This is a genomic window from Chryseobacterium sp. 7 (assembly GCF_003663845.1).
Taxonomy (GTDB): Bacteria; Bacteroidota; Bacteroidia; order Flavobacteriales; family Weeksellaceae; genus Chryseobacterium.
The window spans coordinates 1,153,427-1,211,097 of sequence record NZ_RCCA01000001.1; the positions used below are offsets into that span (position 1 = coordinate 1,153,427).

Below are 57,671 nucleotides of genomic sequence, written 5' to 3' on the forward strand. Positions count from 1 at the left end.
TAATGTACCCATGTTGTATCCGAATATTGATGAAATTATTCAGATTATTCTTGAAGAAGGAGTGAAAATTGTCTTTACATCTGCAGGTAACCCAAAAACCTATACGGAAACTCTTCAGAAGGAAGGAATAAAAGTAGCTCACGTAGTTTCATCCACCAAATTTGCTATGAAATGCGAAGATGCCGGAGTAGACGCTATTGTTGCAGAAGGTTTTGAAGCAGGAGGTCACAACGGAAGAGATGAAACAACTACTTTTTGTCTTATCCCGAATGTAAAGAAACATATTTCTAAACCCTTAATTGCAGCTGGTGGAATTGCCTTAGGCTCACAGATGAAAGCCGCAATGATTCTTGGGGCAGACGGTGTACAGATTGGTTCCCGTTTTGCAGCTACTACAGAAGCAAGTGCCCATGAAAACTGGAAAAAGAAAATCACAGAATTACAGGAAGGCGATACCCATCTTACTTTGAAAGAACTGGCACCTGTAAGAATGGTTAAAAATAAATTTTTCAATGAGCTGGAAGATATTTATGTGACCGGAAGAGATAAAGAAGCTTTGATTGCCTCTTTAGGAAGAGCAAGAGCAAAGCGGGGAATGTTCGAAGGAGATATGGAAGATGGAGAACTTGAAATAGGTCAGGTTTCTGCTCTGATTGATGAAATTCTTCCGGTAGAAACTGTTTTCAACAAACTACTAAAAGAATTTGAAGAAACAAAAATACCCACTTTTTAAATATAATTTTATTCAATGGAAGGAAGAATAATTGATGTAAAGGGAAACAAATTATATATAGAACACCATAATCCGTTTGAGGGCAGGCCAACCATTGTTTTTCTGCATGATTCACTTGGTTCAGTACAGCTTTGGAGAGATTTTCCTGCTAAACTGTCTGAAGTTACAGGATGCAATGTTTTGGTCTATGACAGGTTAGGATATGGAAAATCTTACCCTATGTTTACTCATGAAAGACCGGTAAATTACATGGAGCTGGAAGCAGATCTTTTGAATGATTTATTGATTGAAATGAATATTGATAATGCCATTCTGTTCGGGCATAGCGATGGAGGAACAATAGCCTTAATCACCGCTGCAAAATATTCCGAAAGAGTAAAAGCCGCTATCTGTGAAGCCGGACATATCTTTGTGGAAGACGTAACATTGAAAGGAGTTTATGACGCATGGGATGCTTATAAAACTACTAATCTTCCGGAACGTTTACAGAAGTACCATGGGGATAAAGTAGAAATGCTTTTCAGAGCCTGGACAGAAACATGGACCCGCGATGATTACAGAAGCTGGAATATTGAACACCTTTTGAAACATATTACCTGTCCATTGTTATTCATCCAGGGAGAAGCTGATGAATATGGTACTTTGGATCAGGTAGAAAAAACCGTATCTCAGGTAAGTGGTTATGCTGAAAAATATATTATTCCCGGTATCGGGCATACACCGCATAAAGAAGTTCCAGAACTTGCATTGAAGAAAGCAGCAGAATTTATTGGTAAATTTTTTTAATACAGAATGAGCGGTCACAATATTTATAAGACATCTTGTAATCAGGATGTCTTTTTCAAATGGGAAAGCTTAAAGATATACTGTTGAATTATAGTAACCGAAGTTCAGCTTCAATATTTTCCTTTGCCTGAATCTCATATTTTTCCTTAAAATAGGCCGTTTTAAAAATACTTTCGAGTTCTAGAAAATGCTTAAGCACCTTTTTTCGTCCCGGCTTATAAAGAAAGTCAGGATAAATAGAATATTCTTTTCTGATATTCTGAGTGTATTCCATATAGGTTTTAAAATCTTTCCCCAATACAGAAAGATCAGCATCCAAAAGATAATTAGTATCTCCCTCATCAGAACGCTGATGAGATTTTGTAGCAAGAATCTGCTCAGAAATTATTGAAATTGTATCTTGACGCATATGAAGTTCTGCAAGCCTTTTCTCTGCTTTAGCAGCACTTTTCTCTTCATTAGCTTTGGAAGTTGCATCATAAATCACATCATGATAGAATACAGAAAAAGAAAGAGCAGTAAAATCTGATATATTTATTCTCACTTCTTCAAGCTCCCGGAACATATTTTCAAGGTGAAGAAGATTATGATAATGTCTGCCTTTTTCAGAATATTGGGTTTCAACTTCCTTCCAAAGATCACAGATTAATTGCTGATCTTCTGTAAACGGAGAACAAAGCTGTTCAAATCGACTTTTCAGATTCATAGAAATAAGGTATAAAAAAAGGAACTTTTAAAAAGTTCCCTGATTTGCTTCCAGAACAGCCTTCAGATCAGCCCATCCGCCGCCGTTATAACCGTCCTTTAATCCTTGAGCGGTAAGATAATCCAATGCTTTTCCGCTTCTGTTTCCACTTCTGCAGAATAAGATTACCGGCTTTTCAATAGATAGAATCTCATCTTGTCTATCTTCTACTTCACCTAAAGGAATATTCTTAGCGCCATCTATATTACCGTCCATTTCAAGCTCCATTGGCTCGCGAACATCAATTAATTCATAGTTTCCGGATTGTATTACTTCTATTAAAGACATAGTTGTAGAGTTTAAATATTAAATTAGAAACGAAATTACGTAATTTTTTTTTGAAAAAAATCCTAATGAAAACATAATTTTTCAGAAAAGAAACCTGCTGTGGTATGAACTTCCTCCAAAATCAGAAGATTGATAAAATAATCTTAATTTTGCAGTGTGAAATTATGAATGCAGGCGCTGAAAAATATTCCCAACTGATAAAATCCAAGGCAAAAAGTTTTGGCTTCCAGAACTGTGGGATTTCCAAAGCTGATTTTCTGGAAGAAGAAGCGCCCCGTCTTGAAAAATGGTTGAAGAACAACTATAACGGCGAAATGAAATATATGGAAAATCATTTCGACAAAAGACTTGATCCGCGGCTTCTGGTAGAAGGATCCAAATCTGTGATTTCACTTTCCTACAATTACTTTCCCGAAGAAAAAATATCAATATTAGAGAATTATAAAATCTCAAAATATGCTTATGCAGAAGACTATCATGAAGTAATTAAAGAAATTCTCCGTGAAATGGTTGCCGAACTTCAGGAAGAAATAGGAGAGTTCGGATTCCGGGTTTTTGTGGATTCTGCACCGGTTTTAGAGAGAGCCTGGGCTAAAAAATCAGGAATAGGCTGGGTCGGTAAAAATGCCAATCTCATCACTAAGCAAAGCGGTTCTTTTTATTTTCTGGCAGAAATTATCTGCGACCTGGAGCTTATTCCCGATCATGCCACTACAGATCATTGTGGAAGCTGCCGTAAATGTATTGATGCATGTCCCACAGATGCCATTGTTTCTGAAAAAATTATAGATGGAAGCCGTTGTATTTCTTATGCAACCATAGAATTGAAAGATGAAATTCCAGCTCATTTCAAAGATAAAATGGAAGACTGGATGTTCGGCTGCGATATCTGCCAGGATGTATGCCCCTGGAACCGCTTCTCAGCACCTAACAAACAAAGCCGTTTCCAGCCCAATGAAGCTTTGAAAAACTTCAAAAAAGGAGAATGGAAAGAAATTACCCAGGAAATTTTTTCAGAAATCTTCAGAAAATCCCCCGTGAAAAGAACCAAATTTGCAGGACTCAAAAGAAATATTGAGTTTTTGCAAAGGTCTTCTGACTGATTTTTCTCTGAACTTTTGGTGACAATTCCTCCTTTGGAATTTTTTGTAGTTCCAAACCAGAGCGGATAATCGACCATTCCTTAAAATTTAGCTTTAAGGAGGTAAAGATTTACATCAATAAGTTTCTTGAAAAGCCTTTCCTATAAAGAAAAAAAGATTTTCAGGAGATCAGAATCTCACAGAAAATCAACGTTTTTTTTGTATTCTTTTAGGAGCAGTTTTTACTCTTACTTTAAATCTTTTTTGGGATTTAGTATTTTTACGCATATTTATGAATATTTCGTAACTAAATATAGCCAATTTTTCGATTAAAACAAATACTTTTACTAAAAATTAAAGATTAAATTTTATTAAAAAACATGACTGTGAAAACTGTATTAATGTATCTCCTGAAAGTGATAGGAATTATTTTGGGAATTGTGATTATTTATGTCATCCTTGGACTGTTGATTCCTTATATTCCAGTTTCTGCAAAAGATGATGGACAGAAAAAAGAAATCCCTATTTATATTTATACCAACGGAGTGCATACCGATATTGTAATGCCTGTAAGAAATGATCTTCAGGACTGGAGTCAGAAAATTCCTTTTGCCAATACAAAATCAAAAAAGACAGATTATCAGTACATCGGAGTGGGATGGGGTGACAAAGGATTCTACCTTGATACGCCTACATGGGCAGACCTTAAATTTTCAACAGCCGTAAAAGCAGCCTTCTGGCTAAGTGATTCTGCAATGCATTGTACTTATTATAATACAATGAAAGAAGGCGACGACTGTAAAATGATCATAATCAGCAGAAGCCAGTACAAAAGTCTGGTAAAGTACGTGGAAGATAAATTTGACAGAGATCAGAACGGAAATTTTATATTAATCCCTACCAATGCTGTGTATAGCGATAATGATGCTTTTTATGATGCAAAAGGCACTTACAGTTTTCTGTATACCTGCAACACATGGTCAAATAACGCTTTAAAGGCTGCTGGTCAAAAAGCAGCGCTTTGGACACCTTCTGATTTCGGAATTTTTCAACACTATAAATAATGAAGAGGATTTATCTGTTTTTCATCGTCTTTTGGATATGTTCATGTTCACAAGAAAGAAAAAACAATACAATAAATTTAGCAGAAACACCTGTAGTTGTAGAAAAAAGACCGGAAGCCGATCTTTCTAAACTTAAAATAAAAGCAGAAGAAGCCTTGAAATTCTGTGCTTCAAAGAACCTTAATAAAGATTTCTGTATCCTTATTGATATGAGTCTTCATTCAGGCGTTAACCGTTTTTTTGTCTGGGATTTCAAAAGCAATAAAATTTCAAAGAAATACCTGGTAGGGCACGGCTGTGGTTCTAATGCCTGGAGTAAAGATGATTCTAAAGCAAACCCTGGATTCAGTAATGAAGACGGAAGCCATCTTTCTTCTCTGGGAAAATATAAGCTTGAAGGAAGAGGTTACAGCGACTGGGGAATCAATATCAAATATCTGATGCATGGCCTTGAAGAAACCAATAGCAACGCTTTGAAAAGATTTATTGTTTTCCATTCCTGGAATATGATGAGTGATACTGAAACTTTCCCGAAAGGATCTCCTGAAGGATGGGGCTGCCCCACCATTTCCAACAACGCTATGAAAGAAATAGATCCTATGATTCAGAAATCAGGAAAACCTGTGCTGATGTGGATCTATAATTAAATCTTTGTCATACATTTGTTTCATACAATCTTCTGCCTTATGAAACATACCCTTTTCCGTGAACAACAGCTCAATTGTGATATAGAAACTGCATGGAAATTCTTTTCCTCCGCCAACAATCTTTCAGAAATTACTCCGAAAGACATGGGCTTTATTGTAGTAACGGAAATGGAAGATGATGAAATTTATGAAGGAATGCTCATCGACTATTATGTTTCCCCATTATTCGGAATTAAAATGAAATGGCAGACCGAAATAATCCAGGTTGATTTCCAGAAAAGTTTCACTGATTTTCAGAAAAAAGGTCCTTACAAACTATGGAACCACCACCATGAATTTATTCCCAATGAAGAAGGCGTTCTGATGAGAGATACCATAGATTATGAACTTCCCATGGGATTTTTAGGTGAAATTGCCCATAACCTTTTCGTGAAAAGAAACTGGAACATATTTTTGATTATCGATTCAGGGTTCTCAGTAAATTGTTCTAATTATTCAATTTTAGTAATTCAATAGAAACGGGCTATTATCCTGAGCGTAGTCGAAGGGAGCCCGTTATTAATAAACCAAAATTCATCTGGCTTTAGCCAAAACCTAATGGCGTTTTTCATTCAGAATTTTAGAACTGGGATTCCTACGGAATGACAGAGTGTATGAATAAACCTAGTACCCTGTTTGTCATTCCATATGAATCCAAATTCCAATTAATAGCATTATTCACCCATTGTTTAAGTTTTTTTAACAATTCAATGGCCCAATTTCCCGGTAGAAATCCCTATTTTTGCACTACTATCGTTTTTTACTGAAAAACTAATGTTCTGGTTGACATGGCAGGTCTGAGGTCATTTTTCTTATTTTATATTATGCTGGTTTTTACCCTTTTCAATTCGAATTGGGCAGAAAAATCACTGCATAATCTTCCTCAGGTCCCTCCTGTAACTAACATTCACGTTCTGGATGTGTACGAAGAGGCAGATATGAATACGCATGCATTGCCTGCTGCTGCCAAAATTGTAAAACATTCAGTAAAGAAAAACGATCCTGCAATTGCAGATTTTTCAGGAATATTAAAAGGTATTCCGAAAATCACCCTTCCGGAGATTGCAGTTTCTACTATTTGTGGCGTTAAATCCTTTCTCCATCTCCTCCAGCTGTACTAGTTGTAAAATTCTGTAAACCAAATCATTTTAACGGAAATTTTATAACCTAAACATTTAAAAATGTATTTTAAAACTGTAATAATTTGCATAGCTGCAACATTATTCGCTGTGTCATGCAGTAAAGACAAGGAGAAAAATAATAAAAGAGATAAAGAAGTTCCCGTACTGGAAATCAAAGAAAAAGATACACTGGTGAGCAACCAGTTTGTCACTGATATCCAGGCTAAAAAAAATGTTGAAATGCGTTCCAGAATCGGAGGCATTATACAGCATATTTATGTCAACGAGGGGCAGTTTGTGCATCAGGGACAGGCTTTATTCAAAATCAATGATGCGGAACTGCAGATGGAGCTTTTGAAGGCAAATGCCACATTAAAGCAGACTGAGGCAGACGTTCGTATTGCAGAAGTAGAATTGAAACAGATTCAGAGTCTTCATGCTAAAAAATTTGTTGCTAATAATGAACTTGAAATGGTGAAGGCCAAGTTGTCTTCCGCTAAAGCAAAACATGCTTTCGCCGATGCCGAAAAAATAACCGTTCTTCAGAAAATAAGCTTTACGAGAATCACAGCACCTTTTGATGGGGTAATTGACGTGATTCCTCATAAAGACGGAAGTTTGGTGGAAAATGGTACGCTATTGACCACACTTTCCCAATTGAACGAAGTGTATGCCTATTTCTCCATTCCTGAAAACTTATATTTTGAGCTTTTGGCCAATGATAAAATCGGAAGCCATCAGAAGATTGAACTGACGTTACCAAATGGAGTTAATTACCAGTTCAACGGAGCTTTGAAAACTGCTGAAGGAGAAATCGACAGAACTACTGGTTCCATTCGATATAAAGTGCTTTTCCCGAATCCTGACCGTCTGATCAAACACGGAACTTCCGGGAAACTTATTATTTCAGAACAGCAGAACAATGCGATTCTTATTCCACAGAAATCTACATTTTCCATTCAGGATAAAACCTATGTTTTTGTAGTGGATCAACAGAATAAAGTGAAAATGACCAATATTAAGATCGGAACTACCTTAAGAGATTCTTATATGGTAGAAAGCGGTCTTAAAAAAGGAGATTTAATCATTTATGAAGGGACTCAGTCTTTGAAAGACGGTGATATTATCAAAATCAAAAAGAAATATTAACCTTTCGTAATCTTTAAATCAATTGACTATGGTAGAAATGTTTATAAGACGAAAGGTCCTTTCGTTGGTTATTTCCATATTGTTTGTTTTACTGGGAATTATGGCTTTATTGAAGATGCCGATCACTCAGTTTCCTGATATTGTACCGCCTTCAGTAACGGTTACTGCAAAATATACAGGAGCAAATGCTGAAGTGTCTGCCAATGCGGTAGCCCTTCCTTTGGAACGTGCGATTAATGGAGTACCGGGAATGACTTATATGTCTACGGTGACTTCTAATGACGGTCTTACCCTTATTCAGGTTTTCTTTGAAGTGGGAACAGACCCGGATGTAGCGGCGGTAAACGTTCAGAATAGAGTAACGACAATTTTGGATGAACTTCCTGAAGAAGTAATCAGAGCCGGTGTAACTACTGAAAAAGAGGTGAACAGTATGCTGATGTACCTCAATATCACCAGTACAGATCCGAGCCAGGATGAGCAGTTCATCTATAACTTTACGGATATTAATGTTCTCCAGGAACTAAAACGTATTGATGGGGTAGGACGTGCTGAAATCATGGGACAGAAAGAATATTCCATGAGAGTGTGGCTGGATCCACAGAAAATGGCAGCTTACAGTATTTCGGCAGATGAAGTTATCACTTCTTTGCAAAAACAGAATATTTCCGCAGCACCCGGAAAAGTGGGTGAAACTTCTGGTAAAACCTCCAGCCAGCTTCAGTATGTCATCAAATATAAAGGAAAGTTTTTTGAGCCTAAACAATATGAAGAAGTCCCGATCAGATCTGATGTGGATGGAACTATTTTAAAGCTTAAGGATATTGCCAAAGTAGAGTTTGGTGCCATGAACTACGGAATGGTTTCCAAAACAGACGGAAGACCTTCTGCATCGATCATGATGAAGCAGCGCCCCGGTTCCAACGCCTCTGAAGTTATTGAAAGTGTAAAAGCAAAAATGGAAGAATTGAAAGTCACTTCTTTCCCTCCCGGAATGGAGTATAACATGGCTTATGATGTTTCCAGATTCCTTGACGCTTCTATCAGTGCGGTACTGACAACCCTTATCGAAGCCTTTATTCTGGTAGGAATTGTCGTATTTATATTCCTTCAGGACTGGCGTTCCACATTGATTCCTGTGCTGGCAGTTCCGGTAGCTTTGGTAGGAACATTTGCCTTCATGAATATGCTGGATTTCTCTGTCAATCTTTTGACATTGTTCGCACTGGTTCTTGCCATCGGGATTGTGGTGGATAATGCCATTGTCGTCGTTGAAGCCGTCCATGTGAAAATGGAAGAGGGGATGAATGCTATGGATGCCACCATTAGTGCCACCAAAGAAATTGCGGGAGCGGTAGTAGCGATTACGATTGTAATGTCTGCCGTATTTATTCCTGTAGCGTTTCTGGATGGTCCAGTAGGAGTATTTTACCGTCAGTTTTCATTAACATTGGCCATCAGTATTGTAATTTCCGGAGTGAATGCATTGACGCTTACGCCCGCACTTTGTGCGATTATTTTAAAGCCTCATAATCATCATAAAAAGAAAACCATCATCGACAGGGCTTTTCAAAGTTTTAATACAGGATTTGAAAGACTGACCAATGGCTATGTAGGTATTTTATCAAAATTTGCCACAAGAACTACCGTTACTTTCGGATTACTGTTTTTATTTGTTGGGCTTACTTTTGTGACCAGTAAATTTCTGCCGACAGGGTTTATTCCGATGGAAGACCAGGGAATGGTATATATAAGTGTTACAACTCCACAGGGAGCAACGGTAGAAAGAACAGAAAAAGTACTGGATGAAGTGACTGTTATTGCCAAAAAAATTAAAGGAGTAGAAAATGTAACCACACTTGCAGGATACAGTATCGTAACAGAAATTGCAGGTTCTTCTTACGGAATGGCAATGATTAACCTTAAAGACTGGAAAGAAAGAAATATTTCAGTAAATGATCTTATTGCAGAACTTTCAGACAAAACAAAAAGCATTGCAGATGCTCAGATTGAAATTTTTGCACCGCCGACTGTTCCCGGTTTCGGTAATACCAGTGGTTTTGAATTGCGTTTGCTCGACAGAACCGGAGGTACCATCGAAAATACAGATAAGATCACGAAGGACTTTGTTAAAAAATTAAACGAAGCGCCCGAGTTGCAGAACAACTTTACCAGCTTTGATGCTACTTTCCCGCAATACATGATCAATGTAGATTATGATATGGCAGCGAAGAAAGGAGTATCGGTAGACAACGCAATGTCTACATTACAAACCATGCTGGGATCATATTACGCCACGAATTTTATCCGGTTCAGCCAGATGTACAAGGTAATGGTACAGGCAAGTCCGGAACACAGAGATACCCCGGAAAGCATTCTGAATTTATATTTAAAAAATGATAAAGGCGAAATGGTTCCTTTCTCAACATTCATCACTATTGAGAAAGTATATGGACCTGAAGTTTTGACGAGATATAATATGTATATGTCTGCCATGATCAACGGAGAGCCTGCAGACGGTTACAGCTCCGGAGATGCCATTGAAGCTGTAGAACGGGTAGCCAAAGAGGTATTACCAAGAGGATTTGATATTGAGTGGTCAGGAATGACAAGAGAAGAGATCTTATCAGGAAACCAGACCGTTTACATCTTCGCAATATGCCTTTTGTTCGTGTATCTCTTACTGGCAGCACAATACGAAAGCTTTCTTCTTCCAATGCCCGTATTATTAAGCCTTCCGACAGGAATCTTCGGTTCTTACATCGCATTGGTATTGATGGGATTGGACAATAATATTTATGCACAGGTCGCATTAGTCATGCTGATCGGGCTTCTGGCCAAAAATGCCATTCTGATTGTAGAATTTGCGGTAGCAAGAAACAAACAGGGATTTGATATCATTCCGGCCGCTATTGAAGGGGCAAGGCAACGTCTGAGACCTATTCTGATGACCTCTTTTGCCTTCGTAGCGGGACTTATTCCTCTATGCATTGCATCAGGAGCAGGAGCTATTGGTAACCGCTCCATTGGTACCGCTGCAGCTGGAGGAATGTTGATCGGAACTATATTCGGACTGGTGGTGATTCCCGGACTGTATATATTCTTTGCAAAACTTGAAAATAAGAAGAAAGATGAAAAGATTAAATCATAGAAATATATTGTATGGAGTAGCATCACTTACTCTGGTTTCGTGCGCTGTTCCCAAAGTAACAGAGCTGAAAAAAGCTCAGGAATTGCCGGAAGAGATTATTAAAGCTGATAAAAATAAATCTCCTGATGAATTCCAGCAGATCAATCTCAAGGCTTATTTTACAGATCCGCAGCTGCTTGAACTTTTTGATAAAGTAGTTCAGGCTAATCCGGATTTTCAGATTGCCCAGCAGAGAGTGGAAATAGCCAACAGTTTCCTTCAAAGGTCAAAAATGGATTTGCTGCCTTCTCTTGAGGTAGGTGTTGAAGCTTCCGGTAACCGTTACGGCAAATATACCATGGAAGGAGTGGGAAATTATGATACCAATCTTTCACCCAATATTACGGAAAATCAGAAAATCAACAGAGATTTTACGCCTAATTACTGGTTGGGAGCAAGAAGCAGCTGGGAAATTGATGCCTGGGGAAAGCTAAAAAATAAGAAAATTGCTGCCCAGAAGAAATTTCTGGCTTCCACAGAAGGATTGAGATTGTTACAGGTAGAGCTTTTTACAGATATTGCCAATCTGTATTATCAGTTGGTAGCTTTGGACAATCGTCTTGCGATTTATCAGAAAAACTATAAGCTTCACCAAAGAGCTTTTGAAATTGTTCTGGCACAGCGTGAAGTAGGAAAAGCTACTGAATTGGCAGTTCAGCAGTTCAAAGCGCAGAATAACAACTGGCTGGCAGAGATTGAACATATAAGAGTGGAAATTGTTACTGTGGAACAGGCGATCACTACTTTGACTGGAAGTTATGGCGGAGAGGTAAAACGCGGGAAAATATTAATGCCTACCAATATGCAAGTATTAAATAAAACCATTAATGTAGAAAATGTGATCCATTCCAGGCCGGATGTGGCTGCAAATTATTATGTTTTGGAAGCTTCCCAGGCTGATGCAAAGGCTGCAAGGGCTGCTTTTTATCCCAAGATTGATTTGGGTGCCGGCTTCGGATTAAATTCTTTTTCCGTAGAAACATTTTTTAAACCAAGTTCACTGGCCGGACAGTTGCTGGGTGGGCTCATGGTTCCGGTTTTTAATAAAGGACAGCTGAAATATGAATTTAAAGTAGCCAGCAAAGAGCAGGAAATTGCTTTTTTAAACTATCAGAAAAGTATTACAACAGCTTTTAACGAACTACAGTCGATTTTGAAGCAGACCAAGATCTATGAACGGGTTTTAAAACTAAAATCAGAAGAAGTCGGATTTCTTGATCGTGGTGTGGAGGTTTCCAATGATTTATATCTTACAGGATATGCCAATTATTTTGAACTGATCAATTCTCAGAAAAGCAAATTAACCGCTGAGCTGGATCTGTTGCAGTTTCAGCATCAGAATACCAGGAATAATGTACTGCTTTTCAAAGCACTTGGTGGAAAATTGGATTGATTTTTTTTACTTTTTTTACGATGAAATAAGCTGCCTTTTTCAAGGCAGCTTATTTTATATTGAAAATTTTAATTACGCTTTACGGATTCCCGTAATGAGAATTGGAATAATTCCAGGATCTTTACAATAAATAAAATAACTAACCATGAAAACTCAGAAGAACATGTCAAGAAAGCTCTGATAAGGTATAGTATATAATGCTGCTATCCTGAGTTTTCGGACAGGTACTCCTGAGTTTGTTTTTATCAGAATCTAACTTATTACAAGTTGAGATAGTTTTTTTATATGATTCAAAAAAGAGACTGCCCTTTCGGACAGTCTCTTTCTGTATTATTACAATATATCTGCCGCGCGGCAGTATATTTTATGCGTATTATTTAACAATCTGAATTTCAACAGCAGAAAATCCTTTAGGAGATTTCTCTTTTTCAAAAGATACTTTGTTTCCTTTTTTCACAGGCTCTGCACAGTTGTTGTTGTGGAAGAAGATATTTTCTTTGTTATTATCTTCTGTGATGAAACCGTATCCTTTCTCACTCAGGAAAGTAACAATTCCTGTTTTTCTTGGATCTTCTTCAATAATAGGAGCCGCACCCAGCTGAATATCATCAAGGTTTACTTCCTGTCTTTGTTCAGGAGGAGTAGAAGTTAATCTTCCGAATTCGTCTACATACATGAAGACATCCTCCGCTCCTTTGTTGTTGTTCGTTTTACGTTCTTCGCGTCTTAGCGCCTTTTCTTTTTGCTTTTGAATTTTTTTCTTGAAATTTTCCTTTTTAGAAAAAGAATCTGCCATAAATTATTTTTAGTATTTAGTTTCTATAAATTAGTTCGTTCAATCTGGTCTGCTGTAGACCCCTATAAAGCCTGGCAATGTTTCCTGTCTTGGGTAATTCCAATCGTACAGAGCTTTAAAATTCTGACAAGTATTGTTCTTAATAGAAAAATAAAAGTTAAAAAGATGGCTGCTCAAAAAGCAAAGACTGAATAAAAATATTCGGGTCGTTACAGAAAACAAAGTGGTGGCTTGATTAACAATGTACAAATATACAACAATAAAATGAATAATCCTGTTTTAAATGATTGATTATCAGAAATGGTTTTGTGGTCTTAATGTAAGATGTACAGAGAAGTCTTAAAAGGTTAATAAAAAAATCCTCAGAATACTGAGGATTATAAAAAATATATTATAAAATGAAGTGGTGTATAATACGGGTGGGAGAGTATCAAATGTTATGCCTAAAATTGATGGCTATTAGTGAATTATACAGAAATGTTTAATTAATAAGATGCATTTTAACCCGTATCTGACTGGAAAATAGTATTCTATTAAAATATGCTGTTTGTAGAAAAATATAAATATTTTTATTTCGGTTTAAAAGTAAAATTGAAAATTTTGTTGAACTTTTCCACAATTCCCGAAAATTTCACCATGTTGAGGCGATTTTTATTATCCATCTTTGCTTCATTAACATTTAAATATAAAAACATGTCAACACAAAATGTAAAAGGAAAAGTTGTTTTAATTGCCGGAGGAGGTAAAAACCTGGGAGGATTATTAAGCAGAGATTTCGCCGCAAAAGGAGCAAAACTGGCCATACACTACAACAGTGAAAGCTCAAGAGCTGAAAGTGAGAAAACACTTGCTGAAGTACAGGCATTAGGAGCTGAAGCATTCTTATTTCAGGGAGATCTTACCAAAGTAGACAATATCACTCAGTTTTTTGATGAAACCATTTCCCGCTTCGGAGGCGTGGATATTGCCATCAATACTGTAGGAATGGTCCTGAAAAAGCCATTTGCCGAAACTACGGAAGAAGAATATGATACCATGTTCAATGTCAATTCCAAGTCGGCATATTTCTTTTTGCAGGAAGCAGGCAAAAAACTGAATGATCAGGGGAAAATCTGTACCATTGTTACTTCATTGCTGGCGGCCTACACGGGATTGTATTCTACTTATGCAGGAGCAAAAGCACCGGTAGAGCATTTTACAAGAGCAGCTTCCAAAGAATTCGGAGCAAGAGGAATTTCCGTAACAGCTGTAGCACCTGGACCAATGGATACTCCTTTCTTCTATGGACAGGAAACTGATGATGCCGTGGCTTATCATAAATCTGCATCCGCACTGGGAGGACTGACCGATATTAAAGATATTGCTCCATTAGTAGAATTTCTGGTAACAGAAGGCTGGTGGATTACAGGGCAGACTATTTTTGCCAACGGAGGATATACAACAAGATAATCTATTGCAGATCCATTAAAAAATAAACTCACTGAAAACAACTTTCAGTGAGTTTTTATTTGAAAAGAAATCAGGAAATTAAGCTGTTTTAGCTTTTCCTTTTTCCAATATACTTTTAATGATAAAGAATAGTCCGAGAAGAACAAACGGAATACTCAGAAGCTGTCCCATATTCAGACTCATCCTGTGTTCAAATTCTACCTGATCTACTTTGATAAACTCGATCAGAATTCTCATAATGAAGATTAACAGAATACTGGCGCCTAAATAAAATCCCTTTCCGATCTTAAAAATATTCTTTTTGTAAATGAAATATACAATAAGGAATATAATAAAGTAAGAAATAGCTTCGTAAAGCTGTGCAGGATGCCTCGGAAGATCATCTACCTGACGGAAAATAAAAGCCCACGGAACATTGGTGGGAGTTCCTATAATCTCAGAATTCATAAGATTGGCAAGCCTGATAAAAGTACCTCCCAATGGAAGAACAATCGCTATGGCATCCAAAACGGTCATAAACGGGATAGAATACTTTCTTGCATAAATAAGAAGCATAATTACCAGACCTATACCACCACCATGACTGGCAAGACCAGCAAATCCTGTAAAATGGTACGCTCCATCCGCTCCTTTCTGAATCGGTAAAAATATCTCAATCGGGTGTTGGGAATAATAATCAAAATCATAAAAAAGACAGTGTCCTAATCTGGCACCTACTAAAATTCCTATCAATGCATAGGAGAATAAAGCTTCATGAGCTTGAGAGCTAAGTCCCTCTTTTTTATAAATTCTTTTTAAAATATTAAGTGATAAAACAAGTCCGGCAAGGAAAAGCAAGCCGTAATATTTGATAGGAAGTCCTAAAATATTGACGATTTCGGGATTTACATCCCAGTTGATATATAATAAACTCATTGATATTGTTATCGAATTTCAGAGTGCAAAGATAGGAAAACATAAAATTCTGACCGGAAAAGGAGGCTTTCTGAGTTCTATGACTTGAGTCATAAAGTGTTAGCGTATGATTGCTTATATTTGATAGTACGCGATTGTAAAAATAAAAATCTGAATTTTTTCCGTTTACTTAGGTTAAGCTTAAAAAAATGAGCGTAACAAAAGATTTGTATGGCTTTTTTTAATCCAATCACTTAAAATATAACATTATGATAAAAGATATTTTTGGCAAATTGACAGCCTGGCCCGGTTATTTTATGGGCAGTACTTTATTGGGAATTGCAGGACTTGCCGTAATATTCGTAAAGAATGCACAGAACAGAGACCTGAAAGAACTTCAGATTAAACTTGATGAATTGATTGCAACAAATAAAAATAATATAGATTCCCCGCTTCAGAATTTAACTGAAGATGAACTGAACCAGCTGCAACGTTTTTATAAAAATCTTGAAGTTCAACGTACGGAAAGCATAAGCAAGAACAATATCACTGAAAGAGAAATAACGTACTATCGTTATAAATAGCTGATTAGGTTAATTATGTAGAAGCCCTGTAAACTAAATCTGCATCCATCAAAACAGCTTGGCTTGGAGTGGTGTTGTTTTTGATTTTTTCCAGTGCCAGCTTTGCTGCGGCTTCACCCATTTTTTCCAAAGGCTGCTGTACACTCGTCAGTTGAGGATATACCATGGTTGATAATTCCGTTCCGGAAAAGCTTGCTATAGCTACCTCATCAGGAATTCTTACTTTCTGTTCAAGAAGAAAATTCATCGCTCCCATGGCTAAGGTATCACTAAAAGCAAAAATACTGTCGAACTCTATATTCTTATTTAATAGCTGTTTGACAGCTTTTTTTCCGTGCTCGAAAGTCATTCCATCAGTTTGAATAATCAGATTTTCGTCAAAAATATTGTATTTCACGAGAATCCGTTTGTAGCCATTTACCCTTTCTACTGCATTTCGGATGGTAGATGGTCCCATTATATGAACAATTCTTTTTCTTCCGGTCTTAATTAAGTACTCTACCATCAATGCTGCTTTAATAGAATCATCAATAATTACTTTTGAGACATCCAGGGATTTGTGGGGAATCCTGTCGAAGAATATTAAAGGAGTTCCTTTATCCATAATACTTTGATAGATGTCATTATTGTGGGTTTCATGACAGAGATTAATAATAATGGCGTCTACATTAAATTCTTCCAGAAGCTGAAGGTTTTTTCTTTCAATAAGTGGATCTTCATCAGACTGGGTAATGATGATACGGTATCCCAGAGGATATAAAATATTCTGAATTCCCTTCAAAACAGTGGAGGAGAAAGGAGTAATCATTTCAGGTACTACAAACCCGATTGTTCTGGATTGTCCGGATTGTAAATTCAAAGCGGTAAGGTTCGGTTTATAGCCCAATTTCTCTGCCGCATCCAGTACTCTTTTTCTTGTTTCTTCATTCACATTTTTATCATGAAGCAGCGCTCTGGAGATGGTAGAGGTAGATAATGACAAAAATTTGGACAGATCTTTAATCGTAATACGTCTCATCAGCTTTGTTTTTTGGCTAAAAATAATAAAAAAAAAGGCAATTGGGAACGTTCCCTGATTTTTGGGAACGTTCCCAATTTGAATTTTGTAAAAAAAGTGTCTTGTTAATCATTTGTTAATATAGTTTTAACGAATTGGTTAATATGATAACAATTTTACGCTTATGAGTATGATTTATTACAATTATGATGTGTCGGAAATCCGTACAGGAATTTTACATATTGGAGTAGGGAACTTTCACAGGGCTCACCAGCAGTTTTATACTAATTTACTGCTTAATGACGAAGATCAGAAAGATTGGGGAATTTGTGGAGTATGTCTGCTGCCGTCTGATGAGAAGATCGTAAAGAATTTAAGAGCTCAGAATCTTCAATACTCTCTTACTGTTTGTGGAAGAAACGGAAATGATGAGGTGTATAAAATAGGTTCTTTAAAAGAGTTGATCTGGGGAGTAGAAGATCCGGCGGCTGTAGTGAAAAAAATAGCAGACAGCTCTGTTAAGATCATCACTTTGACCATCACAGAAGGAGGCTATAATCTTGATAAAGAAACCGGAGAATTTATATTGGAGGATGAAAAAATACAGCATGATCTGAAAAATTCTTCCAATCCTGCTACTGTTTTTGGTTTTGTTGCAGAAGGATTGCGCCAGAGAAAAATAGAAAACGGGGGAGCCATAACGATGCTTTCATGCGATAACCTTCAGCATAACGGAAATACGGCAAAAAGAGCTTTTATGTCATTCATAGAAGCACAGGATGCAAAACTGGCAGCGTGGGTAAAGGAAAATGTAACCTTCCCCAACAGTATGGTAGACCGTATTACTCCGGCCACAACTCCGGAAGATGTAGAAAGGTTAAACAAAAGAAACGGCACAGACGATCGTGCTCCTGTATACTGTGAAGACTTTACACAATGGGTGATAGAAGATGATTTTATTGCAGGAAGACCAGCCTGGGAAAGAGTAGGAGTAGAATTTACGAATGACGTAACTGCATTTGAAAATATGAAATTAAGCCTGCTGAATGCTTCCCACACCCTCTTATCTTATCCGGCTTTCTTAATGGGCTACCGCAAAGTAGATCAGGCGATGGAAGATAAAAATCTTGTAAAATTTATCAGTGATTTTATGGATAAGGATATTACCCCTTTTGTTCCTGCTCCGGAAAATACAGATCTGGAAAAATATAAGCAGACATTGATCGAAAGATTTGCCAATCACAGTGTAAGCGATCAGGTGAGCCGTTTGTGCTTCGACGGAATTTCAAAATTCCCGGTATATATCATTCCTAATCTTGATAAAATGATAAAGGGAGCGAAAGACCTTACCAGACCGGCTTTTCTTATTGCTTCCTACAGACATTATCTTAAATATAAAACCGATGATCAGGGCAATGTATTCGAAACAGCAGAACCCTGGATGACAGAGAATGATCAAAAGTTTATTGCCAGTGAAAATCCACAAGATTTCCTGGAATTATCAGCTTTTAAAGGAGTTCAATTAAAAACCTCTGAACAGTTCATAAAACAGTACAACAGTTTTGTAGAAGATATAAAAAATTCAGGAACCGCCTCAGTTTTACAATCCATCATAAAATAATTAAGCCATGCAGATAAATCCAGGTATCACCACTTCAGACAACAAAACCAATAATGCTATACTGCCGTTTGTCATTATTACATTTATTTACTTTATTGTCGGTTTTCTAACGACAGTCAATGAACAGCTGCAGGCACCGCTGAAATTTACTTTTCTGAGCCATGCGGGCAGCCTTAAAAATACGTTTACTACTTTGATTTCCTTTTTCTTCTTTTTAGGATATCTTCTGAACGGAACACTGGGAAGCAGATGGGTTAATGCCTTTGGATATAAGAATACCATTTTGCGCGGGCTTTTCTTTATGATTTCCGGCCTTTTTATGTATCTGTGCTCATCTTGGGTTGGCGATCATTATCCTGATCTGAAATTTAGTATAAAAGATGCTGTTATTCCTGTTGGATTTATCGTTTTTGTTATCGGTTCTTATTTAATGGGGACATCCGCAGCCATCATTCAGGTGGTGGTAAATCCTTATGCTGCTTCATATGAACTGAAAGGAACGCAACCTGTACAGCGTCTGAATATCCTGACTGCGATCAACTCTATCGGAACTACTTCCGCCCCTTTCTTCGTAACGGTAGTGATGTTCAGTGGAATTTCCATTGAAAATATAGAGATCAGACAGCTTTTGCTTCCGCTTTCTGTATTAATTGTCTGTATCCTTACAGTCATGATCATCACGAAAAGACTTCACCTTCCTGATCTGGCCCACACAAGAGTCGTTGGCGAAGAAAAACTGGAGAGAAGTATCTGGTCGTTCAGACATTTTGTGTTGGGCGTTTTGGCCATCTTTTTTTATGTAGGAACCGAAGTAGCTATTGGCGCTAATATTAACCTTTATGCCTTTGAGCTTATGGATTCCGGGCATCCTATCACATTTTTCGGAAAAACAGATATCATTGTGGGAGGAATGGATTTAGGAATTCATGCATTACTATCCACATTGTATTGGGGAGGATTTCTGGTAGGAAGAGCAGTATCGAGCTTCTTAAGTAAGATTTCTGCAAGAACGCAGTTGATAACAACCACTGTACTGGCAACAATACTCGCATTGGTATCGATGATTACCCAGAATCTTTGGTTTCTTGTTGCCATCGGACTTCTGCATTCATCCATGTGGAGCTGTATTTACACCCTTTCCATTAAAGGCCTGAACAAATATACCTCAAAAGCATCCGGTATTTTTATTTCTGCCGTATTTGGTGGAGCTGTATTTACCCTTATTCAGGGAGGTCTAGCTGATATTTTAGGCTCTTGGAGATGGACTTGGTGGCTTACTGTAATCTGTGAACTGCTGATGCTTACTTACGCTTTGTTCGGATCGCGTATTAGAGAAAAAGACCTTATTCACTAATCATATATTTTCTTTTAACTAAAGTAATTATCCTGTAGACAGCTATTGGATACAGGATAACTACTGCCTTAAAAAACACTTGAATCATGTTAAAAAACCACTTACTACTTATTTCCTCTTTTGCAGGAACCTGCTTAGGTGCACAGGAAGTGCATTCGGCATTACAGCTTAGAAACAGCCATTTGTGGCGCGGAATAGAAGTCTCTGCCGGACTTATTTATACCGGAGATCTACATCTTGATTATAAGAATTTTTATGCAGGATTTTGGGCTGGTGGTAATGTTGATGGTTCTTACAAAGAATTCAATAACTATATAGGATATAAGAATAAACATCTTACACTGGAATTATGGGATATTTATAACTTTTCACCCGGAGCTGCCTATAACAATAAGGAGTTTTTTAATTATTCCGCAAAAGAAACCGGGCGTTTTTGGGACTTCAGATCTTATTATACCATAAGTGATCAGTTTCCATTGGTGCTCAGCTGGAATACAGTTGTTTTTGGAAGAGACAGAAACACCGAAAACACAGGCAATAAATACTCATCATTTGTTTCGGGAGAATACCCAATATACAAAAAAGATAACCTTGAGGTAAGGGGAAGAGTAGGCTATTCTTTTGCTTTAGACAGTCATGGAGAAAACAATAACTTCTTTGCTAAAGATTCAGGATTCAATGAGATAAGTCTAATTGTTTCTAAAAGCTTTACCATTGAAGGCTATAAAATTCCTGTAGGAATATGGGGAATGTGGAATCCGGTAAACAACAATGCGTTTCTTCAGTTTTCTGTGCAGGTTTACTCATTCTGAAACAAGGAAATTCGAGTCGTAAATTTTTACAAAATCAATACATTTAATTACTTTTATACAATGGAATACAAAAAAAATAAAGCAGTATGTTTTGGAGAAGTGCTTTGGGATATTTTTCCGGGAGAGCAGAAAAGAGTGGGTGGTGCACCTTTTAATGTAGCCTACCATCTTTCCAAAATGGGCGTAGAAGTCGATATGATAAGCAGTATCGGTGATGATCAGCTTGGGCGTGACCTTTTGGATAAAATGAAAAACTGGAATATTCCTGTAGATCATGTTCAGATCAATACAGAATATCCGACAAGTACGGTCATTGCAACAGTAGATGAAAATAACGATGCTCATTATGATATAGTGGAAGGGGTAGCATGGGATTTTATTGAAGCGACTCCGGAAAATCAGGAAATCCTAAACACTACAGATGCGTTGGTATTCGGAACACTGGCTGCCAGAAACGGAAAATCCAGAAATACATTGTTTCAACTGCTTGAACTCAGCGATTATAATGTCTTTGATATCAATCTCAGAGAACCTTATTATGAAGTGGGAATGATTAAAGATCTGCTTCACAAAACCCATCTTGCTAAATTCAACAAAGCGGAAATGCGTATGATGCTTGATTTTTTAGGAAAGGAATACACCACGGAAGAAGATGGGGTAAAGTTTCTGCAGGATAAGTTCGATCTTGAAGAAATTATTATTTCCAAAGGAAGTAAAGGAGCTTTGTATGCTTCCGGAGGTAACTTTTATCTGTATCCCACTATACCCATTACCGTAAAAGATACAGTAGGAAGCGGAGATTCATTCTTAGCAGGATTTCTTTCCAAAAAATTAGAAAAAGGAAGTACAGTCCATGAAATTATGACTCAGGCTGTCTCTCTGGGAGCATTCATTACCTCACAGGAAGGCGCATGCCCGGAATACTCATTAGATGATTTCATCAGATTTAAAAACGAACACCCTGTATCCGTTTTGAGTTAAGGTGGTAAATCTCATCTTAATTTAAAATGATTCTTGATGAAACATTTGGTAACTTTATACTGCTATCAAAACAAAAGTTATGCATCATCAGCTGGAGAAACATTATGTAAACAGAGTAGGCTGGCTCCGGGCAGCTGTATTAGGCGCTAATGATGGGTTATTATCCACTACAAGTATTGTCATCGGGGTTGCTGCGGCAGAACCGGAACGTCATATCATTATTCTTGCCGCTCTCGCAGGGATGATTGCTGGTGCCATGTCTATGGCTGCGGGGGAATATGTTTCCGTAAGTTCACAGGAAGATACTGAAAAAGCAGACTTGATTCGTGAAAAACGGGAATTAGAACAAATGCCTGAAATAGAACTCAGAGAATTAGCTAAAGTATACGAAAGTAGAGGTTGTACCAAAGAAACAGCCATGCAGGTTGCCATTGAACTTACAGAGCATGATGCCCTTGGAGCACACGCCCGTGATGAACTGGGCATAAATGAAATAACACAGGCAAAACCTTTGCAGGCAGCAATAGCATCTTTCGGTTCTTTTGCAGTAGGAGCTTTATTGCCGTTTACCGTTTCTCTTTTAGCACCTCTTAAAGAAATGGTGTATTTCCAGTATGGGTTTTCAATCATATTCTTAATGCTTTTGGGCGCGGTTTCTGCCAGAGCGGGAGGTTCCAGCATTAAAATAGCCGTGTTGAGGATTTGTTTCTGGGGAACTGTTGCTATGGGAATTACAGCACTGGTTGGTCATCTTTTCGGGGTTAATATAGCCTGAAAATTTTAATATTTTGCTTTTAATTTTTGCTGATAAACAACTGGGCTTAAATAAGGCTTATTTTGCTGTGTTGAAGGTAATCTTCTGATTTATAGATTGAAATTTACCTAACGAGTGTTAGTCGTAAAAGTACTACACTTTTTCAGATTTATGCGTAAATTTTATTTTGTTATGATCAATACTTCTAAATTTGGTGATATAACAAACATCAAATCATAAAGTACTAACGATTAAAATTTACAATCATGGCAGAAAGAAATTCAAGAGGAATCTTAAAATTCAACAACGGTGAAGGACAAAAGCTGTTAAAACTGAACTACAGCGTATCAAGAGCTACAGACGTTTCAGGACGTGTAGCATCAGACCCTTCTAACGCATTGATCAAAATTACAGTTGAGGCTACTGAAAAATCAGACATCCTTGAAAGCTTATTAAACGGAAAGTACAAGCCTACCGTAGGAGAGGTAACTTTCAATAAATCTCACGAAGAAGGAACTTTAACAACATTGAAATGGACAAACGGTTACGTTATCCAGCACGAAGTGGATTTCGATGCTGTAGATGAAAACAGTATGTACATCAGTTTTGTGATAAGTGCAGAGCAGATTGAGCTTGGTAATTCTTCTTATGACGGAGCTTGGCCTGGATCTCAGGGATAAAATCCTTTAACAATTACAAACATAAAAACAGAATAGTAGATCCGTTATCAGGGATCCTGTTCTGTTTTTTTGTCAGTAATCTTTTCCCTTAGAAAAGAACATTATTTTCACTAAGATTTAGAAAAATAAAGCTGATAATGTGAACTTTATATTGTGAAAAATTGATAACTTTATAAAAAGCTGTTTATTTTAGTTTTTTTCAAAAATAAAAAGCTCACCAAACACTCTACATCATATGAATAAAAATATCTCGAATTCCGAAAAGATTTCAGAGAATCATATTCCTGGAATCAACCGTGTGGTGAAACTGGATATTGTGATTGAAGGCAAGATGATTAAGCACTTCAAACATTTCCGTTTACAGCAGAGCGTAAAAAAGCACCATTATTTTGAACTTACATTAGCCCATGATACTTTAGATGGAATACAAAACCATGATCTGGAAGAAGCTCAGCAATTTTTAGGAAAACGATTAACAGTCGTTTTTAAATATAAAGATGTTGAAGGAAGCCCGGAAAGAACCTTTGTAGGAGTCATTACAAAAGTAGGGTTCAGTCAGGAAAACCATAGTTTGGGAAATATTGTACTAAAAGGGTACAGCCCTACCATTCTGTTAGATGGCGCACCTCATACCCAAAGTTTTGGAGGGAATAAACCTGTGAATATGGGCATCATTGCTGAAGATGTTATTAAACAGGGCATAGAAAGCAGTAAATTTGATGTAAAAGTGAATGCAAAGGCTTCCTCTCAGATTCTTTACAGCGCCCAGTATAATGAAACCCATTATAATTATCTCTGCAGAATGGCAGAAGCTTATGGTGAACAGTTCTATTATGATGGCGAAGTATTGCATTTCGGGAATATGCCGCCTCAGAACAAATCACTGGAATTAATATACGGGAGCAATGTTTCTGATGTGAATGTGGAATTAAAAGCCGTTCATATCAAACCTAATTTTTACGGATATAACAGCAGTTCCAATGCTAAACTTATTTCCGGGGAAACTCCCATAAAACACGTTGGTAATCTGGCTCAGACAGCCTATAAAAATAATGAGGGAATATTCAAAACACCATCATTGCAGGTGGCTCCCATAAAAGCAGCAACCGATATGGATGTTGTTATTTCTCAAACAAGTACTGCCGGAAGCAAAGCAGTGGAAGTTTTTACCGTTTCCGGAGGAACTACTATTCCGTTTTTATATCCGGGATGTGTAGCTGATATCAATATGAGAAAGACGGATACCAGCAAAACGGCGTATTTCACCAAACTGATGATGACCGAAGTTATTCATGAAGTAGATACTCTCGGACGTTACAAAGGAAGATTCGAGGCCATTGCCTCAGACACAGGGTATATTCCAACTCCGGACTTTACTATGCCTATCGCACAGCCGCAGATTGCAACCGTAATTTCCAATACAGATCCGCTGGCACAGGGAAGAATTACCGTTAGATTCGACTGGCAGCTGCATGACACCACCAATTTTATCAGAATGATGGCTCCTGATGCCGGAGGAACAGATCAAATCACTCAAAACAGAGGCTATGTAGCTATACCGGAGGTTGGAGATCAGGTGATGGTAGGTTTTGTACACAATCATCCCGACCGTCCTTTTGTCATGGGAGGAATGTTTCATGGAGGAACAGCTCTTGGAGGCGGAGTAGATAATCATTTAAAATCAATACAAACCAGAAGCGGAATCCGTATTTTAATGAATGATGCCGAAGGAAGTGTAAATATCATAGACCCTAGTGGAAACAACTATTTGATGGATGGGAAAGGAAATATCATTGTAACGGCTCCTAAAAATATGACCTTTAATGTAGGAGAAGATCTGGCAATCAACGTAGGAAAAGACATGAAGACAAGCGTAGGAAATGATAATGCCGTTAGTATCATCAATGATCATAAGTTTACCTCGAAAAATTATAAACAGACCGTCAATGAAAATAAAACGATTAATGTGACAGGTGATCTTAAAGAAACTACTTCAACCACTACTCATAAAGCAAAAAACGGAGATATTTTACTGCAGAGCTCAGGCGTAGCCAAAATGTTAGGTAAAATAGATGCTAAAGTGAATAAAGGGTAATCCAAATAATAAATCAGTGATCAATACTGTACAGCAAGGCATTAAAGAATGAATAAAGCGATAAAATTTTTACTAAGCTTTTATTTTTTATCCAGATCTCGTGTCAGGATAAAAAAAGCGATCAAAAAACTAAAACTATGACAAAATACGAATGGACCGAAGGAACTTCTGCAGCTTTAGGATATCCTATGGAAGTATACAAAGGAGGAATAGAGTGTGAAGGAGGAGAATGGGTAGGGCTAAGTTTTGGAATAGCATCGGGAAATCAAGGTTGGGGAACCATCAATAATGGGATGAGCAATGGTTTCAAAAGCTTACCAAAGCGTTTGGATTTTATCTGGATGTCTTTTATGGAAAACCAGTTTTACCAGGTAGATACAGAAATAGATACCGAAAAGATAAGAAAATATTTCAGCCAGGGATTTTATATAAAAGGAGCAAGCGGAAAGCCACAGCATTTAAACTATGATGGCATTTCTGTGGGGATGGCACCGGGAGGAGTGGTCGTTGTCTGGATATCAGGAGTTGGATGGCAAAAGGAAATAGGAAGATATCAGGGTAAAAAAGTAACCATTCCGGAATCAGAAATTGCTAAGCTGGACAGTCATGAAAACCGGTTTTGGCGTAAAGATTATTTGGAAATGGTACACACGAGAGAACAAATCATTCCCCAAAAAGTACAGGAAGAAAACAAAGGAAAACCAATACCATTGGGTTTATGGGATGTTTACAGAACAAGATTCAGTTGGAAACCCGTTTTTGAACTTCCGGAAAATGCAAAATTAAACCCGCTGAGAGATGTTGGGATTGAAATGATAAATGGTGAAAAAGAACAACTGGATGCTGCAAAAAATCCTTTATCAGATTATGATTTTAGGGCAATTCCCCGCTCAATTTCAATGTCAGTATCAGATAAAGACAATAATAGATACGGAGCAGCATCTAATTTGGACGGAAAATCCAGCCTTGATGCTTTCAATACCGTTTTTGGAGATGATCCCAAAAGTACTAAAGCAGAATTAGTGATAAAAGTGAATGAGGCCTTTAGCTTTTTTACGGTAAAACTAAAAGGAGAAAATGGTAAGGAAGCTTTTATTAAGACAGATTCATTAGAAATGTTTAAGTCGAAAAAGAAAAATTAAGAAAATTCTCAAATGTAAGATTATGGGAAAAACATTAGTATATAACACTGGTAATGCTAAACCTCCTGTAGATGAACTGCATCTGGAGGTAGGTGTTTTCTTTGACGGAACTTTGAATAATCTTAAAAACACCGAGCTCCGTCAAAAATATAAAGATGGCAAAAACAAAATTGAAAGCACAGATTCTGATGATGTAGTTGCAAAGAAAGAAAAAGCTATAGACGATACTACTAAGCAGCAGGAAAAAGAGTATGATAATTTAGACCATAAAAAAAATCCTGATGCAGGTTCCGAATATGACCAGTACCTTAAAGCAATTCACAGAAGCCGTTTAGATAAAATGGGGGTTGATAATAGTTTTAGTAACGACTTCACCAATGTTGCCAGACTGTATAAATGTTGTGAGCAGAGTAACTATGCCATTTATATAGAAGGTATTGGGACGCTGGATAACCGCAGAGATGTAGATGATGGCTTCCAGTACGGATCCGGTATCACAGGGGTAAGAGGAAAAGTGAGAAAAGGATGTGAAAAACTGGCGGAAAGAATTAAAGGAATCATTAGAAATGGTTTAAATGCAGATAAACAATTTGCAAAAATATACATAGATACCTTTGGATTCAGTCGTGGAGCTGCCGCAGCAAGGAATTTCGCTTACGAAATCAATGGGAAGAAAAGACCCGTTGATGTTGAGATAAAAAAATCCAGAAAGATAGTAGGATATACCCAGATGGATTCTCCCGAAGGCCCCATTACAGTTCCGGAATACGGAGACATTTGGATAGATAAAGATAAAACAGAGGTAGATCCTAATTACCTTGTAGATGGAAAACTTCCGAAATTTGGTTTTCTGGGATATTATCTTTTAAGTAAAGATGTACTCACCAAAGAAGAATTGGAAGCCTTAGATCTGGACGTCCGTTTTATTGGGGTGTATGACACTGTATCCTCTTATGAAGAATTTGGTGATATGGGAGTAATGAGACGTGTAGGATGGGAAGGAATGAAGCATTCTACATTAGGATCCAGTTATAATTTCGGAGACGATGTAGAACAGTTACAGCTGCTGAATCCTGGATCATATTTCAAAGCAGTTCATTTTACAGCAGGAAATGAACATAGGGAAAATTTTTCATTAACAAGCTTTCCGGGCAGTGTAGAAAAAGAATTTCCGGGTGTTCACTGTGATATTGGCGGAGCTTATGAAAACGGAAAAGAAACTGTAGACGAAATAGAAACCTCCAATCATAAACCAGTGTGGTTCTTAAACAAGCGCAGACAGCAATTGATTGATGAACATTGGTTTGATGAAGAACAGATAACAATTAATAACAGCTTCCTGAATGTTCTAACAATGGGAGCGGTGTACCGCAAGATTACCGGGATCCGGTTCCTGAGAAAAGAATACAGCTATATTCCGCTTCAGTTTATGGAAGAGCACGGAATAGGCTTTTATGACAATCAGGTGGTCACAAAAACAGAAACAAGCTACTCTATAGATCACGACCAATATCTGCCTTCAGCAAAAGATCTTTTACACCATTATGTGTTTGAGGACGGACAAAAATGGAATTTCAAAACAGACGAAGAAGTTAAGAAAGAAAAAGAGGAAAGAGCAAGAGAAAGACTAGAGAATCCGGAACCAGAGCCGGTGCAGGAACCAATACCTGATGAAGTAGTAGATAAAGACGGTAATGTCATTAAAACGAAGACTTTACAGGAGGTTGTAGTTACAGCTTATCATCCTCAGACATTATTGAGAATTATGCGTAACAAATATCTTCATTGGTCGGCAAACAGAGACTGGATGGGTATGGATCCCAATAGTAATTATGAAAGAATAGTATATCCCCTGAAATAATTTTTTATGCTGCTGGAAAATCTTCATCGGAAAACATATAGGCTTGAAACCATTGTTACAGAGCAGAGAAACCCGGTTTATGCCATTACAAAAAGCTATGCCCGGGAAATTGAAGTATATTATCTTGGGAAAATAAAAAAAGAACATCAATTTCAGATTCTGGTAGTTGAGTTCGATTTTTCGGATAATGATACAGCCATGGGGAAGTTGGTAAGGAAGCTCAGCTATCTGTTTGATGAACTGGAACTCAGGGTAGATAATGAAGGAAATATAATAGCCGTAGATAATCTGCTTTTCCTGCGTTTGAGATGGAGTAAAATCCAGTCTGAATTATCGAAAACCCATAAAGGTGATGCTATAGATAACTATTTCAGCCAGATCAGCAGCCTGTTGGAGGATGAAACAAAAATGATTGATTTTTTGACAGGCTATAATATGTTTGGACTGCTCTTCAACGGGTTGCTGGAGTCATTCGATACCAAAAGAAAAAGAATCTCTCCGGAAGGGTTTACAGAAATCATGATTCCCGAAAAAGATGGAGAGAAAATGACTTTAAAAATCTCAGCTCAAAATCTGGAACATACAGAAATTGATGATTTCAGAGGAATATTTATCTGCAAGGGAAACCAGTATGAAGAAGGTTTTGTAGCCATTAAAAAACAGAATTCTCACTTAAAACATTCATTATTATGGATAGGTTAAAGAACGATGGAGAAGGAAATACTCCGGAAACTCAAACTCAAGCTCAAAATACGGCACAGGATAGCGAGCAGATGAAGGCGGAAAACAGTAAGAAGATGGAGGAGAAGCGTGCTGAAAATGAGGAAAAAGATAAAGTAGAAGATGGGTTGAAAGTTGTCATAGATACAGCAACGCTGGAATGTACTTTGTGTACTGTTCCCAAGGGAATTATGAAAGTGAATTATGATACTCCAACAATACAGGAAAAGAAAACCGCAACTGTAAAAGAGAGAGGTCCGAAAAGTTTAATTTTCACAGGAAATTGTAAAAAAAGCCCACAAATGGCAGCACCATGTGCTTCTGTTATGAATGTAAGAGATTGGCAAGATATAGGCACCTATCTTTCTCAGGAACAATTCATATTGCTGCAGAAAAGTACCATTCCATGTACTTATGGTGGTGTGGATATTAAAATTACCGATAGCGGGCAAATTCATCAGCCGGAAACCGTTGATGCAGCTGGAGCTCCTGTACCTGAATCAAAAGAAAAAATAAATGGCTATTTTTATAATTATAATGGAAGCTTCGAAGGAAATGTAAAAGGGCAAAAAAAAGGAAATGAAAATGATGTATATGCCTGCGAAGGAAAAGGAGCAGAAGAAGATATTTACAAAAGCCCTAAAAAACTGAATATTGTACATAGTGATTTTCAGAAAGTATGTAATATTATTAAACATGAAGGTCTTTCATCAGAAAAAGAAGAATACTTATATATAGCACATACAAATTATAATGAAGCAAAAAGAGTCGGAAAAACAATGTTCCAATTATTAAATTCCAGTTATTCCAGTGTGGATGCTAAGGATAAGGTTGAAATGAAAACTTCAGAAAAAGATACCATTTCTTTGTATTCCAGAGCGGGGGCAATTGATGCTCTTTTAAGAGACGTGGATGAGGTTAAAAATGATCCTACTGATAATGCAACACAATGGGATGGTGAAGATTTTCTTGCCTGGGGTATTGATACTGATTTAAAACCGGACAGTACCACAAAATACGGTCATAATAAGTTTGATGAGTATGATTATATAAAAATAAGTAAAAGCCTGTATGATTCGTTTGAAAGTAAAATAACCGGAAGAAGAGGAACAACTTTAGCTTATAATTCGGTTCATGAAGAGGGGTGTGATAAAGGGACGCATACACACAAAACGGTAAAAGGAAAAAATAAAGCAGTGTATAATCTCCCTAATGAAGATTTTGCAAAAAAAGACTATTGGACAACAGGTGATTTTTATTATAAAAATGCAACTAAGAGATCTTTCGGTCTTGAAGCAACCCGGGTTGCTGGATATACTATATTTTGGAAAAAAGTAAAAGTTTAATCAATGAGAAAATTAGCATACATATTATTCATTTTGGCGGTATTTCATACAAATGCCTGTGCACAAGCGCCTAAATCATATACTATCACTCATATTGTTAATAAAACTATTGATAAAGGAGAATATGTTGATGACAAAAGAATTGATAAAAAAGATAAGACAAGTACAAATAACTTTATTTATATATTCAGCCCGAAAAAAGACAGTATTGCTTTTTACAGATTTACTGACTCGCAGGTATCAGAAAAGAAAGTACCGGATGTATATACCTTAACAAAAAACGAAAATACTCTTTTGCTAACCTCTAAAAATGAAAGTTATACAAACAAACTTAAAATTGCATTCAATGAAAAGGATAAAACAATTTTAGTAGGAGAAAAGGATGTATTTTATTTAAATGACCCTTATTTCAGCTATTTGCAGAAAAACGTTAACGAGTATTTAAACATTCCTGATCTTATTGATTTTTTAGAAGACTTTCTTTCGGGGTATAATCTTGGTGATTTAAAATATATTTCTTCATATGAAAAGTACAAACATAAAGACTTTAAAATATTAAAAGGTTATATGGAATCCTATAGAACCCAGGCAAGTGATTATCTGGACAAATGGAATCTGAAGTTTTTATATGATGATAATGGAATGCCAAAATATGTTTTAAAAGAATCTGTGGAAGGAGATCAGGAACTGGAGAAAAAAATAATACCATCCAATAATGGATTTTTGAAATATACTCAACATACCAATATTGAAAGCAGGCTTATTACTGAAAGTGAAATTTTTATAGATCTAAACAAAAATATCTATGATGAAAAAGTGAGTTCAGTTCAGGTAGGATTAGGAAAAGAAACCCGATATGAAATTAAACAAGTTTCTTATAAAAGATTTCCAACCAATGTGTTTGCGCTAAATTCAACGAGTATTTCCAAAATTATTTCATCAAAATAAAATATCTAGTCATTCCTTAAGAAATGCTATTTTCTAATTTATTTTTAAACATAGAATTAGAAAATAGGATAATTTGTATTTGATAAAAAAATAAACTCAATTCTTTTTTCAGTATTTCCATCATTTTCTTCATATTCCAGGCGGTTGCTGATAATAATGCATTGATTTGTGGCCCCATTTCTCCCATGAAATAATTTTGAGCCAGCCTAAAATCCGTCTTTAAGTGTCCGATGATAGGTTCGATCGCTGCTCTAGTTCTGAATTTCTTGCGTTTTATTTGTTTTTGATAAGCGGTGTCTGTTTTTCTTGGAGTGCTTGGAATAGAGATTTTTACGCCTTTGATCTCCGATTTTCCTCTGCCACCTCGATCGTAAACGAGTTCTTTTGGAAGTTGCTGACCACTGTTTTCCATTTGCTCCAGAAGCGGCTCAATGGTGTGACCATCGTATGGTGTTTGTAAAAATGCCTTAATCCCAAGAATGATTTTTTTGCCTTTGCCCGAGGTCGTTATCAAGCCCACCTTATTTCCAAATTCATACTGTTTATGAGCTTTTCCTTTCGCAATACATCGGGTAAATGGTTTGTGAATGCTGTAAATTTTATCGGTATCGTTTCTTTTTTGAGTAACCGCTTTGGCGTAAAGTGTCAGTGTATTTTTGTAAAACTCTTTCTGTTCTGCCGTAAAATTGCGTTCCAGTTCTCGTATCAGCCTCATGGCGATGGTTTTTAATTGTCTTTGTGACTTTCTTGCCATTTTAGCTCGCTTAGGATGTTTGCCGTTGTAGGTGTTGCGAACCAGTCGTTTGCTGACTTTCGTGTAGCGCTGTCTCTGCTTTAGGCCTTCTTTTTCGGCTATTTTGTTGCAATAATCAATTACTTTTTTACACAATTTCGCATCCGTAGGAAAAGTAGTGTTATTCTCTTGAACCGTGGTATCTGACAAAACAAAATGTGAAGTATTGACCTTTGCATCATGCATCCTTACACTGTAGGCAAAGATTTTTTCAATACCGTTTTCGCCAATTCTTTTTCGGAAATGCACAAAATTACTTGGGTCACACGGGAATTCATGTTCAAAGAAAACTCTTCCGCAAAAATACTGCATGTAAGGATTCATAATCCACGCTGAGGCAAGGGTTTCATCGCCCAAATTGTACAGGTGCTTCAAAAGAAGGCAGCCCACCATAAACCGAATCGGATGACTTGGATTGCCTACTTTAGAATACAATGGAGAAAATTCTTTCTCGAAATAATTCCAATCAATTTTTTCTGAAAGCAATACAAGTTCGTGCTTCTCATCAATAAAATCCACCAACATCGGGCGAAATAATTCTGGCAGTTTTTCTGGATTTTTTCCCAACATATTTGCAAGGTTTTAAAGCTCTAAAATACAAAAACCTGCAAGAAAAAACAAATGAATCAATATTTAGAATACTAATATCCAATGTTTTAAATGTATTTTAAGGAGTGACTATCTATGTTTAAGGATAAATGGTGTCAAAAATGATAAAATACCAATTCAATATAATATTTATTTTTTTGTTTGGCCTGTCATCATATGCTCAAAATGTATCTGTTTTAAAAGATTCTGTATGTGTTTCTAAGGAATGCTTTGAGTTGCAGGAATTAAAAACAGGCACGAAAAATACTGGAATTTATAAGAGAATTCAAAAAAGCTATGATCTTTTTAATGGTACTTTTTTTGACAGTCCAGAGAAAAGATTGAATGCAAAAAAAGATACTTTAAAAAATTTAATTTCAACAAATTCACTGCGTGATAACCAATTCGGATTTGAAAAATATAAGATTTATCTGAATAAAAACGGATTGCTTAATGTATCTGTACATATTCAATCTTATGGTTCCCCATGGGAAGATACAGTCTATTATTTTTTTAATGAATTGAGTGATACAGAAATTGGAGAAAATTTATTCGTCAACAAAAAAGTACTTTTACAGATATGTCGTAAAAAATTAAAATCAGATAAAAGTATGTCATTTCCAATGAACAATCTCAATCAATATAAAATAAGCACCAATATCGCAGGAAACATAACTGGTATAAACTTCATTTTTTATGATGAAAAAAATAGAACCAATAGCGGTTATCCTGAATATTCAGTTTCTTTCACATGGAAAGAAATTGAAAAATTTATTGCACCACAGTATAGAAAACGATTGATTAAAGACTAATAATTTGAAAAGTAAATATTCTGAAAATAATACCTTGATCTTAATAGGATTTTGAAGATCTTAAAAAAATAAAAACCTCTGAAAATTTTCAGAGGTTTTTTGTACCCATAAACGAAGAGATATCGAAACATTTGGTGGAAGATTTGGAAAGAATCGTAGAATTAAATAATCCTTTAATATGACCAAGATTAGCGTATCTTCAAGCACTTTTATCAATGATTTGCTACGTTTGAGCCAAATTAAACAAGAATTATATTGCAATAGTAAGTCTTTATTTGGCTGTGCTTTTCTCTATATTAGTTGAAATAAAATAGAGGTATTTGGTATGAAAGTTAGAAAAATTTTGACTTCCAAATAAAAAGTAAATAATTATTGTGATAACAGATTTAATTCAAACTTCTATATTCATTAGGAGTGACACCCGTTCTCTGCTTGAAAAGTCTGATAAAATGCTGTGGATATTTAAATCCTAATTCGTAAGCAATCTGAGCAATAGATTTATCAATGTTGAAAACTCTTTCCTTGGCAACATCAATAATTTTATTCTGAATATATTCCTGTGCAGTTTTTCCTGTTTCTTTCTTAATCAGATCTCCAAAATAGTTGGCTGAAAAATGTAATTCATCTGCACAATATGCTACAGATGGAAGCCCTACGGTATTAGGTTTCTCAGATGAAAAGTAGGTGTTTAATAATTCTTCAAATTTTTCTAAAATACCTTTATTCACATTTTCCCGCGTAATAAACTGACGGTCATAAAAACGGTCACAATGATTAAGAAAAAGCTCAATATTTGATGTGATAACTTTTTTACTGTGTTTATCTACTGGGCGGCTCAATTCAGATTGAATATCAGCGAACATTTCCAAAACCATTTGCTGCTCTTTTTTAGAGAGGTGCAATGCTTCATTGGTTTGATATCCGAAGAAACCGTATTCAGAAATACTTTTAGCTAAAGAAGTTCCCTTGATTAAATCCGGATGAAAAACTAATCCGTGTCCCAAAGGCTGGTAAATGTCTACTTTATTTTCTACATCAACAACTTGCCCCGGAGAAACAAAAACCAACGTTCCTTCCTGATAATCATAAGTTGCCCGACCGTACTTGAGGTCACCGCATTTCACATCTTTTAAAAAAATACAGTACAGATTAAAGTACATTTTAGACCCGGTCCTTTTATGCGCTTTTGAAAAATCTATCACACTTACCAAAGGATGTAAAGTTTCGTGATTATTAAATTGATTATAATCATCCACTGTATCAAAATTGATTGAATTGCTCATTGCTGTATCATTTTCTAATGCAAATCTAAAGATAAAAATAACCTCTTTTTTACAATCAGAGTCAGAACAGTAATATTGGTTATCAATTCCGTAATCTGTCTACCAATATGCTTGTCAATAGGTTGGAAATTTGCAATAACAAGTTGATAAACAATATTTACTTCTTTATGAAGCAATAATTTAAATTAAATCAAAAAATGAAAAAAGTAATATTAAACAACGGATTAGAAATGCCAATTTTAGGATTTGGAGTATTTCAGGTACCCGATCCTTCGGAATGTGAAAAAGCTGTTATTGATGCTATTGACACTGGATATAGATTATTAGATACTGCTGCATCTTATGGAAACGAGCAAGCTGTTGGTAATGCGATCAAAGCCAGCCAGGTTGCAAGAGAAGATTTATTTATAACAACAAAGCTTTGGGTGCAGGATGCTGGATATGAAAATACATTAAAAGCCTTTGAAACATCATTGAAAAAACTTCAGTTGAATTATCTGGATTTATACCTTATTCATCAACCGTATGGAGATATTTTTGGTTCTTGGAGAGCAATGCAGGAATTGTATAAACAAGGAAAAGTAAGGGCTATAGGTGTTTCTAATTTTCATCCGGACAGGATTGCCGATTTAATTGCCAACAGTGGATTTACACCGGCAATCAATCAGGTAGAGACTCATCCTTTCCATCAACAGGCTGAAACACAAAAATTCTTAATTGAAAATAATGTACAGATAGAATCCTGGGGACCTTTTGCAGAAGGAAAGAATGATATTTTTAATAATGAAGTTTTAAAAACGATCGCAGAAAAATACAACAAATCTGTAGCTCAGGTGATTTTGAACTGGTTAACAAGCAGAAATGTTATCGTTATTCCAAAATCGGTAAGAAAAGAAAGGATGGCTGAAAATTTCAACATTTTCGATTTTGAACTTTCTTCTGAAGAGATGAATGCTATCGCCACTTTAGATACTGCTTCCAGTCTTTTCTTTGACCATAGAGATCCCAATATGGTTAAATGGCTTAGTGAAAGAAAATTGGACTTGTAATCAAATTTCATCAGTAAAAATATGATCAAATGAATAGAAGAGATATAATAAAGACAGCTGGTTTAGCAGCCGTTGGAAGTACATTGCAAAATTTCAATTCCATACTTAAAGCAAATACAATTGATTATAAATTGTCGGAAGGGATATCATCTTTTGTACAGCAATTTTCAGATGTTGAAGCGCCTTTAAAAACAAAATAAAATTTAGTAAAAATGGAAAAAAGAATATTAGGAAATAACAAATTAGAGATTTCCGCATTAGGATTAGGATGTATGGGATTAAGTTTTGGTTATGGAAAAGTAACCGAAAAACAGGAAGCCATTCAGTTAATAAGAGCCGCTTTTGAAAATGGGGTAACTTTTTTTGATACAGCCGAATGTTATGGCCCATTCACCAATGAGATATTAGTTGGGGAAGCATTGAAACCCTTTAGAAAAGATGTTGTAATGGCCACCAAATTCGGATTTGAAGATGGAGATTCTACAAAGGGCTTAGACAGCAGCCCTGCAAGAATCAGAAAAGTGGTTGAAGATTCTTTGAAAAGACTACAGACAGATTATATTGATTTATTTTATCAGCATAGAGTTGACCCAAATATTCCGATTGAAGATGTTGCCGGAACGGTAAAAGATTTAATTACTGAAGGTAAGGTCAAGCATTTTGGTCTTTCGGAAGCTGGCGTGGAAACGATTCGCAGAGCACACGCAGTACAATCCGTAACCGCTTTACAAAGTGAATATTCTTTGTTTTACCGTGAACCTGAAAAAGAAATCATTCCTACATTAGAAGAATTAGGTATCGGATTTGTTCCGTTCAGTCCATTAGGCAAAGGTTTTTTAACAGGAGCAATCAATGAAGAAACAAAATTTGAAGACTCAGATTTTAGAAATATTGTGCCTAGATTCTCTGAAGAAAACAGAAAGGCAAACCAGGCCTTAGTAGATTTATTAAAATCAATTGCAATGGAGAAAGAAGCTACTCCTGCTCAGGTTGCTTTAGCTTGGTTGCTGGCTCAAAAGAGCTTTATTGCTCCAATTCCCGGCACTACCAAATTACATCGTTTAAAAGAAAATATTGGCGGAGTTGATTTAAAACTGAGTTCTCAGGATTTATCTGAAATCGAAGATGCTCTTTCTGTAATTAAAGTTGTTGGAGAAAGATATCCGCAGCACTTAAAAGAAAGGGTCGGAAAATAAGAATATACTAAAATCAATCAAGTGTAATATTTTATTCTTACCAAAAGAAAAGGGTATTCATTTTCTTTTCTAAATTATTGATAATTAACTTTAAAAGAATGAGCATGACAAATAAAACAACGAAATATTTAAGCTTAATCATCTTAATTTTAGTCTCCAGTTTTTTTGTTAAGGCACAAAATAAGGTGGCACAAAAACCCATTACTATTGCATCTCAAGGTAATTTCTCAGCCGGAGGTTCGGTGATCAAAAGTGAAGGCGTTTTCGATCCATTAAAACCATGGAATGTGCCTCAAGGAGGGCAAACAAGGCACGGAGATCACGCGGATGTTTTTTACCAAATTCCTGTAAAACCTAAAAAACTTTCGATGGTTTTCCTGCACGGTTATGGACAGTCTAGACGAAGCTGGCAGACCACAGCAGATGGAAGAGAAGGTTTTGCCAATCTATTTTTAAGAAACGGGTATAGTGTTTATCTTGTCGATCAGCCAGGTCGTGGAGAGGCCGGGCAGACCACAAAACCCGGACAAATTAGCGGTACGCCAGATGACCAGACTTGGTTTACCCAATTTCGAATTGGTCTTTACCCCAAATTCAATGAAGGCGTTCAGTTTCCAAAAGACAGCATTTCTATGGATCAATTTTTCCGTATGATGACACCTAATACAGGAAGTGTAGATGAAGCAGCGATTGTTAATGCAATGTCTTCGGTTATGGATAAATCCGGAAATGGGATTCTTTTCACACATTCGGCAGGAGGCTCACCCGGATGGAAAACAGCCATTAAGAATGAAAAAATTAAAGCTGTTGTTGCCTATGAACCCGGAGGATTCACCTTTCCGGAAGGAGAAGAACCTGAAGGAAACCGAGGAGGAAAAGGTGTTCCCATACAAGATTTTATGAAGCTAACCAAAATCCCAATTATAGTTTACTATGGAGATTATATTCCAACTGAAGAAACTACTGCAGCATCACTAAATTTTTGGAGAACCGTTCTGAAAACGGCAAGGCAATGGGCGAAAGTTGTCAATAGTCACGGTGGTGACGTTACTATTGTTCATCTTCCGGAATTGGGTATCAAAGGAAATACCCATTTTCTAATGTCTGATCTGAATAATGCAGAAGTTGCAGGATTATTATCAAAATGGTTGAAAGAGAAAGGGTTGGATGAGTAATATTGGTTGCATTATCCGTAATCTGTCTACCGATTTTAAACTGCTATTTTCTGAATTTTGTTAAACAATAAATGATATATGGAAAAGTTGAAAAATTTTGGTGTATGGTTTTGTGCAGTACTTCTATTATTATCATCTTGCTCAAAAGCTCAGAAATCAATGTCTGAAAAAAAGGAAATGTTGAAAGACAAAAATGTATTGATTGTTTATCTATCTCGAACAAAAAATACAAAAACAATTGCCGACATCATTCATCAAAATACCGGTGGAACCTTAATTGAGTTGGAATTACAGAATCCTTATCCCGAAGATTACAAAGCAATTGTAGATCAGGTGGCGAAAGAAAATGACACTAATTTTTTACCTCCGCTTAAAACAAAGATTGACGATATAGAAAAATATGATGTGATCTTTTTGGGGTTTCCAACCTGGGGAATGCAGTTACCACCTCCGATGAAAAGTTTTTTGTGCCAGAACAATTTTAAAGGGAAAACAATTATTCTTTTTAATACCAATGCAGGTTATGGTATTGGAAACAGTTTTGACACCGTGAAAAAGCTAAGTCCTGGCAGTACAATATTAGAAGGCTTTACGATCAAAGGTGGTGTTGAGCGGGATGGTATTCTGTTCGTAATGGAAGGAAAGAAGAAAATTGAAGCAGAAAAGAAAGTAAAAGAATGGCTTATCAGGATCGGAATGTCTAAATAATGTAGTTGAATTAAACTTTAAAAGTAAAATAATGAAACAATTGAAGTATTTCATTTTAATCATCCAGATAATGAGTGTTTCACTTTTTGTAACTGATATGAAAGCACAACAATTAACAACACCAAGTAATCATTTAAGTGAAAAAGATAAAAGTACCATTGCTATTTCCTCATTTACAGCGCAAGGTAAATTGAAAGAATTAAAAGGTAGTTTAAATTCCGGTCTTGATTCGGGTCTGACTATTAATGAAATAAAGGAAATTTTGGTACATACCTATGCTTATTGTGGTTTTCCGAGAAGCATAAGAGGTTTACAGACTTTTATGGAAGTTCTTGATGAAAGAAAGACAAAAGGTATTAATGATGTTGTTGGAAAAGAAGCTTCTATTGTTGATAGTGAAAACAACAAGTATGAACGTGGAAAGGAAATTCTTGGTCAACTTACCCAAGCAAAGCAACCTGACAAACTTTCAGGCTATTCAGCATTTGCACCGACAATAGATACATTTCTAAAGGAACATCTGTTTGCGGATATTTTTGATAGGGATGTTTTGACTTATGTACAAAGAGAATTGGTGACAATTTCTGTAATCAGTGCTATTGGTGATGCTGAACCAATGTTGCAATCTCATTTAGGCATCTCATTAAACGTTGGATGGTCACCACAGCAGTTGAATGAATTTGTTACTGTTGTCAGTTCTACTCTTAGTAAAGAAAAATCAAATGCAGCAAAAGTAGTTTTGGATCAGGTTTTAAAAAACAGATCAAAATAAGCTGCTAAATATTAAAAAAATGAAAAAGATAACAATGTCAATAACGGCATTAATAATTATGGCAACAAGCTTTAATATTAATGCGCAAACAAAAATAATACTCAAACCAAAAAACCAAAAATGGAAAAAATTGAAGTAATCCAACATAATAATCCTTTCGGACTGGTTTATGATGATGCGATCACAGAAAATGTATCAGGAAAAGTGAATATCCATCCGGTAAAATATAAATTGAATGGAATTGATATTGCAGCCAATGTTTACACGCCTGCCAATTATGATCCTTCAAAAAAATATGCAGCAATCACTGTTGCACATCCAAATGGAGGTGTTAAGGAACAGACAGCAGGTCTTTATGCACAGCGTTTGGCGGAAGCTGGTTATATTACAATTGCTGCGGATGCATCTTATCAGGGAGCAAGTGGGGGAGAGCCTCGTCACACCGATAAACCTTTTTACAGAACAGAAGATATTCACGGAATGGCAGATTTTATTTCCCAATATCCTGGAGTTGATACCAATCGAATCGGCGCATTCGGAATTTGTGGTGGTGGAGGGTATACTTTGAAAGCCACTCAATCTGACAAAAGATTTAAAGCGGTTGCTACTTTAAGTATGTTTAACTCTGGTGAAGTACGAAAAAACGGATTTCAGAATGTAGGATTAAATACGATTCAGGAACGTTTAAAACAAGCTTCTGATGCAAGAGCACAGGAAGCTGCGGGTGGTGAAATTCTTTATTCCGGTGTGGCAAGCATTACCGATGAAGAAATTGAAAAAATTACTACTGACCTTTATCGCGAAGGATACATTTATTATTACAGAACCAATGCACATCCCAATTCAACATTTCTATATCCAACCAGTAGTTTATTGGATTTAATGACCTGGGATGCTACCGAAAATATTGATCTGATCAATCAGCCTCTATTAATGATGGCAGGCAGCAAAGCAGATACGAAATATATGACAGATGAAGCGTTTCCAAAAGCAGTAAATGCAAAAGGGAAAGAACTATTTATCATTGATGGTGCGACACATATCCAAACGTATTGGAGACCTGAATATGTAGAAAAAGCAGCGAAAAAACTGACTGAATTTTTTGGAAAAAATCTATAAAAAGCTGAAAGTTTTAATATTAAGTGTGGCAAGGCAAATTATAACAAGCCTTCTTTTATTAAAGAATTAAGATTAAATATTTAAATATGAAACCAATAGTTACATTACTTTTATCAATATTAATTGTATCAAGCTGTTGTAGTAAATCCACATTGGAAAGAGCAAGGACTAATATTTTTCCTAAGGGGGAAAAAGTAACCAATAACAATTTTACAGGCAACGTTTGGCTGCAAATGCTGGGACAGGACGAACAGACACTTAATACGGGTGTGGGTAATGTAACTTTTGAACCCGGAGCGAGAACTAAATGGCATCTTCATCCCGGTGGACAAATTATCCTTGTAACTGATGGGATAGGATATTATCAGGAAAAAGGGCAGCCGAAAAAGATTTTACATAAAGGAGATGTTATCAAATGTCCTGCAAATGTTGAGCATTGGCACGGTGCAAGTGAAAATTCATATTTCGTTCAGATTGCAGTCACTGATAATAAGAAGGGCTCGGTAGAATGGTTACAACCTGTGACAGAAGAAGAGTATCATAAGTAATGGAAATGGGGAAGATTTTTAATAGATAATTATTAACCAATCAAAAATAAATTTTATGAAAAGCAAACCTCAATTATTTTCTGTAGCCATTATAATATTCAATTTGGAAGTTTTTAGTCAGGTAAAAAGATATATTATTAATAAAATATTTTGCGATTGATAACCAGGAGTATTCCTAGATTTTGCAGTTTTTTAATTGTTCTTTTCTGCGATATATTTGTATAAATCTAACAGTATTGGGGATTATCTTTTAGCATTAAATCAAATACCTTGTGTACAGTTCCTAATTTATTTTCAAGTGTACAAAGTTTTCTTATGACCATTTGCCGTTTTGATCATTTCTCTTAAGTTCTCTTTCAACTTCATTAATTTCAGTTAAAGGAAGAAGATAAGTGTCATTAATATATTTTAGAATATTTTTATTTGTTTTATCATCTATTTTTCTAATGAAAAGGTTATTGGAGGATTTTAGGGTTTCTATGAAGTTGTCAGCATATTGGTCTTTACTAAAAAAAGTTTTTTCAATGACTGCTCTTTTATCATCATTCACAATAATATCACTAAAGGCTGTGTTGAGGAGTACTGTCTGGAAAAATGATTCAGCTGGTAAAAGAGTGTGAAGGTAATAATCTTCAAAATCCATTACCCTTTTATTATTGGTTAAAAATACACAGGTTTCTCTTGTAAGGATAAACCACTTCCCTCCAATATAAGGTATAACTTCCTTCATAAATTCTCTTTTATAAATAAATGAAGATATTTTATGGGTTAGCTCTGTAAAATGATTTTGTATCCTTTGCAGTGTATCAGGCCTGTAAAATTTCTGGTCATAATAAAAAAGATAGTTTCTTCCGTTATTAACGGTAAGGAATTGACGTATAATATTTTGTGACTTGAGTGGGAAGTCTTCACCACTCAGGTTGATAAAATAATCCCAGTCATGACTTACATTCAAAAGATATTCCATCGCATTAAGTTCAGCCTGGATCATACTAAATCCTCCGGACACAATATTCATGCTTTCCAAAATATACACATTGGGGAAGTGTATTAAATATAATTGTATTTCTTCTGTAAATTCCGCTTTTGCTTTCCGGTCGATATGAATAAGATAAAATTGATCCCTTGTATAAATTTTCTGAAACATCTCTTTAAATGAGTCAGGTCTATGATGGATCATAATAAAGTAAGCTATCGTCACCTGCGGAGCTGAATGCAGATCGGTAGTTTGGGAATGGGGATGAGTTATAGGAAATGAAGTTTGCATGGGAGTAAAATTAAAAATCATCCGCAAAGGCAAACAATTCAGTTTATGTGCGTAAGCTACGAATATATTTTTGATAATCAGTTAATTAAAATCACTGTTACCTAATTGTTTTATTGTATATTTGCAATGCATTTATAAAACAGGTTTCTGCCTTTGCCATTCTGTATTAGTTTAAACTCACCATTTTTTCTTTCAGTTTTTGCTTTTTCAGCCACCCAATTATCAATCGGGTTTCGAATGTGAAAACACTCCACAAGTCTTTTCATCCTAGAATGATACGTTATTGCAGGCTCATGAATACTACACAGGTAATTTATCGGAAGTTAAGCAAGTAAAATGATGAAAAGAAAAGAATTTCTTTGTTCATCATTATGATACACCAATTCAAATTCTGAAAAGGGAATTTGCTTACAAAATATCGGGAAGACCGAAAATTATGATGAGTTTCAAAAATTTAAATTTAATCAATCCTATTATCCGTGCTGTAACAGAAGCAGGGTATTCTAAGCCAACTGAAATACAGTATACAGCAATACCCCATATTCTTGCAGGAAAAGATATTATAGGATGTGCCCAGACAGGTACAGGAAAAACGGCAGCATTTGCAATGCCTATTCTTCAGCTGTTAAAAAAATATACCCCTGATCATAAAGAGATCAGAACATTAATACTTACACCGACCCGGGAATTAGCAATACAGATTGAAGAGAATTTTGCTGTGTACAGCAAATATTTACCTTTATCACAGCTTTCTATTTATGGAGGAGTTTCAGCAGGTGGTCAGCTTGCGGCTCTTAGGAAAAGAGTAGATATTCTGGTGGCTACACCCGGCAGATTACTGGATTTGGTTACTCAAAGACATATTGATCTTTCTAAAATAGAAATATTTGTTTTGGATGAAGCAGACAGAATGCTTGACATGGGGTTTATCAATGATGTCAAAAAAGTTTTAAAGCTGATTCCCCAGAAAAGGCAGACCTTATTTTTTTCGGCCACAATGCCTTCAGGTATAAGAAAATTTGCGGAAACAATTCTGAATAATCCGGTAGAGGTTACTGTAACTCCGGTATCTTCAACCGCACAAACGGTGAAACAATCCGTTTATTTTGTGGAAAAAAGAGATAAGACGGGTTTGTTGATTGATTTATTGCAAAATGGAAATATGAGGTGTTCACTGATTTTTACCCGTACTAAGCATGTTGCCAATAAGCTGGTACAGCAATTGGACGGAGTAGGGATTTTTGCTGCAGCGATTCATGGGAACAAATCTCAGACCGCAAGACAGAATGCACTTGATGATTTTAAAAGCAGTAAGATTAAAGTATTGGTAGCTACAGATATTGCCGCCAGAGGAATTGATATTGATGATCTTCCTCATGTAGTAAACTATGAGCTTCCCAATATTCCGGAAACGTATGTCCACAGGATCGGAAGAACCGGAAGGGCAGGAACGGAAGGTACCGCTATTTCGTTTTGCGATACCGATGAGCGTTTAGATCTTAAAAATATTCAAAAACTGATAGGATTCACAATGCCGGTCAGATCATTTTATAAATAAAATCTGTAGAGTTTACAGAAAACAATAAATAATTTTTTAATAATAATTACAATGCAACAAGGCACAGTAAAATTTTTCAATGAAGCAAAAGGCTTCGGATTTATTTCTCCTACAGACGGGAGTAAGGATATATTTGTACATTCTTCAGGATTAGATACAAGAGAAATCCGTGAAAATGATAAAGTCGTTTTCGATGTACAAAAGAGTGATAAAGGGTTAAATGCGGTTAATGTAAAATTGGCGTAATTAAGCTTTAATATCATCTGTTTGAAATAAATATTATTTTCAATTTCAGTATCATATTTTTATATTTTTTACAATTGAAATCCAAAACCTTTGGTATCTGGATATATTGTTTGAAAGGACATTAATGTAAGTTAGATTACTTTTTATTTTCATAATGTTCATTTGCCTCTCACATAACGTGAGAGGTTTTTTCAAGAAAAAATTCCAGTCAGCTTGTTATAAAAACAAAGACAATAGAATGATGATCATCAATAATTTTACAGAATATAAAGCTTTGGAAGGTCAAATGGTCGGATTTTCTGACTGGCATACCATAGACCAGAATCAAATCAACAGATTTGCAGAGGCAACCTTAGATGACCAGTGGATTCATGTCAATGAGGAAAAGGCAAAAAAAGAAGGCCCTTTTACATCAACTATTGCTCATGGCTATTTGCTTTTATCGCTGATCCCTTATCTCTGGAAACAAATTGCTGAGGTGAGAAACGTGAAAATGGAAATCAATTATGGAATTGATAATCTTAAATTTGGCCAGGCTGTTCATGTAAATAGCGATGTGAAACTACAGGCTACTGTGAAATCGGTGACAGATCTCAGAGGAACTATAAAAGTAGTGGTGGAAGCTAAGCTTCTTATAAGAAATCATGCGAAACCTGCCTATACAGGGGATGTAATTTTTCTATATCATTTTTTATAATAAGAAGCCAGATTAAAAAGATTAAAATATGGGAAGTCCCCAATATCTTACTGTTTGGATTATGATACTAATATTTGATTAAATAACTTTTTCATATAAAATCATAGTGATCCAGTCTTATCACAAAATAATGTTCAATTGTTTTTTGAGCTTTTTTGCACATTGATAAAAGATCATTTCCTGATGTATTGTCAAAACTAAAGTCATCATAGGTTTTTACGACATATTCGGTTACTATTTCAATATTCATTAAATCAATTTCCGTTACATCGGTTTTCAACCTATGTTCTTCTTTGAAGAAAGGAATTTTACGGAAAATAGAATCGTTAAATCGAAAGAGATGTATTGTTTTCATTGCAAAAATATTTAATAAAATAAAAAATTTAGATTGAGGTTCATTAAGAAAGATTATCTTTCATTTTCTAGCTGATCCCTCTTTTGGATAAAATACGTTCTGATGGTAATGAGTACATACCACCTGAAAGGAAGTATAATAAGCTGTTCCAAAAATTATTTTTTCTGTAGAATTCATGACTATAGTTAGTTAATACTTTTAAATATTCGTGTTCATATTCTTTTGCTTCCGGTAGTGTGTAGTTTTTTGGAATATCTTTAATAATATCTATAATATTTTGGTTGAAGATTTTAGGTGAATATTTTTCTATAAAGTCCAATTCAGGCCTGCACATCCCGATAAGTGGAGTGAGTAAAGAAAAAATTTCATCGTAAAAGTTACAAATATTTACTTTCCAAGATAATCTTTCTTCTTCCGGTAAAATCTGAATAGCCAACAGAATGAGTTTTTTATGGCTCACTTCCATTTCATCTGTATAGACTTTGTTTTGCTGCCAGAATAGGAGTGAATTGATTTTATTTTTTTTAATAATATTTTCCAGTATATATTCAAACTGGATTCTAATATATTTTATATTTCCGCTCAGGTTCTCTAAAACAGACTGCCACAGGTTATGCTGGCTTAAACTGCAGTATGTGCTAAATATCAATCTTGATTTATTAATAAGCTGCTGTAATTCTTTTAACATTCTAAGAATTTCTTTAGCATCTCTTTCTAAGGTGATGTTTGTATTTCGTAGATAGAACAGCGAGGTGAACTGTGAGTAATAGGCTCTTCTTGAAATGTTTTTTTTATTTCTGAGTCCCAATTTGCTCTTTGGATGCTTAGTTAAATTTTTCATCAGAATTTTATTGTAAGTCATTTTTCTTGATAGTCCTTTTTTTAAAGGATTTTTGTTGTATTTTAAGAGGAATAAGGTACTGTTTTAGATCTCTGATTGTTATATTTTTCTCTACAAAAGGAAAAATAGTGTTGTTTCGTCTAAAAGCTTATATAGTTCAGGAAATTCTTTTTGAATTTCAGCTGTTTTTTTTAAATATCTTTGATACGGTACTCAGATTATTCATAGCCGCTTTTTATTATTGTTACGATCATCTTAAAGCGCTTATTTCCTTTTACCGAATGAGATTTGTGGGCAGGAATGATAATGCATTCACCTCCTTCCATGAAGTAAGAAGCTCCGTCTATAATGATTTCTGCTTTGCCTTCAATGATCTGTACAACAGTGTCAAAAGGAGAAATCTTTTCAGATAACCCTTCTTTGTCATCAAAAGATAAAATACTGATATTGCCGGTCAGCTTTTCCAGTATTTTTTTGCTGACTACAGAATTTGGAATGTAATCTACAATCTGGCTGGTAATATAGACTTTCGATTTTTCAAGTTCTCTATGATTCATCACAGTGGGTTTAAACATAAAAAGAGCAGATGGTATTGTAAATAAAAGGGACAGAACTGTCTAATATTCCATCCCTTTTACAGTAAAACTTTTGATAAATATATTTTTTCATTGGCTTTAACTGTCCTTGAAAACAATTTATGAAAGATTGATTTCTTTGATAATATTGAGAACTTCTTCACGGTTTTTTCTTAATCTGTTTCCGATTCTTTCTAGCATTTCCCTTTCTTTCCCTTCTTCAAGTTTCAGATCGTGGTCCGTTAATGTTGAAAATTTTTCTTTCAGTTGTTTTGACTGCTCAATCCAGGCTCCAGGAGTTTTGAAAAATTTGTCGCCTTTGTTTTGGTTTGTGTCCATAAGGTGGATTTTAGTGTAACTTCATTGCTACCATACAAAGATGGGTGTTTAATAATCTATTGTATTACAGATTGTTTCTTTTATGTTGCACATATCACACTTTTACAAAATTCCAGCTTCTTTTTAAGAATATGTAAGACGGTTGATCATAAAAACAGCGGCTTTGATGATTATTTATGAAGTAATGGTGATTTTTGATCCTTAGGACATGATTACAAACCTAAATACTACTATATAATTCCAAATAAGTGATTAATTAATCGTATCTTGCTGAATAACTACATTGAACTGATGATCCGGGGGCCTAAGTTCCGACCTATTCACTTTTTTCATTATTTGATATTTCCAGTATAACCTCTCTAGTCTGCTTCAAATCATTTATAGAAACTGTTTTGAAAAAGGGAATATAAATCTTGTGATTTTCTCTAAAGGACAATTCAATTGTAAAAAATATTATTGTTTTTATGAATATAAAAAAATATTTATGGATGTGGACTTTTTTAGTTCCTATCTTGGCGTGGCTTTCTTATGTTGGAAACACTGTTTTTTCTTCAGGGTATTATTCTGTGATTCTTGCTTTATTTTTGATGGGGAGTGTTTTGGCAGCGGTGTATCATTCCGAAGTTATTGCCCATCGCCTGGGAGAGCCATTTGGAACCTTGCTTCTTGCATTTGCCATCACGGTAATAGAAGTAGGGCTTATTATTTCTATTATGATGGGAGCAAAAGGCTTAGAAACCATTACCCTTGCCAGAGATACAGTTTTTGCAGCAGTGATGATAATCCTTACCGGAATCATTGGGGGCTGTATTGTGATAGGTTCCTTAAGATACAGAGAACAGAGCTTTACATTACAAGGGGTAAGTACGGCACTCATTACGCTTACGTCAGTTATTATTTTTGTGCTTATTCTGCCTAATTATACGGTAAGTCATCTCGGAGGCGAATATACATCCTTTCAATTGCTTTTTATCGCCTTGATTTCTTTAGGACTTTATCTCGGATTTACTATGATCCAAACGTTTAGACATCGAAGCTTTTTCATTTCTCCACAAAATAAACTATCCAAAAATCAGTCTATACAAAGTAATCATGAAGTGATTTCCAGAAAACAATTGTATATCAGTTGTATATTGTTAATATTATCCCTGGGAATAGTCGTTTTACTGGCAAAGCTTCTTTCAAAGGATGTTGAGCATATAGTGGTTTCCGCAGGTGCCCCAAAATCTCTTGTAGGGATCATTATTGCAGGTATTGTTCTTCTTCCGGAAGGACTGGCTGCATTCAGGGCTGCGAAAAGCGATGAGATCCAAACTTCATTAAATCTGGCTTTTGGTTCTGCTTTGGCTAGTATTGGGCTAAGTATTCCTGCCATAGCTATTATATCTGTAATAACCGGTATAAGAATGACATTAGGAATAGATATTAAATCAACAATACTTTTAGGGCTGTCGCTTTTTATTATTACTGTTTCACTGGCAACGGGCAGAACCAATATTATGCAGGGAATTGTACTGATCGCTATATTTTTAATTTATCTTTTTATTACAATCGTACCATAAATTACTGTGTATTAATATCTAAATATAGCGATAGTTAAGGGCTGTTATTTTGGAAAACAGAGCCTTGCCATGAGGTAACTGACTGTTGATTCTGCTCCCTGATTGAGATTAATATTTTTCTCTTCAAGACCGTCATAACACCCACCTGTTGCAGGGTTATAAATAATCTGATGTAAATGATTCTTTCCTAAAAACCAACTAAAAGCATTCCTCATCATCTGCAAATATTTTTCATCCTTAAAAACCTTGTAGAATGTAGATAAGGTTAGTATGGTATAAGCAACGTCAATAGGTTGTTCACCACCAATTGGTTCAGGACTATTAATCGTTTCTTTCTGCAGCCATCCTTTGTTAGATATTACTTTAATGCCTCCCTTACTAAATGTTTTAGAAAGCAAAAACTTGAATGATTCATTGGCAACCTGTTTATACATTTCGTCCTGGGTTGTAATCCACGCACACAATAAAGCTTCAGGGAGTACGCTGTTTCCATAGGTCAGGTAGCTTTCAAACCAATGCCAGTCTTTATGTTTCTCATGCTGATACATTTTTACCAGTCTGTTAGCCAGCTTTTTCAATAATGGAATATTGTTTTCAGAGTTTTGATAATGCAATCCCTTTATAATAAAAGCCATTGCACGGGTAGAATGAATTTTATCAATAGACGGAAGACTTTTTTCAATGATGGACTCTGCTTCATCAGAAAACAGTTGTGGTAAGATTGCTTTTATAGAAAGAAGGTACCCCAATGCCCAGATTGCCCTACCATTGGAATCTTCAAGGTTGGTTTCGTAGTTTTGTTGCGCAAATTTCTTGTCTTGATTTACATAGTTGAGAAAACTACCATCTGGTTGTTGACAAAACCTTATTACATTCAGGTAGGTTGAGATTAAGCTAAGATCAGATTCATCTCTGCTTACTTCATAATGTCTGCAGGCTACAATCAAAGCACGGGCATTATCGTCCAAAGTATACCCGGAATTGATATCAGGTTTGTTGATTTTAGAAAATTGGATCATTCCAAAATCCGTTGTCATATTTTTGATATGGCTAAGATTGATGATGGGGAATGTATAGTGTAATATCATTTTGTCTTTGTTGTATTGTTGAAATAATAAGGCATGTGAAATAGATGAATTCTCCCAGGCTGTGGGAGCCATTTTTTCCAGACTATTTGATCGTAATTTTTCCTGTGCAGTTTCATTTTTCAATAATGTATTCACGGCAGCAGCAAGCTGTTCCGGAGCTTCAAAATCAATAATGATTCCCAGGTCTTCATTTAAGACTTCCAAAGCATGAGGAATAGGGGTAGAAATAATAGGGCATCCACAGCTGATGGCATAGGAAAAAGTACCGCTTACTGCCTGATTTCTGTCTTTTGAAGTGAAAAGATAGATATTGGTAAGCTGAAGATAATCTAGCAACTCATTCAAAGGCAGATATTGGTTGATAAAGTACGTATGTTTTTCCAGATGAAGCCTCTTAATAGTATCCTGTAAAAAATCACGGTACTTCTCTCCTTCATATTTAATGATACCCGGGTGCGTCTTTCCGATAATCAGAAACATTACATCCGGATTTTGGGAAACGATTTCAGGCAGAGCTTCTAATGTGGTTTCAATATTTTTCCCAGCACCCAGTAAACCAAATGTTGAAAGTACCTTTTTATCTTTAAGTCCGTATTTTTTTTTCAGTGAAATTTTATCGATAAATGGCAGCAAATGGGTACCGTGGGGTATCACTTTAATTTTATCAGATGAAATATCATAATCATTGGTAAGGATATCCGCAGAAATACCGGTCATGACAATAATGGATTTTACGAAACGGCTGATTTCTTTTACCTTTTCTTTTAATTCCGGATCGGGTTTCGGCAGAACAGTGTGAAAAGTAATGATGAGGTCTTTCTGTAAATTTTGAAGGAAAAGGAGTAATCCGTCTTGGGTTTCGTTGAAAAATCCAAATTCATGCTGGAGCATAACCAGTTGAATCCTGTTATTTTTGTTGATTTTATCAGCCAACTCTAAATAAGATATGGCATCGGATGTATTTAAGCGATATGCTGGATCTGCTTCATATTGATAATGCTCATCCTCAGTTTCCATCGGGCAGGTAGTGATGCTAAATGATTCTCTGAATTGTAACTTAAGGGATTGTATCAAATCCTGACAATAGGTTGCAATACCACATACCTTAGGAGGAAAAGTACTTATAAAGATAACTTCAGGTTTATGATAAAATGTGTTTTTATTACTTTGTACAGATCGTCTTTTTGTCTTTTCCTCCACGTCTGATTTTATATTTTTATTCATGATGATATCTGTTTTACAGTCTGACATCCTGTATTGAATAGTCAGTTATGGTGTGTACCGTAGTAATTCTTTCAGTAATTCTGAAATACTTAAAGAAGCAACAGCAATTCTTTGATCTGCTGCTCCATAGTAAACATGGAGTGTATCTCCTTCTACGATGGCTCCGGTAGGGAAGCAGACATTGTTTACTTCTCCTTTCTGTTCCCATTCTTCTTCGGGTTTGAAAAGAGGATAAGGAAGCCTTGAAATTTCCTTTTCGGGATTAACAAGATCCAGTAGGGCAGCACATGCGCTGTAAACATACCCTTCAATAGTATCATGTACACCATGGTAGATCAAAAGCCATCCATGCTTGGTTTCTATAGGAGGGCACCCTCCGCCAATATAGCTTACTTCATGCTCATATTTAGGAGATAATACAATATGTTCTTTAAAGTGAAGGAAGTAATCTTTCCAGAAATCTGGATTCAAATCTTCAATGCTTTCTATACTTGCAATTTGGATGTCAGGTCTTATGCGATGAAGAAAATAAAGCTTACCGTTAATTCTTCTTGGGAAAAATATGACATTTTTGTCCCAAAGAAAGATCTCTTTATCTTTTTTATGAGCAGATGGGAGTTTGTTGAAACGTTTGTATTTTTCTCCTATTTCACCTTGGGACTCCGATAAAAATCTAAACTTGTTATAGGGAATTTTGGGAACAATTATCCCCTGTTTTTGCCATGAAGTAAGATCCTCTGATACGGCAAGTGTTCCCAATGCGTTAACCCCATCATAACTTGTATAGGTAATATAAAATAAATGATCAATTTTTACGATTCTTGGATCTTCAACCCCATGCTTTTCATATTCAAACTCGGGAATGATCACCGGAATGCTCAATCTTGTTTCTATGGTCTTATAATCTGATAATATACAGTATCCGATACTGGAGAAATTATTTCTGGCAAGAGCCCTGTAGAACAAGTGTATTTTTCCTCTATCCTGAATGACAGCAGGGTTTAAAACACCTTCACTCTCAAAGTCTAATGCCGTTTTTCTGAGTATAATTCCGTCTCGTTTTACAGGTACCACTTAGTTTACGTTATTTCGGGCTTCTTGTTCCTTTCCTCTTCGTTTACTCATTTTAGCCTCCCGTTTCTCTTTTGCGGATTTTGCGGGTGGAGTTTTATCTGATTTCTTTTTTCCGTCTTTTTCTTTTGACATTGTAATTTTTTTTTGTTATCTGTAAATTTCAATCATTAAAAAAGGAAAGCTTTGCAATTGTCTTTTAATTTGTTGTATAAATCATAGATATTTCGGATTTAATAGACTAACTTTGGATAAATCGCTGTTAATGAAATAATTGACGGATGTAAACAGTAAGGGAGATGAAGTTGTATATAAAATATATGGTAAGTTTGCGCTGCAAAATGGTTGTCCATCAGGAATTGGAAAAACTGGGCATTAAAAATGCTGTTGTAGATTTGGGAACAGTAGAATTATTGGATGAAATTAGCCCGGAACAAAGACAGATTCTTAAAGAAAATTTACTGAAAACCGGACTTGAGGTTTTAGATAATAAAAAAAGTATCCTGATAGAGAAAATAAAGAATGTAGTGATCGAAATGATTCATTATTCAGGTGAACTTCCAAAAGAAAATTTCTCAGATTATATAAGCGAAAAATTAGGATATGACTATACTTATCTTGCGAATACCTTTTCTGAAGTGAAAGGAATGACACTCCAGCATTTTATCATTATTAATAAAGTAGAAAAGGTAAAAGAACTGCTGTTGTATGACGAACTGAATCTTACAGAAATTTCTTACAAACTTAACTACAGCAGTGTGGCTCACCTTTCTAACCAGTTTAAAAAGATCACAGGGCTTTCTCCTTCATTTTATAAGCAGTTGAAACAAAGACGTCTTGGCAATCTGGAAGACTTATAAAAGGTGTGATATATGTAAGATTATTCCGGATATATATAGTGTAGTCTATACTGAAACAGCCATCTTTGTAGTATAATAATCAGGAATTTATCAGATCCATTAAAGTTTATATCACCATAAATAATGCAAATTTTAGACTGGAAAATATAGCGAGCAGTTGAAAGTATACATCATACATAATGCTGGTCTCCGGTATTAGAAAACATTGTAGTAGTAAAAAAGACTGGGGAAAACGAATATACACCATGATAAAATTAATAGACTTAGGGATTCTCAACTTTAATAATGAGCTTATTAAAATCTCTGTAAAATAGGTAAATCTGTTTTCAGAAGGTTTTAATTAATTAAGGATAGGAACCTCTGGTTTCTGTCCTTTTTAATCCTATTGATATATAATACATTTCATCAACTGAATCCACAAAAAAATCTGTTTGATTCGTGATTAAACACGTGTTTAAATATAAAACAGACTTTCTTATTATCATCTTAATGTTAGAAGTCATGAAAACAATACATCTTTTTCAATTTAAGAATTCCATTTCCTTAAAACATCCTTTTTTTAAGGAAGAATGCAGATTAGATAATTTAAATGATTTAATGGCTTATGATCTTATGAACACTGAAAAAATGATTGAGTTCATTATTGAGGTTCATGATGATTTTATTTTTGAGGATATGACCAGAGAAGATCTTTTGTCAATGTGCGGAAATGCAAAGGAAATGATTGAGCATTATTTTGTAACGACCATGAATGACTATGACGTTATCTGAGCATTGATTTCAGCAGCGTAAAAAGTTTTTAAAACAACATTAAATATTAGATGTCATGAAATTTCAGCAAAATTTACTTGATTATATCAGTACTTCACTCATTACAATGAATGAAACAGTATCTATAGCAGAAAGCGTAACTTCGGGATTAATACAGTTGGCTTTTTCCCAGATGCCTAATGCAAAACTGTTTTACAAAGGAGGGATAACGACTTTTACAGTACCTGAAAAAGTTAACTTTTTAGATATCAACAGGATTGAAGTTGAAGAAAATGGCTTCGAGACCCCAAAAATGGCTGATTCAATGGCTGTAAAGGTCGCTGAATCATTTGGAACAGATTGGGGAATTGCATCTACAGGATATGCTGCATCTGTAAGAAATTCAGGGTTTAAAGTGTATTCATTTTGCTCATTCTGCTATAAAGGCGAGATTGTTCTTTCTAAACGCATAGAGCTTCATAATAAGACTCAGGCATTAGATTCGCAGTTATATTATACTGAATTTATTTTAGGGTGTTATAAAAGTGCACTTAACCAAATCTTAATTTAACAGTTAATATTTCTGTTCTGTTTCAAAATTAATTCATTGATTATTAATGGTATATAAAATAAATCAGCACCAATTTAAGAAAGTTGGTGCTGATTATCATTTGTGAGCCATCCTTAGTTTACATGTACATTATACAGGTTATTAACTGCTTTTTCTAAAATTTCTCCCATTTCATTAAAGTTGGTGTTTATAAGTATGGATATCCCTGTATTTTGGTTATGATAAATTACAAACCAATTCTTCATTCCGTATATTCTTTTTTAATATTGAATTTCATCATCAACAGTCCTTCAAATTTTATTAATCAGTTCTTTCGCAATCCAGAGCTTCAGTGGGTTTATAATATTTTTATTTTATTATTTTCAATAAAAGTTGTTTATGTGAGCCAAAGCGACGGACATAGAATTGATGAAACTCCAATGAAATTAATTAGTATAGCATATTTAATTTTAGTACACCGCTTACTGAATCAATTTAAGAAGCTTTTTAAAGAAATCTACGATTCTGCTAATTTCTACCTTATACATATTGACAAAAAAGCTAATCAGGAAATTGGTAAAGATGTAAAGGATTTTTAGAACAATATCCGAACGTATATATCCTAAACAGTGAAAAATGTTATTTGGCGAAGATATAGTATGGTTCAGGCTGAGTTGGATGGTATAGAATACCTGTTGAGCATGGGTGTAAAACGGGATTATTTTATAAACCTAAGCGGGCAGGATTATCTGTTAAAATCACAAAAAATCATCAAAGAATTTTTATCGGAAAATAATGGTAAAAGCTATATTAAAATTGATAATCAGTAAAAATTAGCCCATGTGAAAAATATGGACAGAAATTTTAATTATCTAAAGTAAAAAGATTATTGAAATTGTAATAAAAAAACCTTTATCAAAATTGATAGAGGTTTTTCTATTGCTGTTAAAAACAGGTAAATCTCTCGACAAAATATCAGGAATCATCTTTACATGCTCCTTTTAATCTTGTGTTTTTGTGTAAAGGTTCTCTATATAAAATAGATCTCTAACAGTATTAGCATACTGTTAGGTGAGATCAACAAATTTTAACTATAACTTCTTCAAATTCTCAACGGGACTTGGGGCAAAAATATGAAGAAAAAGAATGAAAAAATATATAACATACAAATTATAAAATTATTTCTAACAATAGTGAATCAAAAAAAATACACTGTAGAAAATAGCAATACGATAAATTATGTGTTTTGGTTAATTTAATTAAAATGTATAATAATTTAATTATTGTTGATTTTGTATTGATTTTTCATAAAATAAAATTGTAAAATGTTAATTTAATATTTGATTAGAAGATGAAAAATAATTTTATAATATTTAATAAAAAAGTATTAATTTAGCCTATATTCAGTGAAACACATAATGAAAATTAAGTATTATAAACAGAACGGTAAGATAAGAGCACTATTTGTGTTTTTATTTATCATTTGTCATACTATGATAACAGCTCAGGCTTCAGTCCCTGAAATAGAGAAAAAAAATGCAGAAGCAAAAGGCCTTTTTAATGAAAGGAAACTTGATGAATCCCTTAAATTATCTAAAGAAGTTGTTGAAGAGTCTAAGCAGATTGAGTATTCTCAGGGAGTAGCCATTGGAAGTCTTAGAGTTGCCGTAATATATACAATAACAAAAGATCCTAACAATGGTTTACAATATGCTCGTATGGCCCAGCAAGAGGCATATACCAATGAGGATTATGAATTAAAGACAAAGATAAATAATGTTCTGGCTGCCAGTTATGTACAGTTGGAGATGACCAACGAAGCAATAAAAGCCTATAAAAGTATGGCATCAGATGCAAAAAAGATCCTGCAGCCGGAAAAAAGTCTTTTGGAAGAAAATATGGCATATCATCATTTAGCTTCGATCTATGATTTAAAAAAAAGAATGCAGATTCAGCATATTATTATTATACGAAGGTATATAATGCTTTAAAAGATAAGCCAGGTAATGATCCGAAATTAAATGCTATTTTACTAGGTGCTTCAATGTACATTAAGGAAATAAATGATAAAAAAGATAATTCTGTCAAACCTTATTCAAAAACAATACAGGAAGTCTTATCAAAAAATAATAGTCCACAGAATAATGATTCCAGTGCTATTTATACCTATAAACATTTGGCAGGGGCTTATTTCTCTGAAGGAAAATATGAAGATGCCCAGAAATATAACGAACTTTTTATCGCATGGGCAAAAAAAAGTAAAAATCTTGAAGGACTGAATTCTGCATATGATCTCAGGTACAAAATTTCAGAGAAACTCAATGATATTGCCAGATCCCAGAAAGAATTAAAAGAATATGTACAGCTAAAAGATACAATTTCTGATATTGACAAAAAGAATATTCAGGTATCATATAAAAATGTTATAAAAACTAAAGATGAAAATCTTAAGTCTGAAACTCATACGAAAAACATCTTATTCTTCTGGATCATCATCATCATAGCGTTATTTGTAGGAAGCCTGTTTTTCTTTAAGAACTTTATGAAGAAAAAACATAAAGAAAAAGTAATCGTTATCTCAAAAAAGGAATCGGAAATTAATATACTTCAATCCAAAATAAATACAGCTTTTGAAGAAGTAACTCTATTGGCGAAAACAAATTCCCCCAATTTTTTCATAAGATTTCAGGAAGTGTATCCTGAGTTTACAAAAATATTGCAGGAGATTAATCCGGGGTTAAGAACTTCTGAACTCACATTGTGTGCCTATACTTTTTTAGGTTTTAACACGAAAGATATTGCTGATTACACTTTCAAATCTGTTAATACAATCAGAAACAGAAAATATAGTCTTCGAAAAAAAATGAATATTCCTACGGAGGAGAATATGGGACTATGGTTCAGAAAACTAATGAATGAGAATTCTATATAGTATATATACATTACATTTTCTATATAAACAAGATACTCAAAGCTGAAATCAAATCCTGAACTTTCTGTTCTATTTAGAGTTTTCTGTAAAAATACTACAGGTTCAACGACCAGTGTAGGCGTTTTTCTTATTCTGGTATAGCATAAAATTAGTTGAAAACTAATATTCATAAAGATTTCAGCCAATCAAATGATTACATTTCCAGTCATTATCTCTTCTTTCTTAGTAGAGGTATAGTGTCAAAAATATCTATATTCCCAATTTCAGACTGCCTAATTTAGGGATCTACTTTTTACAGTCGAAATACTTATAAACCAATGCTCTCATTGTTGATTATTTTTTCAACCCTACAAATTAAAGCTTATAATAAAAGCGCCTGGTGGCTGATCTCAAAATCACCAATTTCCAGTAATACCTCATTTTCTTGGTAGTGATGTATTCC

58 protein-coding genes (1 of these 58 cut by a window edge) are annotated in these 57,671 nt (G+C 35.3%); 43 read left to right on the forward strand and 15 right to left on the reverse strand.

Going from position 1 to position 57,671, the window contains the following annotated elements:
* Both CLU97_RS05385 and CLU97_RS05390 read left to right on the forward strand, forming a co-directional pair.
* Positions 1–733: the 3' portion of an NAD(P)H-dependent flavin oxidoreductase gene (locus tag CLU97_RS05385; RefSeq protein WP_228437532.1), read on the forward strand. 257 nt of this gene lie to the left of the window's left edge; only the last 733 of its 990 coding nucleotides appear in the window; the start codon falls outside the window, past its left edge; its stop codon occupies positions 731–733.
* A gap of 15 nt (positions 734–748) precedes the next feature.
* Positions 749–1,519 (forward strand): alpha/beta fold hydrolase, encoded by a 771-nt coding sequence (locus CLU97_RS05390; RefSeq protein WP_121487015.1) that lies wholly within the window; start codon positions 749–751, stop codon positions 1,517–1,519.
* Between the two features lie 88 nt (positions 1,520–1,607).
* Here CLU97_RS05390 and CLU97_RS05395 read toward each other — a convergent pair whose 3' ends face one another.
* Positions 1,608–2,225: a hypothetical protein gene (locus CLU97_RS05395; protein ID WP_121487016.1), complete on the reverse strand. Its 618-nt coding sequence runs from the start codon at positions 2,223–2,225 to the stop codon at positions 1,608–1,610.
* A gap of 27 nt (positions 2,226–2,252) precedes the next feature.
* Positions 2,253–2,552, reverse strand: a complete 300-nt coding sequence (locus CLU97_RS05400; protein WP_105702956.1) for a rhodanese-like domain-containing protein — start codon at positions 2,550–2,552, stop codon at positions 2,253–2,255.
* Positions 2,553–2,716: 164 nt separating this feature from the next.
* Between CLU97_RS05400 and queG the strand changes: the two genes are divergently transcribed.
* The 8 genes from queG (at position 2,717) to CLU97_RS05440 (ending at position 12,237) form a co-directional block, all read left to right on the forward strand.
* A complete protein-coding gene (gene queG, locus CLU97_RS05405; RefSeq protein ID WP_121489661.1) occupies positions 2,717–3,655 on the forward strand; it encodes a tRNA epoxyqueuosine(34) reductase QueG in 939 nt (312 codons plus the stop codon).
* A 359-nt stretch (positions 3,656–4,014) separates the two neighbouring features.
* Positions 4,015–4,698 (forward strand): TIGR02117 family protein, encoded by a 684-nt coding sequence (locus CLU97_RS05410; RefSeq protein WP_121487017.1) that lies wholly within the window; start codon positions 4,015–4,017, stop codon positions 4,696–4,698.
* Positions 4,698–5,345 carry a murein L,D-transpeptidase catalytic domain-containing protein gene (locus CLU97_RS05415; RefSeq protein ID WP_121487018.1) on the forward strand — a complete coding sequence of 216 codons (648 nt, stop codon included), beginning with the start codon at positions 4,698–4,700 and terminating at the stop codon, positions 5,343–5,345. The genes CLU97_RS05410 and CLU97_RS05415 overlap by 1 nt, the downstream gene beginning before the upstream one ends.
* A gap of 39 nt (positions 5,346–5,384) precedes the next feature.
* Entirely contained in the window at positions 5,385–5,861 is a 477-nt protein-coding gene (locus CLU97_RS05420) for an SRPBCC family protein (RefSeq protein WP_410493360.1), read from the forward strand.
* Between the two features lie 347 nt (positions 5,862–6,208).
* Positions 6,209–6,505: a hypothetical protein gene (locus tag CLU97_RS05425; RefSeq protein WP_147436447.1), complete on the forward strand. Its 297-nt coding sequence runs from the start codon at positions 6,209–6,211 to the stop codon at positions 6,503–6,505.
* Between the two features lie 60 nt (positions 6,506–6,565).
* Positions 6,566–7,654, forward strand: coding sequence for an efflux RND transporter periplasmic adaptor subunit (locus CLU97_RS05430; protein ID WP_121487020.1), 1,089 nt, complete (start codon positions 6,566–6,568; stop codon positions 7,652–7,654).
* Positions 7,655–7,682: 28 nt separating this feature from the next.
* Positions 7,683–10,805: an efflux RND transporter permease subunit gene (locus tag CLU97_RS05435; RefSeq protein WP_121487021.1), complete on the forward strand. Its 3,123-nt coding sequence runs from the start codon at positions 7,683–7,685 to the stop codon at positions 10,803–10,805.
* Positions 10,786–12,237, forward strand: a complete 1,452-nt coding sequence (locus CLU97_RS05440; protein WP_121487022.1) for an efflux transporter outer membrane subunit — start codon at positions 10,786–10,788, stop codon at positions 12,235–12,237. Before CLU97_RS05435 ends, CLU97_RS05440 begins: the two co-directional genes overlap by 20 nt.
* 373 nt (positions 12,238–12,610) lie before the next feature.
* On the opposite strand, the gene CLU97_RS05445 is transcribed toward CLU97_RS05440, so the two are convergent.
* Positions 12,611–13,033: a cold shock domain-containing protein gene (locus CLU97_RS05445; RefSeq protein ID WP_105702934.1), complete on the reverse strand. Its 423-nt coding sequence runs from the start codon at positions 13,031–13,033 to the stop codon at positions 12,611–12,613.
* Between the two features lie 693 nt (positions 13,034–13,726).
* Between CLU97_RS05445 and CLU97_RS05450 the strand changes: the two genes are divergently transcribed.
* Complete coding sequence (locus tag CLU97_RS05450) at positions 13,727–14,482, forward strand: SDR family oxidoreductase (protein WP_121487023.1); 756 nt, start codon at positions 13,727–13,729, stop codon at positions 14,480–14,482.
* 78 nt (positions 14,483–14,560) lie between these two features.
* Here CLU97_RS05450 and lgt read toward each other — a convergent pair whose 3' ends face one another.
* The gene (gene lgt, locus CLU97_RS05455) at positions 14,561–15,397 is read right to left on the reverse strand and encodes a prolipoprotein diacylglyceryl transferase (protein WP_121487024.1); all 837 of its coding nucleotides are present in this window, start codon (positions 15,395–15,397) and stop codon (positions 14,561–14,563) included.
* Between the two features lie 248 nt (positions 15,398–15,645).
* Between lgt and CLU97_RS05460 the strand changes: the two genes are divergently transcribed.
* On the forward strand, positions 15,646–15,960 hold the full coding sequence (locus CLU97_RS05460) for a low affinity iron permease family protein (RefSeq protein WP_121487025.1): 315 nt from the start codon (positions 15,646–15,648) through the stop codon (positions 15,958–15,960).
* Between the two features lie 13 nt (positions 15,961–15,973).
* Here the strand turns inward: CLU97_RS05460 and CLU97_RS05465 are convergent, their stop codons facing one another.
* Positions 15,974–16,978, reverse strand: coding sequence for a LacI family DNA-binding transcriptional regulator (locus CLU97_RS05465; protein ID WP_121487026.1), 1,005 nt, complete (start codon positions 16,976–16,978; stop codon positions 15,974–15,976).
* Between the two features lie 163 nt (positions 16,979–17,141).
* On the opposite strand from CLU97_RS05465, the gene CLU97_RS05470 reads away from it, so the two are divergent.
* The 12 genes from CLU97_RS05470 to CLU97_RS05525 all read left to right on the forward strand — a co-directional run bounded on the left by CLU97_RS05470 (position 17,142) and on the right by CLU97_RS05525 (position 31,271).
* Positions 17,142–18,578: a mannitol dehydrogenase family protein gene (locus CLU97_RS05470; RefSeq protein WP_121487027.1), complete on the forward strand. Its 1,437-nt coding sequence runs from the start codon at positions 17,142–17,144 to the stop codon at positions 18,576–18,578.
* A 7-nt stretch (positions 18,579–18,585) separates the two neighbouring features.
* Positions 18,586–19,932: an MFS transporter gene (locus tag CLU97_RS05475; RefSeq protein ID WP_121487028.1), complete on the forward strand. Its 1,347-nt coding sequence runs from the start codon at positions 18,586–18,588 to the stop codon at positions 19,930–19,932.
* A gap of 86 nt (positions 19,933–20,018) precedes the next feature.
* Complete coding sequence (locus CLU97_RS05480) at positions 20,019–20,744, forward strand: hypothetical protein (protein WP_121487029.1); 726 nt, start codon at positions 20,019–20,021, stop codon at positions 20,742–20,744.
* Between the two features lie 60 nt (positions 20,745–20,804).
* A complete protein-coding gene (locus CLU97_RS05485) occupies positions 20,805–21,725 on the forward strand; it encodes a carbohydrate kinase family protein (RefSeq protein WP_121487030.1) in 921 nt (306 codons plus the stop codon).
* Between the two features lie 79 nt (positions 21,726–21,804).
* The gene (locus tag CLU97_RS05490) at positions 21,805–22,500 is read left to right on the forward strand and encodes a VIT family protein (RefSeq protein ID WP_121487031.1); all 696 of its coding nucleotides are present in this window, start codon (positions 21,805–21,807) and stop codon (positions 22,498–22,500) included.
* Positions 22,501–22,745: 245 nt separating this feature from the next.
* Positions 22,746–23,159: a type VI secretion system tube protein TssD gene (gene tssD, locus CLU97_RS05495; protein ID WP_105702924.1), complete on the forward strand. Its 414-nt coding sequence runs from the start codon at positions 22,746–22,748 to the stop codon at positions 23,157–23,159.
* Positions 23,160–23,394: 235 nt separating this feature from the next.
* A complete protein-coding gene (locus tag CLU97_RS05500) occupies positions 23,395–25,254 on the forward strand; it encodes a type VI secretion system Vgr family protein (protein WP_121487032.1) in 1,860 nt (619 codons plus the stop codon).
* Positions 25,255–25,349: 95 nt separating this feature from the next.
* Positions 25,350–26,396, forward strand: a complete 1,047-nt coding sequence (locus tag CLU97_RS05505; RefSeq protein WP_262690691.1) for a DUF2931 family protein — start codon at positions 25,350–25,352, stop codon at positions 26,394–26,396.
* 22 nt (positions 26,397–26,418) lie between these two features.
* Positions 26,419–28,257, forward strand: coding sequence for a phospholipase effector Tle1 domain-containing protein (locus CLU97_RS05510; protein ID WP_121487034.1), 1,839 nt, complete (start codon positions 26,419–26,421; stop codon positions 28,255–28,257).
* 6 nt (positions 28,258–28,263) lie between these two features.
* Complete coding sequence (locus CLU97_RS05515; protein WP_121487035.1) at positions 28,264–28,959, forward strand: hypothetical protein; 696 nt, start codon at positions 28,264–28,266, stop codon at positions 28,957–28,959.
* Positions 28,947–30,323 carry a DUF4280 domain-containing protein gene (locus CLU97_RS05520; RefSeq protein ID WP_121487036.1) on the forward strand — a complete coding sequence of 459 codons (1,377 nt, stop codon included), beginning with the start codon at positions 28,947–28,949 and terminating at the stop codon, positions 30,321–30,323. The genes CLU97_RS05515 and CLU97_RS05520 overlap by 13 nt, the downstream gene beginning before the upstream one ends.
* A 3-nt stretch (positions 30,324–30,326) precedes the next feature.
* Positions 30,327–31,271, forward strand: a complete 945-nt coding sequence (locus CLU97_RS05525) for a hypothetical protein (RefSeq protein WP_121487037.1) — start codon at positions 30,327–30,329, stop codon at positions 31,269–31,271.
* Between the two features lie 16 nt (positions 31,272–31,287).
* Here the strand turns inward: CLU97_RS05525 and CLU97_RS05530 are convergent, their stop codons facing one another.
* Positions 31,288–32,634 (reverse strand): IS5 family transposase, encoded by a 1,347-nt coding sequence (locus tag CLU97_RS05530; RefSeq protein WP_121486246.1) that lies wholly within the window; start codon positions 32,632–32,634, stop codon positions 31,288–31,290.
* 140 nt (positions 32,635–32,774) lie between these two features.
* Between CLU97_RS05530 and CLU97_RS05535 the strand changes: the two genes are divergently transcribed.
* The gene (locus tag CLU97_RS05535; protein ID WP_147436448.1) at positions 32,775–33,464 is read left to right on the forward strand and encodes a hypothetical protein; all 690 of its coding nucleotides are present in this window, start codon (positions 32,775–32,777) and stop codon (positions 33,462–33,464) included.
* Positions 33,465–33,850: 386 nt separating this feature from the next.
* On the opposite strand, the gene CLU97_RS05540 is transcribed toward CLU97_RS05535, so the two are convergent.
* Positions 33,851–34,747, reverse strand: a complete 897-nt coding sequence (locus tag CLU97_RS05540; RefSeq protein ID WP_121487039.1) for a helix-turn-helix domain-containing protein — start codon at positions 34,745–34,747, stop codon at positions 33,851–33,853.
* Between the two features lie 197 nt (positions 34,748–34,944).
* Here CLU97_RS05540 and CLU97_RS05545 point away from each other — a divergent pair, with 197 nt between their 5' ends.
* The 8 genes from CLU97_RS05545 (at position 34,945) to CLU97_RS05575 (ending at position 41,314) form a co-directional block, all read left to right on the forward strand.
* Positions 34,945–35,796, forward strand: coding sequence for an aldo/keto reductase (locus CLU97_RS05545; RefSeq protein ID WP_121487040.1), 852 nt, complete (start codon positions 34,945–34,947; stop codon positions 35,794–35,796).
* Positions 35,797–35,825: 29 nt separating this feature from the next.
* The gene (locus tag CLU97_RS23565; protein ID WP_183084522.1) at positions 35,826–35,996 is read left to right on the forward strand and encodes a hypothetical protein; all 171 of its coding nucleotides are present in this window, start codon (positions 35,826–35,828) and stop codon (positions 35,994–35,996) included.
* Positions 35,997–36,008: 12 nt separating this feature from the next.
* A complete protein-coding gene (locus tag CLU97_RS05550; RefSeq protein ID WP_121487041.1) occupies positions 36,009–36,992 on the forward strand; it encodes an aldo/keto reductase in 984 nt (327 codons plus the stop codon).
* Between the two features lie 104 nt (positions 36,993–37,096).
* Entirely contained in the window at positions 37,097–38,167 is a 1,071-nt protein-coding gene (locus tag CLU97_RS05555; protein ID WP_121487042.1) for an alpha/beta hydrolase, read from the forward strand.
* A 78-nt stretch (positions 38,168–38,245) separates the two neighbouring features.
* Positions 38,246–38,875: a flavodoxin family protein gene (locus tag CLU97_RS05560; protein ID WP_121487043.1), complete on the forward strand. Its 630-nt coding sequence runs from the start codon at positions 38,246–38,248 to the stop codon at positions 38,873–38,875.
* Between the two features lie 31 nt (positions 38,876–38,906).
* Positions 38,907–39,647 carry a carboxymuconolactone decarboxylase family protein gene (locus CLU97_RS05565; protein WP_121487044.1) on the forward strand — a complete coding sequence of 247 codons (741 nt, stop codon included), beginning with the start codon at positions 38,907–38,909 and terminating at the stop codon, positions 39,645–39,647.
* Positions 39,648–39,767: 120 nt separating this feature from the next.
* Positions 39,768–40,766, forward strand: a complete 999-nt coding sequence (locus CLU97_RS05570) for an alpha/beta hydrolase (RefSeq protein ID WP_121487045.1) — start codon at positions 39,768–39,770, stop codon at positions 40,764–40,766.
* 86 nt (positions 40,767–40,852) lie between these two features.
* Positions 40,853–41,314 (forward strand): cupin domain-containing protein, encoded by a 462-nt coding sequence (locus CLU97_RS05575; protein ID WP_121487046.1) that lies wholly within the window; start codon positions 40,853–40,855, stop codon positions 41,312–41,314.
* Positions 41,315–41,627: 313 nt separating this feature from the next.
* Here the strand turns inward: CLU97_RS05575 and CLU97_RS05585 are convergent, their stop codons facing one another.
* A complete protein-coding gene (locus CLU97_RS05585) occupies positions 41,628–42,581 on the reverse strand; it encodes a beta-1,6-N-acetylglucosaminyltransferase (protein ID WP_183084523.1) in 954 nt (317 codons plus the stop codon).
* A gap of 439 nt (positions 42,582–43,020) precedes the next feature.
* Between CLU97_RS05585 and CLU97_RS05590 the strand changes: the two genes are divergently transcribed.
* The 3 genes from CLU97_RS05590 to CLU97_RS05600 all read left to right on the forward strand — a co-directional run bounded on the left by CLU97_RS05590 (position 43,021) and on the right by CLU97_RS05600 (position 45,082).
* Positions 43,021–44,139: a DEAD/DEAH box helicase gene (locus CLU97_RS05590; RefSeq protein ID WP_183084629.1), complete on the forward strand. Its 1,119-nt coding sequence runs from the start codon at positions 43,021–43,023 to the stop codon at positions 44,137–44,139.
* A gap of 51 nt (positions 44,140–44,190) precedes the next feature.
* The gene (locus CLU97_RS05595; protein ID WP_121487049.1) at positions 44,191–44,385 is read left to right on the forward strand and encodes a cold-shock protein; all 195 of its coding nucleotides are present in this window, start codon (positions 44,191–44,193) and stop codon (positions 44,383–44,385) included.
* 238 nt (positions 44,386–44,623) lie between these two features.
* On the forward strand, positions 44,624–45,082 hold the full coding sequence (locus tag CLU97_RS05600; protein ID WP_121489662.1) for a MaoC family dehydratase: 459 nt from the start codon (positions 44,624–44,626) through the stop codon (positions 45,080–45,082).
* 91 nt (positions 45,083–45,173) lie between these two features.
* On the opposite strand, the gene CLU97_RS05605 is transcribed toward CLU97_RS05600, so the two are convergent.
* From CLU97_RS05605 to CLU97_RS05620, 4 genes are all read right to left on the reverse strand, one after another.
* Positions 45,174–45,437, reverse strand: a complete 264-nt coding sequence (locus tag CLU97_RS05605) for a heme oxygenase (RefSeq protein ID WP_121487050.1) — start codon at positions 45,435–45,437, stop codon at positions 45,174–45,176.
* Between the two features lie 67 nt (positions 45,438–45,504).
* On the reverse strand, positions 45,505–46,278 hold the full coding sequence (locus CLU97_RS05610) for a hypothetical protein (RefSeq protein ID WP_147436449.1): 774 nt from the start codon (positions 46,276–46,278) through the stop codon (positions 45,505–45,507).
* 218 nt (positions 46,279–46,496) lie between these two features.
* On the reverse strand, positions 46,497–46,835 hold the full coding sequence (locus CLU97_RS05615) for a cupin domain-containing protein (RefSeq protein ID WP_183084524.1): 339 nt from the start codon (positions 46,833–46,835) through the stop codon (positions 46,497–46,499).
* Positions 46,836–46,973: 138 nt separating this feature from the next.
* The gene (locus CLU97_RS05620) at positions 46,974–47,192 is read right to left on the reverse strand and encodes a hypothetical protein (RefSeq protein WP_034692169.1); all 219 of its coding nucleotides are present in this window, start codon (positions 47,190–47,192) and stop codon (positions 46,974–46,976) included.
* Between the two features lie 464 nt (positions 47,193–47,656).
* Between CLU97_RS05620 and CLU97_RS05625 the strand changes: the two genes are divergently transcribed.
* The gene (locus CLU97_RS05625; RefSeq protein WP_121487053.1) at positions 47,657–48,754 is read left to right on the forward strand and encodes a calcium:proton antiporter; all 1,098 of its coding nucleotides are present in this window, start codon (positions 47,657–47,659) and stop codon (positions 48,752–48,754) included.
* Between the two features lie 44 nt (positions 48,755–48,798).
* Here CLU97_RS05625 and CLU97_RS05630 read toward each other — a convergent pair whose 3' ends face one another.
* The 3 genes from CLU97_RS05630 to CLU97_RS24180 are packed head-to-tail and all read right to left on the reverse strand — an operon-like array spanning position 48,799 to position 52,272.
* Positions 48,799–51,066, reverse strand: a complete 2,268-nt coding sequence (locus CLU97_RS05630; protein WP_228437536.1) for a glycosyltransferase — start codon at positions 51,064–51,066, stop codon at positions 48,799–48,801.
* A gap of 45 nt (positions 51,067–51,111) precedes the next feature.
* Positions 51,112–52,140 (reverse strand): pesticidal protein Cry7Aa, encoded by a 1,029-nt coding sequence (locus tag CLU97_RS05635; protein WP_121487055.1) that lies wholly within the window; start codon positions 52,138–52,140, stop codon positions 51,112–51,114.
* Positions 52,141–52,272 carry a hypothetical protein gene (locus CLU97_RS24180; RefSeq protein WP_262689558.1) on the reverse strand — a complete coding sequence of 44 codons (132 nt, stop codon included), beginning with the start codon at positions 52,270–52,272 and terminating at the stop codon, positions 52,141–52,143.
* Between the two features lie 164 nt (positions 52,273–52,436).
* On the opposite strand from CLU97_RS24180, the gene CLU97_RS05640 reads away from it, so the two are divergent.
* The 6 genes from CLU97_RS05640 (at position 52,437) to CLU97_RS05675 (ending at position 57,229) form a co-directional block, all read left to right on the forward strand.
* A complete protein-coding gene (locus CLU97_RS05640; protein WP_228437538.1) occupies positions 52,437–52,997 on the forward strand; it encodes a helix-turn-helix domain-containing protein in 561 nt (186 codons plus the stop codon).
* Between the two features lie 501 nt (positions 52,998–53,498).
* Positions 53,499–53,768: a heme oxygenase gene (locus CLU97_RS05645; RefSeq protein WP_228437540.1), complete on the forward strand. Its 270-nt coding sequence runs from the start codon at positions 53,499–53,501 to the stop codon at positions 53,766–53,768.
* A gap of 55 nt (positions 53,769–53,823) precedes the next feature.
* Positions 53,824–54,318 (forward strand): CinA family protein, encoded by a 495-nt coding sequence (locus CLU97_RS05650; protein ID WP_121487058.1) that lies wholly within the window; start codon positions 53,824–53,826, stop codon positions 54,316–54,318.
* A 608-nt stretch (positions 54,319–54,926) separates the two neighbouring features.
* The gene (locus tag CLU97_RS05665; RefSeq protein WP_147436450.1) at positions 54,927–55,127 is read left to right on the forward strand and encodes a beta-1,6-N-acetylglucosaminyltransferase; all 201 of its coding nucleotides are present in this window, start codon (positions 54,927–54,929) and stop codon (positions 55,125–55,127) included.
* 588 nt (positions 55,128–55,715) lie between these two features.
* Entirely contained in the window at positions 55,716–56,288 is a 573-nt protein-coding gene (locus CLU97_RS05670) for a hypothetical protein (RefSeq protein ID WP_147436451.1), read from the forward strand.
* A gap of 53 nt (positions 56,289–56,341) precedes the next feature.
* A complete protein-coding gene (locus tag CLU97_RS05675) occupies positions 56,342–57,229 on the forward strand; it encodes a helix-turn-helix transcriptional regulator (protein WP_121487062.1) in 888 nt (295 codons plus the stop codon).
* The last annotated feature ends 442 nt before the right edge of the window (positions 57,230–57,671 follow it).

Excerpts from the sequence above, each read along its gene's own strand:
- CLU97_RS05390 (WP_121487015.1), top strand. The coding sequence starts at position 749 with ATGGAAGGAAGAATAATTGATGTAAAGGGAAACAAATTATATATAGAA.
- CLU97_RS05395 (WP_121487016.1), bottom strand. The coding sequence starts at position 2,225 with ATGAATCTGAAAAGTCGATTTGAACAGCTTTGTTCTCCGTTTACAGAA.
- CLU97_RS05400 (WP_105702956.1), bottom strand. The coding sequence starts at position 2,552 with ATGTCTTTAATAGAAGTAATACAATCCGGAAACTATGAATTAATTGAT.
- queG (WP_121489661.1), top strand. The coding sequence starts at position 2,717 with ATGAATGCAGGCGCTGAAAAATATTCCCAACTGATAAAATCCAAGGCA.
- CLU97_RS05410 (WP_121487017.1), top strand. The coding sequence starts at position 4,015 with ATGACTGTGAAAACTGTATTAATGTATCTCCTGAAAGTGATAGGAATT.
- CLU97_RS05415 (WP_121487018.1), top strand. The coding sequence starts at position 4,698 with ATGAAGAGGATTTATCTGTTTTTCATCGTCTTTTGGATATGTTCATGT.
- CLU97_RS05420 (WP_410493360.1), top strand. The coding sequence starts at position 5,385 with ATGAAACATACCCTTTTCCGTGAACAACAGCTCAATTGTGATATAGAA.
- CLU97_RS05425 (WP_147436447.1), top strand. The coding sequence starts at position 6,209 with ATGCTGGTTTTTACCCTTTTCAATTCGAATTGGGCAGAAAAATCACTG.
- CLU97_RS05430 (WP_121487020.1), top strand. The coding sequence starts at position 6,566 with ATGTATTTTAAAACTGTAATAATTTGCATAGCTGCAACATTATTCGCT.
- CLU97_RS05435 (WP_121487021.1), top strand. The coding sequence starts at position 7,683 with ATGGTAGAAATGTTTATAAGACGAAAGGTCCTTTCGTTGGTTATTTCC.
- CLU97_RS05440 (WP_121487022.1), top strand. The coding sequence starts at position 10,786 with ATGAAAAGATTAAATCATAGAAATATATTGTATGGAGTAGCATCACTT.
- CLU97_RS05445 (WP_105702934.1), bottom strand. The coding sequence starts at position 13,033 with ATGGCAGATTCTTTTTCTAAAAAGGAAAATTTCAAGAAAAAAATTCAA.
- CLU97_RS05450 (WP_121487023.1), top strand. The coding sequence starts at position 13,727 with ATGTCAACACAAAATGTAAAAGGAAAAGTTGTTTTAATTGCCGGAGGA.
- lgt (WP_121487024.1), bottom strand. The coding sequence starts at position 15,397 with ATGAGTTTATTATATATCAACTGGGATGTAAATCCCGAAATCGTCAAT.
- CLU97_RS05460 (WP_121487025.1), top strand. The coding sequence starts at position 15,646 with ATGATAAAAGATATTTTTGGCAAATTGACAGCCTGGCCCGGTTATTTT.
- CLU97_RS05465 (WP_121487026.1), bottom strand. The coding sequence starts at position 16,978 with ATGAGACGTATTACGATTAAAGATCTGTCCAAATTTTTGTCATTATCT.
- CLU97_RS05470 (WP_121487027.1), top strand. The coding sequence starts at position 17,142 with ATGAGTATGATTTATTACAATTATGATGTGTCGGAAATCCGTACAGGA.
- CLU97_RS05475 (WP_121487028.1), top strand. The coding sequence starts at position 18,586 with ATGCAGATAAATCCAGGTATCACCACTTCAGACAACAAAACCAATAAT.
- CLU97_RS05480 (WP_121487029.1), top strand. The coding sequence starts at position 20,019 with ATGTTAAAAAACCACTTACTACTTATTTCCTCTTTTGCAGGAACCTGC.
- CLU97_RS05485 (WP_121487030.1), top strand. The coding sequence starts at position 20,805 with ATGGAATACAAAAAAAATAAAGCAGTATGTTTTGGAGAAGTGCTTTGG.
- CLU97_RS05490 (WP_121487031.1), top strand. The coding sequence starts at position 21,805 with ATGCATCATCAGCTGGAGAAACATTATGTAAACAGAGTAGGCTGGCTC.
- tssD (WP_105702924.1), top strand. The coding sequence starts at position 22,746 with ATGGCAGAAAGAAATTCAAGAGGAATCTTAAAATTCAACAACGGTGAA.
- CLU97_RS05500 (WP_121487032.1), top strand. The coding sequence starts at position 23,395 with ATGAATAAAAATATCTCGAATTCCGAAAAGATTTCAGAGAATCATATT.
- CLU97_RS05510 (WP_121487034.1), top strand. The coding sequence starts at position 26,419 with ATGGGAAAAACATTAGTATATAACACTGGTAATGCTAAACCTCCTGTA.
- CLU97_RS05515 (WP_121487035.1), top strand. The coding sequence starts at position 28,264 with ATGCTGCTGGAAAATCTTCATCGGAAAACATATAGGCTTGAAACCATT.
- CLU97_RS05520 (WP_121487036.1), top strand. The coding sequence starts at position 28,947 with ATGGATAGGTTAAAGAACGATGGAGAAGGAAATACTCCGGAAACTCAA.
- CLU97_RS05525 (WP_121487037.1), top strand. The coding sequence starts at position 30,327 with ATGAGAAAATTAGCATACATATTATTCATTTTGGCGGTATTTCATACA.
- CLU97_RS05530 (WP_121486246.1), bottom strand. The coding sequence starts at position 32,634 with ATGTTGGGAAAAAATCCAGAAAAACTGCCAGAATTATTTCGCCCGATG.
- CLU97_RS05535 (WP_147436448.1), top strand. The coding sequence starts at position 32,775 with ATGATAAAATACCAATTCAATATAATATTTATTTTTTTGTTTGGCCTG.
- CLU97_RS05540 (WP_121487039.1), bottom strand. The coding sequence starts at position 34,747 with ATGAGCAATTCAATCAATTTTGATACAGTGGATGATTATAATCAATTT.
- CLU97_RS05545 (WP_121487040.1), top strand. The coding sequence starts at position 34,945 with ATGAAAAAAGTAATATTAAACAACGGATTAGAAATGCCAATTTTAGGA.
- CLU97_RS23565 (WP_183084522.1), top strand. The coding sequence starts at position 35,826 with ATGAATAGAAGAGATATAATAAAGACAGCTGGTTTAGCAGCCGTTGGA.
- CLU97_RS05550 (WP_121487041.1), top strand. The coding sequence starts at position 36,009 with ATGGAAAAAAGAATATTAGGAAATAACAAATTAGAGATTTCCGCATTA.
- CLU97_RS05555 (WP_121487042.1), top strand. The coding sequence starts at position 37,097 with ATGACAAATAAAACAACGAAATATTTAAGCTTAATCATCTTAATTTTA.
- CLU97_RS05560 (WP_121487043.1), top strand. The coding sequence starts at position 38,246 with ATGGAAAAGTTGAAAAATTTTGGTGTATGGTTTTGTGCAGTACTTCTA.
- CLU97_RS05565 (WP_121487044.1), top strand. The coding sequence starts at position 38,907 with ATGAAACAATTGAAGTATTTCATTTTAATCATCCAGATAATGAGTGTT.
- CLU97_RS05570 (WP_121487045.1), top strand. The coding sequence starts at position 39,768 with ATGGAAAAAATTGAAGTAATCCAACATAATAATCCTTTCGGACTGGTT.
- CLU97_RS05575 (WP_121487046.1), top strand. The coding sequence starts at position 40,853 with ATGAAACCAATAGTTACATTACTTTTATCAATATTAATTGTATCAAGC.
- CLU97_RS05585 (WP_183084523.1), bottom strand. The coding sequence starts at position 42,581 with ATGCAAACTTCATTTCCTATAACTCATCCCCATTCCCAAACTACCGAT.
- CLU97_RS05590 (WP_183084629.1), top strand. The coding sequence starts at position 43,021 with ATGAGTTTCAAAAATTTAAATTTAATCAATCCTATTATCCGTGCTGTA.
- CLU97_RS05595 (WP_121487049.1), top strand. The coding sequence starts at position 44,191 with ATGCAACAAGGCACAGTAAAATTTTTCAATGAAGCAAAAGGCTTCGGA.
- CLU97_RS05600 (WP_121489662.1), top strand. The coding sequence starts at position 44,624 with ATGATGATCATCAATAATTTTACAGAATATAAAGCTTTGGAAGGTCAA.
- CLU97_RS05605 (WP_121487050.1), bottom strand. The coding sequence starts at position 45,437 with ATGAAAACAATACATCTCTTTCGATTTAACGATTCTATTTTCCGTAAA.
- CLU97_RS05610 (WP_147436449.1), bottom strand. The coding sequence starts at position 46,278 with ATGAAAAATTTAACTAAGCATCCAAAGAGCAAATTGGGACTCAGAAAT.
- CLU97_RS05615 (WP_183084524.1), bottom strand. The coding sequence starts at position 46,835 with ATGAATCATAGAGAACTTGAAAAATCGAAAGTCTATATTACCAGCCAG.
- CLU97_RS05620 (WP_034692169.1), bottom strand. The coding sequence starts at position 47,192 with ATGGACACAAACCAAAACAAAGGCGACAAATTTTTCAAAACTCCTGGA.
- CLU97_RS05625 (WP_121487053.1), top strand. The coding sequence starts at position 47,657 with ATGAATATAAAAAAATATTTATGGATGTGGACTTTTTTAGTTCCTATC.
- CLU97_RS05630 (WP_228437536.1), bottom strand. The coding sequence starts at position 51,066 with ATGAATAAAAATATAAAATCAGACGTGGAGGAAAAGACAAAAAGACGA.
- CLU97_RS24180 (WP_262689558.1), bottom strand. The coding sequence starts at position 52,272 with ATGTCAAAAGAAAAAGACGGAAAAAAGAAATCAGATAAAACTCCACCC.
- CLU97_RS05640 (WP_228437538.1), top strand. The coding sequence starts at position 52,437 with ATGAAGTTGTATATAAAATATATGGTAAGTTTGCGCTGCAAAATGGTT.
- CLU97_RS05645 (WP_228437540.1), top strand. The coding sequence starts at position 53,499 with ATGAAAACAATACATCTTTTTCAATTTAAGAATTCCATTTCCTTAAAA.
- CLU97_RS05650 (WP_121487058.1), top strand. The coding sequence starts at position 53,824 with ATGAAATTTCAGCAAAATTTACTTGATTATATCAGTACTTCACTCATT.
- CLU97_RS05670 (WP_147436451.1), top strand. The coding sequence starts at position 55,716 with ATGAAAATTAAGTATTATAAACAGAACGGTAAGATAAGAGCACTATTT.
- CLU97_RS05675 (WP_121487062.1), top strand. The coding sequence starts at position 56,342 with ATGTACATTAAGGAAATAAATGATAAAAAAGATAATTCTGTCAAACCT.